This window comes from Nitrospira sp. KM1, assembly GCF_011405515.1.
Lineage (GTDB): Bacteria > Nitrospirota > Nitrospiria > Nitrospirales > Nitrospiraceae > Nitrospira_C.
On record NZ_AP022671.1, the window covers coordinates 1,209,705 to 1,267,375 of the forward strand.

Here is a 57,671-nt window from a genome sequence, read left to right on the forward strand (position 1 = left end):
GCCACCGCTACCCTCACGATCGCCTACCGACTCCCGGTTCACACCGGGATCCGACCATAGAATGCGCTGACTGACACCGGCAGATCACCATCGGCCAACGTCATTCGTCGATTAGGAAATGTTGAATCGACCGCCTACTTATAATCGTCCGGCAACTATGGATTCGGCGCGACGAACACCAGGACTTTGAGACGCTGGCCGGTGTGATTTTTCACGCCGTGTTCTTCGCCGGCAGGAGCCATCGTTCCCTGCCACTGTCGCAGAACCTGTTTCTCATTGCCGACCTGAAATGTACCTTCTCCCTCCAACACGAGATACACCTTATCCTGTTCGCCATGGATATGGCCCTTCTGCTCCTGACCCGCTTCGAAGCAGTAGACGTCGCAGAAAAAGCGCGGCGTTTCAAATATATTGTTTTTCTTCATCTTGTCATGACTAAACTGCTGATAATCCGAAAGGCTTATGACTTTCATACAACTCCTTCTGTGATACATTCTTCGGTGTCCTGCCGATCAATACGGTCCGCAGTATAAACAGAACACCACAGGAAAATCAGGATCTACCGGATCATACTTTGACCGCCCACGGGCGTTTCAGATACTCTGATTTCACCAGCATGAACCGCTCGGAACGCCGCCGCCAGGATGCGCAACTCGGTAAAGGGCGAATCACCGGACCGTCCGGCGCCGAGTCATGGCTTCACCAAGGGCGTGCCCATCAACAGGCGGGGCGATTCGTCGAAGCCGAGCAGGCCTATCTGCAGGCTCTTGAACTGGCCCCCCGGCATGCCGAGGCCTTTCACCTGCTCGGACTCATCGCATATCGTCTCAATCGTTTGGATGACGCAATCAGCTATCTTGTGCGGGCCATCGAGTATGGGCCGTCGGCCCCGGTCTATCGGTTCAACCTCGGCATCCTGCTTCAGAAGGCGGGCCGGCTTGAAGAGGCCGTGACCACCTACAAAAAGGCTGTTGAGTTAAATGGCAAATACGGCGACGCCTATATCAATCTCGGCAACGCGCTCCGTGACTCCGGACAATTGCAACAGGCAGTCCGTGCCTATCGGCAGGCCTTGGCGATCAATCCCTCGCATGCCGATACTCATAACAATCTCGGCGTGGCGTTGAAGGAGAGCGGCGACCTTGAGGAGGCTCTGACATGCTACCGGCGTGCGATTGAATTGAAACCTGTGCACTTGGAGGCCATGAACAACCTGGGACTCGCTCTCATGGAGACCGGCACACTCCGAGAGGCCATTGCGTCCTTTCAGCAAGCCCTTGCCATCCAGCCAGACTATCAGAAGGCACTCTATAATCTCGGCGTGGCGTGGTCATGGGCCGGTGACGAGAACAAGGCCGTGAATTGCCTGACTCGGGTCGCCCGATCCAGACACGATCATGGGAAGCCGATGACAGACTCTTCGGTGTTCCGCTCTCGCATTAAACATGACCGCGAACAGATCGACTACCTTCTGCATCAGCACAAGTTGGGCGATGAACAGCGTCCTTACCTCACCGCACTGGCAGAGTGTCAACGGCGACTGGAGCAAGACTCCTCTCCCGGCAACCGCGTCCGGATGACTGCCGCCGACCTCTCAGGCCTCGCTCCATCGTTCAATCGGATGCTGTTCCATCACCCCCCGGACCGCGTGTCTCACGGAGCTATCAACCGGACGCTTGACGCCCATGCCGTAGAAGAACGCTATCACCAAGCCCACCCGGGAGTGACTTTTATCGACGACCTGTTGAACGCAGAAGCCTTGGAGGCGCTCCGGCGGTTTTGCTGGGAAGCGACGATCTGGAAGAAGGATTACGAAAACGGCTACTGCGGCGCGTTTCTCGGGGATGGATTCGCCTCGCCGCTGCTCTTTCAAATCGCGGAAGAGCTTCGGTTGAAATTTCCCGGCATCTTCGGTGCGCACCGCCTGACCCAGGCATGGGCGTTCAAACAGGACAGCGCGCGCCGGGGATTGAACATTCACGCCGACGCCGCAGCCGTGAACGTCAATTTCTGGATCACGCCGGACGAAGCCAATCTGAACAAGGAGACGGGCGGCCTGGTCGTCTATGATAAGGAAGCGCCGCGGGAGTGGAACTTCAAAGACTACAACAGCGAGCAGAGCAAACCGAAAATCATGGGCTGGCTGAACGGCGTGGGGGCTCGTGCGATCAGGATACCCTATCGGGCCAACCGCGCGGTCGTCTTCAACTCAGATCTCTTCCACGAAAGCGACGACATTTCGTTCAGAGACGAGTATCTGTCGCGCCGCATCAACATTACTCTGCTGTACGGGTATCGCCTCAGAGACCAACCGCTGCCGCGAACCTGACGATGGGCACCGGTGGAGCGGGACGAGCGCCCGGGGCGTGCTCACGCTGCCGTGGAGGTATCACCATGTTGCCCGTGTTGATACGGATGGAGCTCCAGCTGGGTCACGGTGTGCTGCAACCTCGCCCATTCATCCGGCGCCATCGTCACGAACTCGAGCCCGAATTGCTGTGTGCGACTCCAGCGGACGATTCCCTCCTGCACGACAAGAGGCGGATCGTCGTCGAAAACTTGAATGCGCAGCTCCAGCGAGGTCCCCGGACGAACTTCGATGCGACTCTCGACGCGGCATCCACGGAGGGACAGATCCATAAGGTTGCCGTCACCCCCCACGACGTTCAGGGACGTAAATGAACTGCGGAACCTGACCGGAAATCGTTGAGTTTTCCGTTGCTCCATCTTGATCCTCTCAGCGGTGACGCTTCTCAATATGCAGAGCGTTCAAAAAGGCTGTTCAGCGAGGCCGCAGCGAGCGAAGGGGCGAGGCGTACTTTGTTCCGTACGTTGAGCCTCTGAGCGATGCGAGAACAAAGCTGACGGCCTTTTTCAACGCTCTGCTAGCCCTTTATATTGCCGATCGGTCTCAGTTCCGCCACTTTTTTTGTGATTCCTGCCCGCTCGACCGTCTCAACCACTTCGGAAATATTCTTATACGCACACCCAGCCTCCTCGGCGAGCCCCGACATCGAGATCGCCTTGACCAGGATCCCCCGGCGCTTCATCTGCTGTTGAAGCTGATCACCTCGTACCATTTTTTTCGCTTGAGCCCGCGACATGATCCTGCCGGCACCGTGCATGGTTGACCCAAACGTCTCGGCCACGGCCTGGTCCGTACCCACGAGGAGGTACGAACCGGTTTCCATCGATCCGCCACAGATGACCGGTTGACCGGTCTCACGAAACGCGTCCGCCAGCTCCGGGTGACCGGGGCCGAACGCGCGCGTCGCCCCCTTTCGATGGACCAGCAACTCCCCTTCCGCATAGCGTTCGACCTTGGCGATGTTATGCGCCACGTCGTAGACCAGCTCCATCCCCAGTTCCTCCCCGGATAGACCAAAGACCTCCGTGAACGCGTTGCGAACCTGATGCGTGATCACCTGGCGGTTCGCGAAGGCCGTATTCGCCGCGCAATTCATGGCGGAAAAATAGTCACGGCCTTCCGGCGAATGAAAGGGCGCGCAGGCGAGCTGCGGGTCCTTGACGGTGATCCCATGCCGTCGCATCGCCTTCTCAAACATCTTTAGATAGTCCGAGGCCACTTGATGCCCGAACCCTCGCGAGCCACAATGCACCATGACGACGATCTGCTCGTGGCCACTGACTCCCAGTGCGGCGGCCGTCGCGGGATCGAACACGCCATCGTTCGAAACGACTTGAATTTCCAGATAGTGATTGCCCGACCCCAACGTTCCGAGTTGATTGATCCCGCGTCCTACGGCGCGATCGGTCACGGTGGACGGATCCGCACCGTCGATCGCCCCGCCTTCCTCGATTCGAGCGAGATCGCCGTGCCAGCCATAGCCCTGCTCGACACACCACCGCGCGCCGCCGACCATGACGGCATCGGATGCTTTGCGATCCAGCCGCACGAAACCCCCGGCCCCCACCCCGGCCGGAACGTTCCGGAACAGCGTATCGAGCAATCGCTCCAAGCGAGGCTGCACATCGCCTAACGTCAGATCCGTCCGGATCAGACGCATCCCGCAATTGACATCGTAGCCTACGCCGCCGGGTGAGATGACACCGGAATGCACATCGAAAGCCGCCACCCCGCCGATCGGAAACCCATACCCCCAATGTCCGTCCGGCATACAAAGCGCATGGCGGACGATGCCGGGCATGCAGGCGACGTTGGTCACTTGGTCGAATACTCCGCGGTCCATCGATTGGAGAATATTCCGGGACGCATAAATTCGCGCCGGAACCAGCATGCCGGGTTTTTCCGATGGAGGAATCTCCCAGATCTGATCGCTGATCCGGTTCACCTGCATGTCCGTCTGTAAGTTCATGTCGTTCGATCCCTGCCTCTCTCGACACGCGTTGATCTTTTCACCGTCCACTGCAACGCACTGTTTGTTTCAAGCAAGAAACTTTCAGGCATTGTAGCAGCCGGAAGCCCCTGTCGCATCTCGACGCGTCAGGCAGAGAAGCACGACGATCAGCACGGCCGCGTGAAGACCTGTCTCGCGTTATCTGCCGATAATCTCACTCCGTGCCATGCCCTAATCACAGAGCGGTGCGCGAGCCGCAACCGACTCGAAGGCTCCAGCGATAAAATGCATGCATTTTCCCCGTTGCCCCTGGCGGACACGCCAGGTTGCAAGGCGTGATTAGGAAAACTATATACGACACGTCATACGCTTGGAGGTTTCGATGAGCCATCGTCATGCGCCGCTGTGGTTTCCCGCCATGCTTCCCCTGGTCGCGTGCGCCATCTTGCTCGGAATGGTTGATACGGCGCCGGCACGGACGATCGGCGCACGGGCGCCCGTGACGGAATCGGGAAACGAGGTTCAGCTCTCGCAGTTGTCGCAAGACGATCAAGCACAGGTCGCCGTGGCGTTTGACGCCACGCTGGCGAACGCCAATTAACCGGATGCGAATGACCATGCCGATATGGCGCACGATCGTAGGCGGGGTTGTCTTCCTGCTCTTTCTCTTGATGGGACCGAGCGCCGGCTCCGCCGACCAAGCGCAGTACTATTACGATGAGCTGGGACGATTGATCGGCGTCGTAAACGACCAGGGAGACGCGGCGGTCTACAACTACGACGCCGTCGGTAATCTACTAGCCATTCAGCGGTTCACGTCGAGTGGCGGGGGTGTGGGCCTCTTCCTCATTGCGCCGGGTAGCTCGATCGTGAATACGAACGTCGAAATCCGAGGGTTCGGATTCACGGTTCCGCCGTCCAGCAATCAAGTCCAGTTCAATGGCGTCACGGCCGCCGTGGTGTCCGGCAGCGGTGGGTCGCTCTTTGTCACCGTCCCGCCCGGTGCCACGACTGGACCGGTGACGGTGACCAACGCCAACGGCACTGCGGCGAGCCCGAGCGCGTTCACCGTGCTCGTGCCGCCGATCATCACCGGCGTGGAGCCTGTGCGGGTGGCGCAAGGGGTGACGACGCGAGGGACCATCGAGGGCTTCAATCTCAAAACGGCCTCTGCGGTGCAATTCACACAAGCCGGGCTCACGGCCACGATTCTTGCCGGGGCCACCGACGACACGTTGCCGATTACTATGACGATTGCGGCCAGCGTCCCTCCGGGGACGTATCCATTTTCGGTCACGACCCCGGGCGGCACCGCTCAGAGCGGAGCAATCACGATCGAGATACGACCCGGGGCGCCGGCCTTTACCGTCACGAGCGTGCTGACGGTCAAGATGCCGGTCATCGCTACTGTGCCCGCAACCACTGCACCGACAGGTCCATCGGCATCAACGAGCGCTGCCGCGACGGTGCAGATGCTGCTTAATACAACTGTGCCCGCGACCAGTGCACCCACTGGAGCCTCGGCGTCAACGAGCGCTGCCGCGACGGTGCAGATGCCGCTCGATACAACTGTGCCCGCGACCAGTGCACCCACTGGAGCCTCAGCGTCGGTGAGTGCGGTGAACAGTATCGAGATGCCATGAGGCAATGAACAGATAATTTAAGGGAGTTCATCATGCACAAACGTGGTCTACAGACCGGTTTCATCGGACTCAGTGTGGCACTGAGTCTTTGTGTCGCCACGCCAGGCTTCGCGCAGACCTTCAATAGCGGCAGCAATGGCAGCTTGGGGGCCTTCACGCCCGCGGTCAATACAGCAGTGACCTTACCGCCCGATGGGATTCTTAACTACACCACGGTGAACATTCCGGCAGGTGTCACCGTTACGTTTGTGCCGAATGCCGCGAACACGCCGGTCACAATGCTTGCAACCGGTGACGTCGTCATTGCCGGCGTGCTGAACCTGAACGGTGTCAGCGGGATGTTACAGGACTTTACCCCATCGGCGCCGCCCGTCAATCCTGGGGGCTCAGGGGGGCCGGGAGGGTTTCGGGGCGGCCAAAGCGGTATGAAGGGCCTGACCAACAATGCGGCATCCGGTGGTCAGGGTCCCGGCGGTGGCAATCCCGGCGTCGATGGAACGACCGTACAGGGAGGAACCTACGGCGCACCGGCGACATTCGTTTCGCTTATTCCACTCTTTGGTGGCTCCGGCGGAGGTGGGACGAACGGAGGAATCGGTGGAAGTCCTCCCGGTCCCTTTACCGGCGGTTCCGGCGGTGGCGGCGGCGGAGCGATCGTGCTCTCGTCCACGACCAAGATCACGGTCACAGGCTCCATTACGGCGAACGGCGGTGGTCAAAATTTTTGCGCTCCGAGCGCTCTCGGAAATGGAAGTGGTGGGGCCGTTCGTCTCGTGGCTCCGGAGGTGGCGGTACCGGGAACAATTCAAGCGGTAGGCGTCCCAAGCTGCACTCCAAGCAATCCCGGACGCATCCGCATTGAAACGGTGGTACCCGGTCCCATCGCCCCGACGAATCCGACGGCGTCCATCGTCAATGTCCTCGGTCCCATCACCGCAAACAGCGTTCCTGCACTGATCAATCTTCCCACGCTCACCATCACGTCAGTCGGTGGAGTGGCACCGCCGCCGACCCCTGGCGGCTCCTACACGACCGCTGACGTGATCTTGCCGGGGACCGCGACCAATCCTGTGCCAGTGACTCTCACGGCGACGAATACGCCGGTGCCGACGTCCTATACCGTCAAGATGATTCCGCAGTTCGCCGCGCCTGTATCGACGACGGTGAACAGCAGCGGCTCCTTCGCGATGTCGACCGCCACGGCCAACGTCACCTTCCCTAACGGGCGGATCAGCGCGCTCCAGGTCTTCGCCGGCTTTACACTGACGGCGGCACTTGCGCCGATCATCGACGGGGAGCCGGCTGAGCAGGTCTTGATCGCGGCGGGCTTCGGTGAGTCCTCATCGCTCACGCTCGTGACCAAGTCGGGGAAAGAAATCCCGGTCTCGCGGTTGTCGTACGACGATCAGGTGAAAGTGGCCGCCGCTCTTCACGAGCTTCAGGCTCGGACGCAGGGATCGAAGGAGGCGGCGAGGTGACGAGACGGTACGCATCGGGCGGCCTCCTGATCGGCCTGCTGGCCGTACTCGCGGCCAGCCCCGTGGCCCAGGCACAAACCGGCACCGACTTCTTTCTGCATGGCACCGGACCCGATAACAACCCGCCGACCCTGTTTCTGAATACGACTGCGCCGGCGGCGGCCGCCGCGAAGTTCCGCGATTCAGCCGGGGTGAACTTCAACGGCGGCAACCTGTGGAAGGATATCGGGACCTGGCCGGCAGCGTCATCCCTGACGACCGGCACGCTTACCGCCCTCAGTGATCTCCATGTCTGGCTGGGTTTGAAGAACAGCGACGATCAAGGCACGCAATTCGATCTCCGGGCTGAGGTGCTCAAGAACGGCGCTGTGATCGCGACGGGCCTCACCCGCTGCATCACCGGGATTGTGCGCAATGCCAACCAAGCCAAGGAAGCTATCGTGGCCTTCGGCTCCGTGCCCTCCATCCCGTTCGACGGCACGACGGATCAGCTCGCGATCAAGATCTCCACCCGCATCGGAACGAACCCCAACGACACCAAGTGCCCCGGCCACAACAACGCCGTCGGCCTGCGGCTGTATTTCGATGCCGCGAATCGCCAAGCCCGGTTCGACGCGACGTTCGTGACGCAACAAACGCCGACCATCACGAACTTTACGCCCACGGAAGGCCCTGCCGGGACCTCTGTCACGATCACGGGAACCAATTTCGACCCGGTGCCGGCCAACAACACCGTGAAGTTTAATGGCGTCACAGCCGCTGTGACGGCTGCCTCTGCCATCAGCCTCACTGCCACCGTGCCGGTTGGGGCGACGACCGGCCCCATCACCGTCACGACGGCAGCCGGCACAGCCACCAGCGCCACGAACTTCACCGTGCTCGCGGCACCGGCCATCACCGGGTTTTCGCCAGCGACGGGCCGCGCAGGCGTCACGGTGACCGTTACCGGCACGAACTTCGTGAACGTCCAATCCGTCACGTTCAACGGCATTCCCGCGACGAGCGTGATCGTCCAGAATGCCACGACGCTCGCGGCCGTCGTCCCGCCCGCCGCAACGACCGGCCCGCTGGCGGTCGCTACGGCCGGCGGAGTTGCGACCTCGACCGGACATTTCGTCGTGATTCCCACGCAGGACATGCAGCTGAGCGTGCTCCCTGCCACGATTACGATCCCATCATCCGGCGAGGCCTCATTCGCCGTTGCGCTCGCCGGCAGCGGCGGATTTACCAACGTGGCGACCCTGGCCGCGACGGGTCTGCCCGGCGGGATGACGGCGTCGTTCCGCAACGCCACGCTGACCGCGGGACAGAGTACGAGACTGACCGTCACGACAAACGGCGCCGTTCCTGCCGGCCCGATCTCGCTGACCGTGACGGCGACGGGGCTGGTGAACGGTGTGTCGACGACACGCTCGGTGCCGGTTACCGCCCAGGTGCTGGCTTCGGGCGTCACCATGCTCGTGGGATTGGTGCTGGATGAAGACGATCAACCGGTCAAAGGCGCGCTCGTCACGCTGGGCGCGATGCAGGCCAGCACCGACGACGGCGGCAACTTTGCGATGCAGAACCCGCCGGTGGGCGCCGAGCAACTGCTGCTCATCGATGGAGGACCGGCTTCCACGCCGCAGCACAGTCTGCCGGTGATTCCCTACAAAGTGACCATCGTCGCCGGACAGGCCAACGTGCTCAGCTTCGTTCCGCACCTGCATTTTCAAAAGACCACCGGCCTGGTGGATATTTCCAACAGCGGCGTCGAACGCCTCGTGACCGATCCCGAGCTGCCCGGTTTCCAGATGACGATTCCCGCCGGCGCCGTCATTACCGGTTGGGATCACCAGGAGAATACGCAGGTTTCCGTCCGGCAGGTGCCGTTGGATCGCACGCCTATCCCTCCGCTGCCTGGAGACCGGGTCGGAGTCAGCAGCTATATGGACTACTTCGACAAACCGGGGGGCGGCACGCCGTCCGAACCGATTCCGATCACCTTTCCCAACGATCTCGGGGCGCCGCCCGGCACACAGGTGGAGCTGTGGTATTACGATGAGGCGCCGGACGGCTCGCGGCCCAACCAGATGGCGCAGTACGGCACCGGCACCGTGTCCGCCAACGGCAGCCAGATCGTACCGGACATCGATCCCGCCACCGGGAAGCCCTTCGGCCAGCCGCGATTCTGTTGCGGGTCCGTGATGCCCGCGTGGTTACGGACGCTGCTGGATTTTGTGTCAGGGCTCGTCGGCGGCCCGGCGGTGGCGGCGGGAGGCGAAGGAGAAGCGGGGGGCGATCCCGTCGACCTCGGCACAGGAATCTTCGTGCTCAAGAAGACGGACCTGGTGCTACCGGGACGATTGCCGGTGACGATCACGCGCACCTACCGGACATTGGGGACGAATCTGGGTCCGTTTGGCCTCGGCACCAGCCATACTTACGACGTCATCCTGCGGCAGGACGGAGACCTGCGGCGGCTGTTGTTGCCCGGCGGCGCCCGGGTGGCCTTTCCCAAGCAACCCGACGGGACGTTCCGCAATCTGACGGACCCGGCCTATCGCGGCGCGGTACTCACGGAAGGCGGCGGCGGGCACAGTCTCCGATTCAAGGATGGCGCGGTCTGGGCCTTCGGCCCGCCCTCCTTCAACGTGTCGTTCCTCATCGCCCAAGCCGACCGCAACGGCAACCAGCTCACCTTCACTCGCACGGGCTCCACCGGTACGCTCACCACGATCACCGACGCCGTGGGCCGGCAGGTCCAATTCACCTATATAAACGATCGCGTCACGGAGATCCTCGATCCCCTCGGCCGCCGAGTGACCTATGCCTATGACAACAGCGGCCGCCTCGCCACGGTCATGGATCCCGAAGGCGGCGTCACCCGCTACACCTACGACACGCAGGGCCGCATGCTTACGTTGACCGATGCGCGGGGCCTCACGTTCCTGACGAACGAGTACGACGGCGCGGGCCGGGTGAGCCGGCAGACCCAAGCGGACGGCGGCCTCTGGCAATTCGCTTACCAGACGAACAGCGGAGTCATCACGCAAACCACCGTCACGGATCCTCGGGGACATGTCACGACCGGCCGGTTTAACGGTCAGGGCTATACGCTGGAACGCACCGACGGCCAGGGGCAAGCGACCCGGTCGCTCCGTGACGTGGCGACCAACCAGGTCCTCGCCACGACCGATCCGCTTGGCCGCACGACCCAATTCGAGTACGATGCGGCGGGGAACGTGACGAAAATTGTGGATCCCGCGCTGCATGAGACCCGCTTCACGTACGACGCGCAGTTTAATCGCGTGACGACGATCACGGATGCGTTGAACCACGTCACGGAATTCACCTACGACCCGGCCAACGGGAACCTCCTCACGGTGAAAGACCCGCTGAACCATGTCACGACGATCACGTACAATGCGTTTGGCCAGCCGCTGACGGTCACCGATCCGCTGACTCACCAGACGACGTTTGCCTACGATGCCAATGGCAATCTCATCACCACGACGGATCCCCTGGGGAACGCCACGCAGCGGGCCTACGATGCGGTGAGTCGATTGACCAACCTCACTGACCCCCGGCAACTCCAGACCCAATTCCGGTACGATGGGTTGAATCGGGTGACCGAGATCGCGGACGCGCGGCAGGGGATCACTAGATTTGGTTATGATCCGAACGGAAACTTACTGTCGGTCCAAGACGCGAAGCTCCAGCCGACGACGTATACCTATGATTCCATGGATCGGCTGGGGACGAGAACAGATGCGCTGGATCGGAGCGAGAGTTATCACTATGATCCAGCCGGGAATCTGACACAGTTCACCGACCGCAAGAGCCAACCCGCGACCTTTACCTACGACGCGCTCGACCGAAGAACGCGGGCGGACTATGCGGACAGCTCCTTCACGACATTCACATATGATGCTGTCGGGCGGCTGACCCGGGCGACAGATTCCGTTTCTGGAGCGATCGACTTCTTCTATGACAACTTGGACCGGCTGATCCTCGAAGTCACCCCGCTAGGTGCGGTTGCCTATGCGTACGATGCGATCGGTCGGCGAACCACTATGACGGTGGCCGGTCAGGCGCCGGTCACCTATCAGTACGATGCGGCGAGTCGATTGACCCAGGTGGTGCAGGGTTCGTTGATTGTGGGAATTGGATACGATGCGGCAGGACGAAGAACCAGTTTGACGTATTCAAACGGCACGAGCACGGCGTACACGTATGACAATGCCAGCCGCCTCACGCACATCCTGCACCAAGGGCCAAGTGTGACGACTATTGAAGAGCTGACCTATACCTATGATGCGGCCGGAAACCGCACTTCACTGACACGCGCGAATAGCACCGCATCGCTCTTGCCGGCCGCCGTCGCCTCGGCCACCTACGACGCGGCGAATCAGCAAACAGCGTTTGCCGGGACCACACACACGTTCGATGCCAACGGGAACCTGACGAACGATGGGACGAACACCTACACCTGGGATGCCCGGAATCGGCTGATTGGGCTCAGCGGGGGGGCGACTGCCAGCTTTAGCTATGATCCTCTTGGCAGGAGGTTTAGTAAGACACTCGGCGGTGTGACGACGCAATTTGTCTATGATGGAAACGATATCGCGCAGGAACTTCAGAGTGGAGTGTCCGTGGCAGCGTACCTGCGATCATTGAACATCGATGAGCCGTTTATCCGGCAAACAGGAAGCGGCAATGAGCATTATCACGCAGATGTGTTGGGCAGCAGTCTGGCATTGAGCGATGCACAGGGTGCCTCATCGACAACGTATACCTACGAGCCATTTGGCAAGACAACGGTGACAGGGACAAGTGTAAATATGTTCCAATTCACGGGCAGAGAAAACGATGAGACCGGGCTCTATTATTACAGGGCGAGGTACTACTCTCCAAGGTTCCAACGTTTTACAAGAGAAGATCCCATACGGCTCCGTGGGAAGCAACTAAACATATACGCCTATGTGAAAAATAATCCTATTGTCCTCAAGGATCCTACCGGCTTAACAGCCTGTGCGTGTGGTGAAATAGCAACAGTGATCACTCGTGTTGGCCCTCTTGGTGCCCTAATAGGAAATCATCTAGCTGATGAAGCTCGAACTCTTGCGGCCAGCATGGCAGGAAGCGGACAGGTTCCTCATAATAACCAATTTGATGCTTTTAGGCATTGCTATTGGTCTTGCCGAATGACTCAAGTGATGACCCCAGATGCAGCTGCGATTATCGGTGACATCCATGAGGAGTGTGACTCGGTGCAACTCCCGCAAGAGTACAACATGGATTCGTATAACAATATGGTAGGAAGAACTTTTGGCATGCCAGGCACTGATTGTAGAAGCGCATGCACTGGAGCAATGCAAGGAGGAGTGCTTCAAACCTTTCCTTACTAGGTGCGTATGATTTTTGTGGTTCAGAAATAACCGACTGATTGTTTGAGATTCAAATGAAAAGAAGCAGCATCATTGCTGTAGTTTTGATTGGGCTGGGTCTCGTTATTGTTGGCGTTGACACATTTTATGTCAAGGTATTCTGTGGCGTGGAAATCACAATTAACAATCAAGGGACTAAGGAGATCACGAATCTTGTCATCGCGATCAGGAATGCTAGCGAAAAAATTCTAAAATTGGGCCCCGGGGAGTCTACTTCATTTGCACTACAACCGACGACAGAAACCCATATAACGTTTACTTTTTCTGACTCAGCTGGCCGGGTACATGAGTCGCAGGGTGTATATTTGGACAGGCATCTGGCCGGAAATGTTCGTATTGAGATCAAAGATGATGCTGGAGTTGCATGGGCCGAATTGATCAAGACATGCCTTATTGATTAAGTGAAAGAAGATATGTCCCGTCCGACTGTCTGGCGAGCATTTGTCTGTCCCGTCCGTTTGGACGAGAGCGGACTATGCGGACAGCTCCTTCACGACATTCACGTACGACGCAGTGGGCCGATTGACCAGAGCGACGGACAGCATCAGCGGCGCCATCGATTTCTTCTATGACAATCTGGATCGGCTTGTTTTGGAACTCTCTCCGCAGGGTGCGGTGGCCTATGAGTACGATGCCATTGGAAGACGAATCACGATGACGGTGGCCGGTCAGGCGCCGGTGATGTATCAGTACGATGCCGCGTCACGGTTGACGCAAGTGGCGCAGGGTTCGTTGAGCATTGGGATTGGCTATGACGCCGCAGGCCGGCGGACCACCCTCACCTACCCCAACGGCACGAGCACCAGTTACACGTATGACAATGCCTCACGGCTCTTGACCATCACGCACAACGGACCAGCCGGTGTAATTGAAAGCCTGACGTACACCTACGATGCCGCGGGCAATCGCACGAGCTTGACCAGAGCGAATGGTGCTGCGTCGGTGCTGCCTGCATCGGTGACTTCAGCCACCTACGACGCGGCGAATCAGCAAACAGCGTTTGCCGGGACCACACACACGTTCGATGCCAACGGGAACCTGACGAACGATGGGACGAACACCTACACCTGGGATGCCAGAAATAGGTTAATCGGGATTAGTGGAGGAGCCACCGCGAACTTTGTCTACGATCCGCTGGGGCGACGGGAGAGCAAAACGATTGGGGGCACGACCACGCAGTTTGTCTATGACGGCAATGACATTGCGCAGGAGATCCAAGGCGGTACGGTAGCAGCGGCCTACCTGCGATCCTTAAATATCGATGAGCCGTTTATCCGGCAAACCGGAGTAGCGCACGAGTATTACCATGCGGATGCGTTGGGCAGCAGTCTTGTACTGAGTAATGCAGCTGGTGGGTCAGTAACGACGTATGCATATGAGCCTTTTGGTAAGACGACGGTGGCGGGGACAAATGCAAATACGCTTCAATTCACCGGGCGAGAAAATGACGGGACAGGTTTGTACTATTATCGTGCCCGCTATTACAGTCCACTGCTTCCTCGCTTCACAAATGAAGACTCTCTTGATCTAAGCGAGATCATCCTTCTGGCCCAAGGAGATCAAACAGAAGTGCCAGATCCAGAGTTTATAGCTCTCTTGCGCTCAACGGTTCTTGCTAATCCATTATTAGGCAACAGATATTCATATGCGCTGAGCAATCCGGTGAATTTCAGTGACCCCACAGGAGAAATTATCCCACAGTTGATTGGATGCACTCTTGGAGCAGGGATCAGTGTTGGCGTCGATGTTTTCTCTGGACGGAAGATCAATCTGCTTGATGCAAGTCTCGGATGTGCGTTAGGTGCCTTTGGAGGGTTCGGTTATGGTAAGGCATTCAAATTTGGTCTGCACGATCCCCACCATTATTTCCCACTATTTGGCAGGAATCTGTCTCACTTCCAGGTGAACTGGTGGCAGAAAGGAGTGAGTGGCAGTGGTAACGCATTTCGCATCCCAATACCTCCATCAATTTATAAGATCTTCAAACCATAGGGCGGCCATGGAATTAAGATTTCATACAGACATGTCAGGAGTACTGGACTTGGTTCATGATCGGTGGTTTGAGCTAGCACAGGTCAAGTTCGACCGGCAAAAAGGAGAGGTAACTGTTCCTCTTGGCGAAAAACGTAAAGGGCCTTTCGCTGACAAAATCCTAAAGATTACTGGCGTGTCAAATATCACCATAATGGACGATGCAAAGATTGGAATATATGATCTTTGCGACCTGATACCCGATTATTCGTCGTCCTCTATTCGAATTACATCTGGCTTTCCCATAGAAATCATCCTTGAGATCAAACAGAAGGGCTCCATACGCGTTCTGACAGCTCACGAATAGATTGTTCTCCTTATGTCGTACCTGCCTGATTCTCATCGCAAGATCCAACAAGTTAACCAAGTCTCTTCACAAAACAAAATATAGAGTCCGACTTTTCCAGGATGGTCAAATGGTTGTTCAGCGAGTCCGCAACGAGGTCCGCGACGCGAAGGATAATGAGCGTCGAGTTTGCGAACGAGCGTGAGTCGTTGAGCGCCCAGTGCCTTCGGTACGAGGAGGTACACACCAAGCTTCGCTTGAACTGCTCGCTTCGATTCGATCAAATGCGAGCGGAGAGGAGAGGTGCTTTGCCTCTAGTTAAGGTGGTAGGTCGAGGGCCTGAATGATGCGAGAACGTAGTTGGAGACCGGTTTCACCATCCGGGTCGTGGGAAAACGCGCAGGCGGGCTATACCATCACCGGCGGGACCGTGACCGCCACGACGGTGGTCGATCCCCGTGGAAATGTCACGACCACCCGCTTCAACAACCGCGGCTATCCCCTGACGACGAGCGACGCAGTGGGGCAAGCCGGCACCACCGTCCGCAACACGGCGAATCAAGCTGCCAGTTCAACCGATGCCTTGGACCGCACGACCCAATGCACGCCTAAGGGGTCAGGTCTTGCAATCATACATTTCCCCTGGTATGGTCTCGCCCCATGGCACGGCCCTTACGCATCGAATACCCTGGGGCGGTCTATCATGTGACCAATCGCGGGAATGCGCGGCACAATATTGTGGCAAACGACCGCGATCGTGCACAATTCCTGACGCTCCTTGCGCATGTCATTGGCCGATTTGGGTGGCTGTGTCACGCATACTGTCTCATGGACAATCACTATCATCTCCTGCTGGAAACGCCACGGCCCAATCTGTCACGCGGCATGCGTCAACTCAACGGCCGCTATACCCAAGCGTACAACCGTCGACACCAACGGGTCGGGCATCTCTTCCAAGGCCGGTTCACGGCGATTCTTGTGGAGAAGGACGCGCATCTCCTGGAGCTGTGTCGGTATGTGGTCCTCAATCCAGTTCGCGCCAAGATGGTGACGCATCCGCGCCTCTGGACCTGGAGTAGTTATCGCGGGACCGCTGGAGAGACGGCTGGCCCGGTATGGCTCACGATGGACTGGGTGTGGGGACAATTTGGCTCGCGCCTGCGGGAGGCACAACTCCATTATCGGCAGTTTGTCGCCGAAGGCCGAGGGGGACCGCGCCCCTGGGACCATGTGCAAGGGCAAATCTATCTGGGCTCCGAAGCGTTCATTGAGCAACATCAACCCAATCGCGTGATTCAGGAGATCCCTCGACGCCAGACACACGCGAAACGGCCACCATTGCATGCCGTGTTTCAGCGCCGAGGCCGAGAGACGCAGTTGATCGCTGTCGCCTATCGGCAGTACGGTTATCGGTTGCATGAGATCGCCACGCATCTTGGCGTGCACTATGCCACGGTGAGTCGGCGACTCAAGCAGGCAGAGCAGGCCCATGTATGATTGCAAGACCTGACCCTATCCGGATGTATGACCCTAATCCGGACCCCTACATCGGACACCTCCTCGGAGAATCCTGTCCCCAGTCAAAGGTGTCTGTCAAATCCGGGCCACCTCAACCTGACCCTAATCCGGATGCCTAATCCGGATGTTCCCGATCTCGTATAGAAAGCGCGCCAGCGAAGAGTTCCATCATCACGACGGCGCTCACGAATTTCACGGTGCCTGGCTGGAAGGCTGGAACACGATGTCTTGGTGGTCGCCGGCGTTCGGCCAATCAATATACAGGTTTGTATCCAGGACGAGGCGACGCATCTCAGCGAAAGATTTTTCGAATCTGCGTGCGCCCCTTGGTACGCTTCAAGGCCTTGTCCAGCTCAGTTTCATCGACGACAAGGGTCAGCGCTCGCTCAATCGCTTCGGCCTCCGTTTTGACACCGAGAACAGATTTCGCGCGATCGAGCTTGCTTTGATCAAGCTGGAAATGCTTGTGCCGCAACATGGTGATGCCCATAACCGTTCCTCCTCTTGTCTTTTCGGGTGTACACGGTGCTAACAATCATGAACATTATCTATCAAGATGGCGGATGAAACGGTGTTAGGCCTCCTTACACATCCAGCACCACCCTCGCCTGCCATCGTTCTGCCTCCTGATTCACTTCATAGAGGTGCTTGGTGACGCCTTTCACATCGTTTCTCAACTCCTGCGCCGCCCGATTCACCGGCGCTCCGATCAACCTGGCGTTCAACGTCCAATGCCCCGCTTCGCTCGTCACGGTCAGCGGCGCATCATGGAAGACCACACCTTCCGCATCCTTCCAATAGACGATGTCCGAGAGCCAGTCGAAGAGCAGCGCTGACAAGTCGGATTCGCTCCGGTGAATCTCGCGCTGCCATACGGCGCCGATCGTACCGGGATCAGCCAGCGTCTCGATCAATGCCCGTGTCGCCCCAGAAAACAACTCCTCGACTGTATTTCCCTGCGCCTCGAAGGCGATATCCGCCACCGCAATGTCGTCGAGGAAACGAAAGGACCACGTCATGGTCTGGTTAAAATGATCCGAGAACGACTGGAACTTCGATGCGCGGACACGATTGTAGCAGGCCGCACACACCGGGCGCATCTGTGAACCCTACGATGGCAACGCGAGCCCGGCATCGGGTCGCAGAAGCCCGGTTCGTATGTTTTACTGTAAATGTGACGCGGATTGTTTTCAGCATGGGGCGTGGCACGTTCATGATTATCAATCGAGCACGCCGAAGACCAACGAGTGAATCTGTCCGAGAGAGGTTTCTCAGTGAAACGAAGATGGTGGCTTCTCCTCGTCCTGACAGCGGGGCTCTTCGTTATTGCAACCATTGCGCTCTTCTATATCGACGAACCGTTGCGCGTTTATGCCGAACGGCAGTTCAACCAGAACGTCGACGGCTACACCCTTTCGATCGGAAGATTGCGATTTCATCCCATCGGACTATCGGTGGACTTCGAAGAGTCCACATTGATTCAGAATGACCACCCCGAACCGCCCGTGGCGACGATTCCCAGGTGGCACGCCAGTATTCACTGGCAAGCGATTTTGAACGGCCGGCTGGTCAGCGATCACTATATCGACCGGCCCGTCCTGCGGATCACGCAAACGCAAGCGGCGAAGGAAGCGAAGGACGACAAGGGCTTGGCCGAGCGTGGGTGGCAGCAAGCCATCCTGTCCGTTTATCCCCTGAAGATCGACGTATTTCAACTCCATGAAGCGGACCTGACCTATGCGGATAATCCCAAGTCGAAGCCGTTGCATCTCAGTCGGTTGAATGTGACGGCGGAAAATATCCGCAACGTGCGTTCCCGGGAGCGAACATACCCCTCCACTGTTCATGTGGACGGAGAAGTATTCGATTCGGGGAACCTGGTCGTCGACGGGTCCGCAGATTTTCTGTCGGAGCCGCACTTCGGCGCCGATGTCGACGTCTCTCTGCAATCAATCCATCTGGACGACGTCGTTCCCCTCACGGGACGGTTCAATGTGCAGCTGCGCAAGGGGACGGTTTCCGGCAAAGGCCATTTGGAATATTCCCCGCACATCAAGCAAGCGCGGGTACTGGATCTCGAACTGGAGGGAGTGCGCGTGGACTATGTTCACGCGAGAAGCACGGCCCGCTCGGAGCTGCACGTTGCGGAGAAGACCGTCGAAACCGCCAAGCGGTTGAACAATCATCCCGAATGGCTGATCCGCTTGGACCGGGCCGTGCTGAGAAACAGCGAGATGGGATTCGTGAATCAAGCCGTGGACCCCGCCTACCGAGTTTTTCTCTCCGAAGTTGACCTGAATCTGGAAAACTTCAGCAACCAATTTTCGGAAGGCACGGCCCATCTCCAACTTACCGGAAAATTCATGGGCACGGGGCAAACCGAGGCCCATGCGACGTTCCGTCCGGAAACCCATTCGCCGGATTTCGAGATTCAGGTCAAGATGGTGAAGACCAAAATGCGGTCGATGAATGATTTATTGAGATCCTACAGCAACTTTGATGTGGCTGATGGGTTCTTCTCCTTCTTTTCGGAATTGAAAGTCAAGGATGGCACGATCGCAGGCTACGTCAAGCCCCTATTCAAGGATGTCAGCGTCTATGATCCGGACCAGGACAAGGACAAGTCCCTTCTCCAGAAGCTCTACGAGGCGGTGGTGGGAGGCACATTGGAGTTGCTTGCCAATCGGGATAGAAAGGAAGTGGCAACTCAAGCCGACGTGTCCGGAAAGATACAGAGACCGGAGACCAGCACGCTTCAGGTGGTCCTGAAGCTCATTCAAAATGCATTCTTCAAAGCGATTCTGCCGGGATTCGAGCAGGAAGCGAAGCGGGCCGGATGACGGAGACGGGCAGCTAGCCGAGTTCGAGCACCTTTGGAAAATCCGTCAAGTTGCGGCACCCGTCGGCGGTAACCAGCACCATATCTTCGATGCGGACCGCCCCCAGTCCCGGATAGTACAGGCCGGGCTCCACGGTCACGACATGCCCCTCCTGCAACAGCGATCCGGTCCGGCTGATGCGCGGAGCTTCGTGAATGTCCAATCCCACGCCATGACCGGTGCCGTGAAAATAGCCTTGCATGCGGCCGTTGACGAGGCCGGTCTTGTATCCGGCTTTTTCGAATCGATCGCAGATGCCGCGATGGATTTTCATGCCATCCGCGCCGTCTTTGATTTTCTCGATCGCTTCCTCCTGCGCGTCCTTGACGATGTGAAACAATTTGACCAGTTCCGGGCTTGGAGTGCCGCGGACGACGGTGCGTGACATATCGGCAAAATAGCGCGTCGTCGCGGAGCGCGGAAACACATCGAAAATGATGCTGCGGTGAGCGGGAAGCGGGCCGCTCCCTTCATTGTGCGGATCGCAGGCCTGCTCACCGCCGGCCACAATCGTATGCTGAGCCACGCAATCGGCTTCCATCAGCTTCACGTTGATGAGTTTCTTGATACGCTCGGACGTCAGGACCCCGCCGTCGAACCACAGATGACCGTCCTTGATGTCGGAGCGGCGCACGACCTCGTGCGCCGCAGCCACGGACTGCTCCGTCGCTCGTTGCGCCGCTTCGATGTGGCGGACCTCTTCACTCGTCTTGATCACGCGTTGCTCATAGAATGGATCGGGCTTGGCATGCAGATGGTAGCCCAGCTCTTGCAACCGGGACGCATGGCTGAATGGAAAATTCGCGGGCAGCAACAAGTGTTTAATCTTTGCCTCTCGCAGGACCACATGAACGATGTCGATGCTCCCGGGCGAGGCGACACCCTGGTCCCTGGCCCGGCGTTCGATCTCCGAATATGAGAGCACCCGATCGACGGAGGACTGGCTCTTGGCCCGGTCCATCTCCAAGTCGTTCATGACGAGTATCCGTTCGCCCTTGATTTCGAGATAGATGAAAGGATCGGGAGCGATGAACTTGGTGGCGTAATAGAGATTCGAATCCTGCTCGCTGGCGGCGATGAATACGGTGGCTTTATGGGATTGCGGCGATCGCGACATGGTACGGCGTCTGTGTTCCTTCTCCAGCGGAATCTAGCATGGGGCCGGGGGTCGGTCAAGAATCCGGGCCGGTCCAAGAATCGGTCGATTCTTCAAGAACTCCATCGTGCCGGGAAAGGCGCGCGGCAATGAAATCCGATGTCGGGCAAAGCGAAACGAGCGCCCGCTCGGAGCCGTACCGGACCCGGTTACGGAGCGGGGATGGCGTCTTTGGAGACGCCCTTGTTGTCATCCGGCGTGACGAGATCGATCGGCAGCATCACCGTGTTCTTGAGCAGATCGACGGCAAGCTGCCCCAGTCCCGTCAACCCCGTCGCAAATGATTTCATCGGCAAATACGTCACGTCGGGATCTTCGACGGCTCCCTTCACGGAAAACATGGCAGTCGCAAAACCTGAACGCTCGCCGGCAAAGAGCCGTCCGAAAAGCGGAATCGTCTTGAGAAACTGCGAATACGACCCGAACGGACTGACCGCCCAGATCATCTCGAGCTGGTCCGTCGGCAAATCATAATTGCCCGCGGCGGTGATTTTGACGATCGGACTGTCGATGATCAGATTCTCGGTTTCGACCAGGCCGTTGCGCATATTCAATGTCGAGGTGATCTTGTTGTAGGGCAGTCCTTCTTTTTCCAGATCGACTTTACCCTGCAGAACGGCCGGCAGGTTCAGGAGACTGATGATCTTCCATGTCGCACGTTGCTTGGATTTGAAGATATGACCGTGTTCCAGCAGAAGGTCCGCCCGGCCATTGAGTGAGGGAAGGACTCCGTGCGGATTGCGGCCGTGCCCGCGCGCGGTGGCATTGATCCGCAATTCACCGGTGATTCCGCTTCCCGCCTTGGAACCGAGCAGCTTCAGCATGTCTTCCACCGGAATGCCGGTCGCCCGCACTGAAATTTCCGCTTCAGCCGGCTCCAGGCGAGGCAGTTGGACGACAACCCGGCCCGCGACGTCTCCATTGGTCGATTGCCCGGCAATCCGATCGACGTCCAGCACACCGTCTTGAATGGTGATGCGGGCCGACAATCCTCCAAATTTGAGATGCTTATAGTGACCGCGGCTGATGGCGGCCGTGGCCCCGACTTTGCTCGTCGCAGCCAAAAATTCGAGGAATTCGCGAATGGGGGACCGCTCCCCTTTGGGGATGAGCAAATCGAGATCCATTTGATTGGATTCGATCTTCGCCGTGATGGCAGGCTTGGTCGCCCAGTTCCGGATCATCGCCTCGAGCGCCACGTCGCTGTCGAGAATCCGAAACGAGAGCCGTTTGAGTTCGGCCGCATCCCGCGCGAGCTGCAGACGGACATACAGATCCTGGATCGGCCCATCCGCTCCTTTTGCGTTCATCAGCCCGTGGCTGAGCGCCAGCCATCCGGCCGTCTTCCATGTCCGCCAATCCCGATCGCGGCCTTTGATATCGAGCGATAGTTCGACATTTCCGGCTTCGAATCCCCCCTTGACCACCCACTCGGGCACGCTGGAGAGTGAGATCGTACCGGTCGCCAGGGCCGCGTCGATGGAGAATCGTTCTCCCACCTGAATCTTGCCTTTGATGGGCAACCGAAGCGGGGGCATGTCGAACTGGACCCGCGTGAACGTGACAGCGGATTTCGACGTCACGTCCCCCTCGAACTCAATTGCGGCCGGAGCCCCGGTCGGCTTTTCCAGAATTCCCGTCCACAGAACCCGCGATTCCTTGAGCGCCACTTCGCCTCTGAAATGCGGAGCGGACGTCCGGCCTGACAGGTCGACCCCGACGATCGCCTTGCCTTCCAGCATCCCCTTGGGAACGGTCTGTGCGGGCAAGAGTTGAACCATATGCGCCACATCGCCGTTCACTCGCACAGACAAGTCCCGAAACGCACTGACTTCTCCGCCCGTCATCCCGCCCTGCACTTGCACGGCCAAGTCTCCGAGATAGCCGATCACCTGATCGAACTGCGTTTCCCCCTCCGACAGCACGAACCGGCCCTGCAGTTCGGTCAACCGTTCAGGCAACAATTTGTTATTCAGGCTCACGTGCTGCGCGGTAATTTCTCCTCCGGCAAACGTAATTCCGCCTTCCTGATTCAACGGGCCGACCATCCGAAAGGTCGGCCGTGCCATTCCCTGCACATCCGTCGACGATCCCAACACCTGCGAAAGTTGAGCCGATTTCACGGTGGTTGAAAGAAATTGCAACAGGTCCGATGCCGTCATCGTGCCTGCGATTTCCATTTCGAGCCAGGGACCGGCTTCCAGGAAGGACACCAAGGCCCTGCTCTCGTTCATCTGAATCGTCCCATACAGCCCGCTCAAATTATTCACTCGAATGCGCCCGGCTTCCACCTGCACGACCGCGGCAAGATTCTTGGCCTGCGTGTGGCTGTCACCGATCAAGGCCTGCCCGTCCTTGACGCGAAACTCCCCGGTCACCGACAGCTGCGGACCTTCGGCATAAGAGCCCGTGACCGTCGCCGACACGACTTCCACCTTGCCGTCGATCTTCCGATCCTTCATGACGCCGGGCAGCTGCGGATGAAACCACTGCGGCGGAACCTTCTCCAGAAGCTCGCTCAGCTGCACGGACGAGGATGCAAACGTAACCGCAAACGTCGGTTGTGCAGTCAGCAAGCCGGACAGATTCGCGCCGCCCGTGACCGCCAGCGGGCCAAGGCGCCCGGTAAGCTCCGACAGCACGACGTCGTATCCGGCGACCCCGGGGATGATTCGAATGCCGCTTCGGACGTTGATCACGCCGGTCACGAGTTCCGGAACCGGCCTCGGGCCGAAGAAATCCGCGACGTCACGCAGGCCCAGGCCGGACGCTTCGACATTCCCGTCGAATTGCAACAGGAGGGACGGCTTGGTCGGATCCGCCTCGGCCAGCCGCTGCTGATCGGCCCGCCGCAGGACGCCGGCCAGCGACATGGACGACGGCCCCTGCTCACCCGAATGATTCGCGGCGACGTGCACGTCGGCCAGCGCTCGCTCGGCATGAATGACGAATGACGCCTCCACGGATTCAAGCTTGGTGGCCCGCACGCCGTCCGGCCTGGCCTCATCGATCACATGGACGGTGCCGTGGACCAATGTCGCTTCCTTGATTCTGAAAATTCTGGTCAGAAACTGAAGGGCCTCTGCGTCGTTGCTCGGAACCGGATTGGGACGGTCCAGGACGTTCCAATGGCCGTGACGATCGCGCCTGAGCGTCAGCGTCGGTTCCTCGATCAGCAGTCGTTTTCCCACGACCTGTTTACGGAGCAGCGGAAGCAGCCGCAGAACCATTTCCAATTTCTTCGCGGACAGCAAAATCTGGTCGGAATTCTTTTCGTGAATGGCGACCTGTGTCAGCTCGAGGCGGATTTTGGGAAACAGCACCAGCTTGATCCGATGCACATCGATCTTGCGACCGACACTCTGCTCGAGCTGTTTAAGGAAAAAACTCTTGAGGTAGTCGTCGCCGGTTAACGAAGGGGATAAGACAAGAAACGCGCCGCCGCCGATGAGGACGAGGACGATAAGAAACACCACCACACGGGTTAAGGACACTCCATTTCTCCACGGCCATCAGATGCAGGCAAGTGTGATCATCTTACCGGATCAAATGGCCGAAATCTACAAGCCCGCGTCCCCACAGGGTTTTTTGGTTTCTTTCTCATGGGATTCTTAATGAGGATGGGATTTCAACCCGGTATAATCCGCCACGCTCATCCGATGTCCGAAGCACTGACGTGACGGCGCAACCTTCTACCGTGAGTTCCGTTCGCTGGCTGATCCTGGGGCTGCTATTCCTCACCAGCGTGGTCACATACATCGACCGCGTGAACATCTCCGTCACCGCCAGGCAGATGATGCCTGCATTCGGGTTGACCGACCAGCAGATGGGCTGGGTCTTTTCGGCCTTTGTCGCCGGGTACGCATTGTTTCAGCTTCCCGGAGGCTGGCTGGCCGACCGGTATGGGCCGCGAAAAATCCTGACCGGCGCGCTCCTCTGGTGGTCGTTCTGTTCCGCCTTCACAGCCATTGCCGCGGTTTCTCCGCTGGCAGAGTGGGTGGGGCTCCTGGGGGCCCTTGTCGCCGCGCGCTTTGCGCTCGGCGTCGGAGAGGCAGTGGCCCTCCCCTGTTTCAATCGCACCGTGGCGAATTGGATGCCGGCAGACGCGCGGGGGATCGGCATCGGCATCGCGATAGGAGGGATCGGCCTTGGATCGGCCGTCACGCCCCCGGTCGCCGCCTGGGTCATGGTGAACTGGAGATGGCAAACCGTTTTCTATCTCTCCGCTCTGATCGGCCTGCTCATGGCTGCTCTCTGGTGGTCGCTGGCGCGCGATAGTCCCCATCTCCATCCCTGGGTGAAGAACGAAGCGGCGGCGCGTCCACGCACCGTCCGAGTTCCGTCCACGGCGCATTGGAAAATACTCTTGGGCAACAGGACTGTCTGGTGGCTGGTCCTCAGCTATACCTGCCTCGGCTATGTCGCCTACCTGTATCTGTCGTGGTTTTATCTTTACCTCGTGAACGTCCGGGGTTTTGGAGTTCTGCAGGGAGGGATGTTCGCGTCGGCTCCCTTTCTCGCCATCTTGGTCGGGTGTCCGGCAGGTGGATGGGCGACGGACCGGTTGGCCGAGAAATATGGAATCACGATCGGCCGCGCGATCGCCGGAGCCTCAGGCATGGCGTCGGCAGGCTTGGCTATCACCTTGGGAGCCTACGCCGACTCGCCATTTCTGGCGATCGGCAGCCTGTCGGTGGGAGCCGGCTGCTTATATTTTTCCGTCGGCGCCTATTGGGCCTCGACGACGGACCTTTCCAAGGACCATGCAGGGACGTTGTCGGGACTCATGAACACCGGTGCCAATCTCGGAGGCGTCATCTCGCCGACCGTGACGCCATGGATAGCAGGGACATGGGGATGGCCTGCATCACTGGCGACTGCCGGCGCGGTCGCCCTCCTGGGCGCCGCATTGTGGAGCCGGATCAAGCCGGGAGATCCGCTTTTCGCCAGAGATGGCGTGGCCGACACCTCGAACAAACCGCAGCCATCCATCCGAGAATAGATCCTCGGAACCGGCCGGCCCTCTTGCCGCCGGAGCATCGCCCCTGTTAGATTTCCAGGCCATGGCGATGGAATTTCAGAAAGTAGACCCTCGTGTCACGATCTCTACGAAGTTCGGCGAGATCAAAATCCGCTTCTATCCGGATGCCGCGCCGCGCCACGTCGAGAACTTTCTGAATCTCGTGAAACTCGGTTTTTACGACGGGACGACGTTTCATCGGGTCGTGCCCGGATTCATCATCCAGGGGGGAGATCCGATGAGCAAGAATCCGGACCGTTCGCTGCATGGAACCGGCAGTCCCGGATACTTTCTCACGCCGGAGACAAGCGACCGGCCTCATAAACGCGGCGCTGTCGGCATGGCCAAGGTACCGCGCGAAAGCAACAGCACCCGCGACTTCAACGACAACGGTTCGCAGTTTTTTATCAGCGTCAACGACAACAGCGGGCTGGACCGAACCTATACGGTCTTCGGCGAGGTCTTTCGCGGGCTGGATGTGGTGGATAAAATCGTGGCACTGCCCCGTGACGAGCGCGACAATCCACTGGACTCGATCATGATGAAGCTGACGGTCAAGGAGTGACCGTCGGAAGCGAACGGTTGGATTCCGTCGAACGTACTTCGCGCAATTCCGGCACTTTGATCGCTGCGCGGGCCGCCGCATGCGCTTTGAGAGCGGGGTTGAGCAACATACCGGGATCGGCGTGCACGCCGATTTCCTCAACTCGACCGCAATATCGAATGACGTCATCGAGTGACGCGCGCCCTGCGGCGTCTTCCACCGCCTGCTTGAGGGTTGCGGCATAGCGGCTCGCCTCTTGGCAATGATGCACGATGGCTTTTGCGTCTCCCATGCCGCCGTGCGCCACCATTTCTTCGACGTTCTTCATCAGCGCCTCCCGCTGCTCCTTCACGTCGACCGCCGCTGAATCGGCAGCCGCTGCGTGATGACAGACCGCCATTGACGACATCGCAACCATGGCAGCGGCAGGTAGAATCAGATAGACCGGATCCTTCCTACGCCCAGCGCCGAATTCCGCCTGACTGAACCTCCTGAACATTTCCTAATATCGACCTTTCAGGGCGAGCGGAACGGACGTGAGCTCGCGATAGAGCCGATGGAATGCCTCGGTTGTCAACTCGGGATCTTGCAGACTCGCCAATGCCGATGCCTCGATGGGATATTCGACTGTGTCATCGAAATTCGACGATGCAATCGTGACGAAGCGCGGAGGGAACAGCCGTTCGGGCAACAGTATGTTAATGCCGAGATTGTATTTCAGCGCCAGGCGGATGACTTCACGCGCTCGGTCGGCCGGTACATCGCGCCCCAAACCGATGTTTTGCGGCGGCTGGCCGCGCTTGACAAATTGAAAATGCGCATTGTGGAAACCAGCCTGCGCGAACTCTTCCTTAAGCGCTGCGGTCGAATGCCGGTACTGATTGGCCAACACGACCTCGATACGGCTGACCCCGGAAACCGGTACGTCATTGGCAAGAACTCCCGCCGCGATCGTTATAACGGTCGCGGCGGCGACCGTCACCATCATCCGCAAATAGAACGTGCGTGTCATCACTTGTCTCCAAACGCAAAGCGAACCGGGGTCGACGCACCGGCAGTAATCGTCACGTCCTGAGTCTTTTCACCCAAGGTCGGATGCCAGGCGTGGATTCGATAGCTTCCGGCCGGCAGGTCCGCAATCGTGAACGTGCCTGCCATATCGGTGATTGCATAATACGGATTATCCACGGCCAGCCCGTGCCCCTGCATGTAGGGATGAAACCCGCATTGCATGATCACGCCGTGTCGATTCCCGGTAAAATGGATCAGATCGCTGGTGCCGGACCGAGTCAGCGCAGGGCGGTGGAACATGATGAACACGTGCTCGTTGTCCCGCTCGTAGATCTGTAGATCGTGCGCGACCGAATCCAAATTCGTCACGGTCAGCGGATGCCCGTCTCTCATCACGGATACCGCCGGGACGAACTGGCAGATATTGGCTTCCAGTTTCGTTTCCTTCAGTTCGAACGGCTTGCCTTTCTGAACACCCTCGATCGTGACGATGACGTCCTTGAGTCCCTGCCGGTCACCGACCAGCACGGAACGCAGCTGCCGGTACCCCGAGCCGTCCGAGAGTGCTCCGCAATAGACCCGATCGGCATAGCGGCGCAACTCAAACGAGGATGGAGCCGGCAGCACCCCAATAAATTGGACCGTTCCCTTCACGGTCCCTCCGTTCGACACGGTCGTTTCTTCATATGCCGATGCCGTGACGGCTGTCAGGCCTAGCAGGCACGCCATCATGGCTGCCTGCAGGCGAGTGAATCTCCGTTCATGCCACAATGCCAATTTCCATTCCATAAGAGACCCTGCTGAGTATGGCAGGCAGCGTCTTTTCAGAAAGACGCTGCCTGCTCCATGGTTATTTCGAACCGAATGAGGTGGTCGACACGACCGCTCCTCCCTCGTCCGCATGCTTGACCGGCGGAACCTGAGGCGTCAACGGAAGAATCCGTTGATCCTCGACCGGCAGGACCTTGAAGAGGCCCCACTGCCCGGCGTTGGCGAATGCCGGCCGCTGATTTTTCCACAAATAGTCGCCCACGATCTTGTTCGGTCCGCCTGCACCGCCCGTCAAATAGGCGTTGATGATTTCCGATCCGCCGAACTCCATGGTGCTGACTTGATCAGCGCCCTGCATATAGGGCTCGTGCGGCCATTCGTGCCCATCGACGGTAAACAGCTGGACCTGTTCGCTGAACGCGCCCAACACGTGAATCGAGACCGGATCACCGACATGCGCCTGCAGCAACGGCGTCGTTGGTGTCTCGCCGGCCTTGACGCAGGCGAAGATTTCAGGAATTTCGCATCCTTTTTCCATGCGCCAGGCCGTCGGCTCCGAACGGTAGTTCACCGCTGTGATGCCGGCCACCTGTTGGATGTAGGGCATGAAGCTGACGCCCACGATGTTGTCCTCGTCTTGGAACATCAGCGAGAAATCCCTGTAGTTGGCCCGATTCTCATTTCCCGGAAGCGTACGATCAACCAGCACGTCCGCCCGCCAGCTGCTCTTCATCGTGATGTCGTCGCTCGTGATCGGATCGCGATAGCGCGATCCTTTGGGTCCGACGATCACCGACCCGAACAGTCCGTTGCGCGGATTTTCGACCACATTCCCCCAATCCTGGACGAGTGCAGCTAATTCGCCGTATTCCGGATGGGCGTAAAACGTGTAGGTCTTCTTCTCGCCCGGTCCGATCGTCTGATCACCCGGATTGTTTCCGACGTTGGCGCCGAACGAATCTTTTGGATCGAACGCCATCATATCGATGTGGAACCCGGCCCGTTCCTTGGCCATCTCGTTCTTGAGATTGACCTTCATGCAATCGCCGACGTTCACGTGCAACGTCAACGGGCTCGGTCGCAACTCTCCCGACTTGACCCGGCCGCGATCGCCGTCCAGGACGTACATCTTGCCCTGTTCGTTGCCGAAAACCATCTTTCGCTCGAGATCGACTTCCATGACACCCGGCGCGCCCTCGTGATACCGGATGTTCTGATCGACCGCCGACACGTTGAACGTCTTCACGGGCGCATCCGCCGGACAGACCGACGGTGCCGACTTTTGAATCTGCTCGCGGCTCGGCAGCGGCTTCAGATCGCCCTGCAGTTCGTCGAACACGCGGAAGATCCCCCAGCTGCCTTCGGCAAAATGCGACGCCCGGCCGCTGTAATACAGGTAGTCGCCCGCTTGTTTCTGCGGACCGCCTGCCGCCGGGATGGCTGGATCGTACCGTTCACCGATGGCCAGATGGATCGTGCTGCGCGGCATCGCCGTCGTGCCGTACCGCTCCATCGGGAACCAGTGGCCGGTCACGTGCCAGGTGTGCACCTCGTTCGCCGAGCCGACGAGCGCGCGCACCAGAATCGGATCGCCCAGATATGCCCGCAACAGCGGCGTCCCCGGGTCACCGTGAATGCCGGACACAAAGAGCTTGGACGGATCGGCATTGTTCATGAGGCGCACGCTCAGCGGCTCCACCCGCATGCTGTAGCCGCTGCCGGTCGTCGCCTCTCCGCCGTTCAAGAACCACATGGCCGATTTATTGATGCGCTCCGGGAATTGATGGGAGGGTGGTCCGTCCACCGTCACCGCGCCCATCCGCGCCTGTGGATTGTCGGTCATGATCAATTCCGCACTCCGGGCATTGCTGTCCATGATGTGCATCATGACTTCACGGAAGCTTCCGCGAATATGTGCGGAGACCGGCTCCAGCGTATGGATGTCCGCGATAGGACCGCTGCGGATTTCCTTACCCGTCACCGGATCATGATAGGTCGACCGCGGCGGTTCGGTAATAAAGGCCGAGAAGAGCCCGTGTCCCCAGGTATCGGTCCCGAACACGTGATCGTGCCAGTAGACGGTTCCGAAATCCGAATCCACATACCATCGCTCGCGGATGAACTCGACACTGGTGATGTCGTTCTTTTTGTGCGTGTACTTCAGCGGCGCGTCAAAGGTAATCGTGTTGCCCTTGATCTCCTTGATACGCGCGACTTCGAAATACTTCGGATCATCCATCCCGATTCCCAACTCGGTATTGGGATGGTATTTCGACGGATTTTTCACCGTGATGCTGCGGGTGCCGGCCTTCGTATCGGCCAGAATGACCGTGTTGCCGGGCAACGGCATCCCTTTATCTGGTTGTGGATCTTCCAGCATGGTGAACGCCCGCAGCGACATATCGTACGAGAAACCGATCGTCGGACCGTCGGACGCGCTGGTATCGAACTGGAAGAAGTGGGGATGGAGGTTGATCTTGTTCGCCCATCCCGTCCGTGCATCATCGGGAATTTCGTTTTTGAAGATGATGTCGACGCAATCGTACACGTTGCCGCGGATCACCAGCGGCACCTGCTTCTTCGGATTCTTCCTGACTTCATCCTCTTCTTCGTGCAGGACGAAAATCATGCCGATCGGATCCACGATGGCGGCGGATTTCGCCGTTGCGGGCTTCAAGGTAATCGGCAGCGTAATCGAATGGATGGTGTAGAACTTCCGAGGAGAATTCTCGGGGCAGAGACTCCACGGCCCCTGCTCGCCCGGCTTGGCCTGCTCCGTGCTGCGCGTCCCGTCCTCGCGGACCCGGAACGGCTCCAGCCACGGCGCGCCGCCGTGATTGGGCGCGAACGGCGGCCGTTTGCCCAGGTGCGGGCGGAGCCATGGGAACGCCAGCTTGCCTGTCTGAGGATCAAAGGTGATGGCCGGACGCTCGTTCGGCGTCGGTGAGGCATAGTCCGCCCACTTGTGCGGAGTCTCCGGCTCGTTCATTGCCATCGTACCATCCCATTTCCAGTTCACGACCGTCGCATCATGCGCCTTCGCCTGCTTCACTTGATCTTCTGTTTTTCCTGGAAGACCCTGGGGAGGCAACATGTATTCGACCCAATTCTTGATCGACACCTTCACCGGATTGGACTTCCAATCCGTCTTGTCCTTGGTGATCTCATACTTTTTCCCGCCATACCAATCGACGGTGGTCCCGACCAACTTGTCTGAGCTGACGGCAAGCTTGATCTTGCCCTTGCGATCAGGCAGCTCCGCCAGCGGCTTCATGACATCGGTCTGGAACCCGGGCGATTGCAGTGTGTTGTAGACACGCCAGAATCCCCACATGCCGGTGACATAGTGCTGCGGAATGTGGCAATGGAAAACGAACTCCCCGGCGAGCGCCTGAAGACCTCCCGACCCGCCTTCGGTCACCTCATCGTAGATCTCCGATGGACCGATCGATTGGACGTCGAGGCGATCCGACGTATCGCTGATCGGCGGGAATTTCACCGGACCGTTCTTTGACAGTGTCGGATCGAGCTTGCTCGTTCCCGGCTGTCTGGCCCATCGAATCGAGCCTCCGTGCAGGTGATGCGAGTGGACGATTTCCGATCCACCGATCATACGGAACTTGGCCGGATCGCCGAGGTAAGAACGCGGAATCGTCGTGGCCGGATCGCCAAAGGTGTAGGAACCGTAGCCCTGAGATTCATCGGCAAAACCGACGAGATGAGCCTGCAGTTCCAGCCGAGTTCCATGCGGCTCGCTCCGATAATTCAACAGGCGGGCGGCAGGACGATAGGTATCAGTGTGAGGATCGCGTTGCGGCAGCATATCGCCACGGCGGTCCAACAGGCGGAAGGTTTCGTCACCGGCTTCATGGTAGAAGATCACGAACTCTCGGAAATCCGAGCCGTTCCCCACGTCGATCATCGCCTCCCACCCGCTCTTCATTTCTTCTGCCGTGAACGGGCTCAAGAACCTTGAACCACGTGGCTCAATCACAATGGATCCCAGCATGCCCAACGAATATTGCTCTCTGGTGGCATGGCTGTGAAACGCCCGCCCGCCTTCCTGGAGGTCGATCGGGACATACCATTCGAACTCGCCGGTCTTTCCGGAAGCCACGAGCGCATCGGGGTTGTTGGCCGTCGCAGGTTTCCCCGTGCTCGCGACCAGCATCTGCGAACCGTTGACGATCATGTTGGTGGGCTCTTCCGCAATTTCGTTCTTCAGCGTGATGCGCAGACAGTCGCCCTGATTGGCCCGGATGACCAGCGGCTGAATCAAGTCGCCTTGCAGACCGTTGGACACAGCGCCGCCGGAAAAAGTCGGATCGTCGCTTTCGCGAGCCGCCTTGTTCTTCGCCTCTTCTTCGCGGACGCCCGCCACGTGCTCGCTCAGCACATACATGTAGCCGGGATAAAAATCGCCGAATCGATTCACGGTGATCTCGACATTGATCGCGGACACGTCGTAGGCCCGGATCGGCGCGGTGGCCGGACAGCGGGTGCCCTGAGTGACTTTCACCTTGTCCGGATCTTCCGCGACCAACAACACGCCCTGTTGCATGGCGTGCGCGCCCGCGCCTTGGAACGGGCCCTTGGTCTTCACCTCGCGCTCGATTTGCTCGACCGCCTTGGCCATCTTGTCCTGCAATACCTGGCCGGCCTGCGCGTGCACCGGCACCGCAAGGTCGTCCGTCTGACCTTCAATCATGTGTGCGTCATGCGACATGGCCGCCCATGCCGGGAGCAACCCCGCCAGCACAAGTCCTGCGGCGAGTCCTGCGACTGTAACCCGTCCCCCTCGTGTTGAGATTCCCATACCTCTGCCTCCTCTAAGACATGCCTGAAAAAAATCAACTCGACATTCGTACGATTAAGTAGTCTGGCGGAGACCAATTATGCATTGGCGGGATACTTTGGAGGCCAGTCCATGGTTTCCCGACCTCCGCCAGACAGTCCATTACCACTGCTGCGTCACGCTGCCATTCTGAGAGCTTCGCACGTTGCGAGGCCGTCGAACGACTATTGCGCGGGGTGAAGATCGATCACGCTGCCGGCTTCGTTCAGTTCCGCCTTCACGCGCGCTCCATCTTTGATGGATCCTGTCATTTCCAGTTTCTCGAGCGGGAAGGACTGCTCGCCTTCAGACGTTCTCAACTTGATAATCTTTTCTGGTATTCCGATAGAGATCACTTCTCCGGTGATATACCGATGCGCCCCACGCGTTCCGGGAGGATGGACCTCCAGCACCATATTGTTTTCATCGATGATGACTGTTACTTCGTCGCCGACTTTGGGAAGATCGTGGCCATGTCGATGCGCCCGGTTCTCGTTTAACTGGTATGTGGTCCCGTCGGGGACCTTCACCGCGAGCGCGCCCCCTTTTTCAACGACCATGCCCTGCAGACTCCGGTGAGCGCTCTGAGTTTTCGGCTCAGCCGCTCCTGCGTGCGGCGCCAGCAACAAGAGCAGTACAGCGAGTATTCCTTTCATGATGACATGTTGCATCAATCCTCCAGAGCCATCACATCCCCAAAAGGCACCAAAACGGCGGGTTGATTAGATTTCTGTGCAGCATGCCGATCGCAAATCCCGTTCCGGCCTTCGAGCCGAAAGTTTTTACGGGTTTAAAAGGGCTTTTGCTGGAATCGCGATCGTGAACGAATTCCGCGATGGGGCGCACGCGCCCCACTCAGAATAGAGAGCGAAAACAATCTATTGATATGTTGGGTGATTTACGTTTTCAGAAGGAATGACGAGAATGGGGCACGCACGCCCCATCGCGACGTATCACGATTACGGCGAACTCAGAACGCCCCGCGCAAGCCGTGCTTTTTCACCATTCGTTCAATGGTCTTCCGATCGACACCGGCTTCGCGCGCCGCACGGCTCATGTGCCCATCGTTACGTTTGAGGAGATCCATCAGAAAGTTTCGCTCGAAGGTTTCCACCGCCTGCTGCTTCGCCTGTTTGAACGACGCCGCCTCCGTCAAGACGGCATTGGGCTGGACACCCGCCAAGAGACGGTCAGGCAAATGAGCACTCATGACGGTGTGGCCATCGACCAAGACAGCCGCGCGTTCCATGATATTTTGCAGCTCCCGGACGTTGCCGGGCCAGGGATACCGCATCAGCACATCGGCGGCCGAGGGATCGATCATGGGGACGGATCCCGCTTCAGGGCGCACCCGATGAACGAATCGTGTCACAAACTCGTTCGCCAATAGGAGAATGTCCCCCTCCCGTACGCGCAATGGCGGGAGCGCGATCGGAATGACGTTGAGCCGATAGTACAGATCTTCGCGGAACGTCCCCTGCCGGCACAAATCTTCCAAATTTTGGTTGGACGCCGCAATGACCCTCACGTCCACGTGCGTGAATTTTGTCCCGCCGACCCTTCGCACCTGCCGTTCCTGCAACACGCGCAGCAGCCTGGCCTGCAAATTCGGGCTCATTCCGCTGACTTCGTCAAGAAAGATCGTTCCTCCGTGAGCGACCTCGAACAATCCGGGCTTGGCGATATGCGCTCCTGTAAATGCGCCCTTTTCATGGCCGAACAGTTCCGATTCCAACAAGGAGTCGTTCAGGGAGACGCAGTCGACCGGAATCAATGCTCGCTCTGTCCGCCGGCTCGCCTTGTGAATATACCGCGCCAACATTTCCTTCCCGGTCCCGCTTTCACCATACACGAGCACGTTCGAATCCGTGGGCGCAACCCGGTCGGCGAGCGCCAACACCGCTTTCATCGAAGCGCTGCTGCCGACTATCTGAATGCCGCCGGAGGATCCGGACGATGAGGGCCGGGCCGCGACGCTCGCCGAGCGGATAGTGGCAGTCGCCTGACCCCCGGCTTCGGCATCGAACGCCCGGCGTACGACCTGAAGCAATTCCTCGCCCGTAAACGGCTTGGTGATGTAGTCGAACGCCCCGTAACGCATGGACGTCACAGCGGTCTCGATCGTGGCATGAGCCGTCAACAGTACGACTTGGACGGCCGGATCCACTCGCTTCGCGGCCGTGAGGACTTCAATGCCGTCCATCTTCGGCATACGAAGATCGGTCAGGACCAATCCGGGATGCTCCCGTTCGAGAAGCGCCATGGCCTGGCCCGGATTCGACGTGGCCACACAATCATAGGGGACGCGGCTCAGGATGCGCCGGCAGTTCTCCAGTGCATCCTCTTCGTCGTCAACGATCAGGATTTTGCCTGCGATTCCCATGGAGTCTCTCGCTCAGTGACCATGGAGCGCCCGACAGCGGGCAGGACCACGGTAAAGACGGCTCCGCATTCGACATTCTTGGCTTGGACTCGTCCACGATGCTCGGACACGATGCCATAGGTCAGGAACAAGCCAAGTCCGGTGCCCTGGCCGGCCCGCTTGGTGCTGAAAAAGGGGTCGAAGACCCGGCCGATGATGGTATCGGGGATTCCCGGCCCATTATCTGCCACATTGATTTCCACCCACTGCTGCCCTTCCATCTGCACGACGGACGTCTGTACCAATACCGTTCCGGCATTGCCGTGGGAGCTGACCGCGTCGATGGCGTTGTTGATGAGATTGAGCATGACGGTTTCCAGCCGGTCCCGGTCGCCCATGACCGGCGGGAGAGACACCGCCAGCTGAGATTCGAGCCGTACGGGCAGCGCCGATACCCGCTCGCTCGCCATGACCAGACAGCTGCGGACGATCGTGTTCATCTCGACCTGCTTGAGCGTGGACACGGTGCCCCGGGAAAACGTCAGGATGCTTTTCGTCACGCGCACGATGCGTTCGGCATGCGATCTGATCGTCATGAGATCTCGACGGACTTCACCCGGCATCGGCAGTCGAACGGCATCGGCTTCCATGCATTCGATGCGGTTGAGAATGATGCCCAGGGGATTGTTGATCTCGTGGGCGATCCCGCTGGCGACTTTGCCCAACGTTGCCAGGCGTTCCGCCAGTTCGAGACTCTGCATGTGCTTGGTAATTTCCTGTGTTTTTTCTTCCACGCGATGAGACAACTCGCGATTGAGCCCTTCGAGCTCCGCACGCGAGGCTTTCAGTCGATCCGCCATTCGATGCACGGCCTTGGAGAGAACTTCGAACTCGTCGCCGGTCGCAATATTGATCGGCCGGTCGTAGGTGCCTTGGCTGATCGCCTCCACGCCCCGCTGCAACAGATGAATCGGACGCACGATTCTGGTGGCGACATAGCGGCCCATCGCCCACAGGAGGAACAGCATGACCAAGCCGATCGCCGCCAAATTACGAACCTGGTCGCGAATCGGCGCATAACTTTCCCCCGGTTGCTGCCTGACAAAGACGTGCCATGAATTATCCGGCAACTTCAGTCCGGTCACCGGCGCATAGCCGACGACGGTATCGGAGGCGCCGTGTCCATCGTCTTCCGCAATGGCCCATCCCGGGTCCGACGACACGATCATGGCCATCAATTGGCTGGGAATCCGATGCGCCTCGCGGGCGAGTATCGGACACACGAGCGGCTGTCCGGCCGCATCGAACAACATGGCGTGCCCTGTCTGTCCGATCTGAATCTGCGCGATCATGACAAAGAGGCCGTCGAAACGATACGACGCGATCACCGCGCCGATGACATCGTGTTGATGGTCGTCAAGGATCGGCACGATCACGTCCATCGTTTCATCCGAAGCCTTGAACGTGCCCTCTTCCGCGGGAATGAGACCGCTCAAGTAGACCGGCTCATTCCCACGACGTATGGCGGTCCACCAGGCTTCATTTCCAAAATAGTACCGATCGGGCTCCGAACTGGCCGCGACTAAAGCTCCGTGCCGGTCCAGGATGAGCAACCCGACAATCTTGTCCCCGTCCCGTACTTTTGTCTCCATGAGAAATCGAGAGAGTTCTGAATTCAACAGGGACGTGGAGAAGTTGCTGCTCTGTTCCCATGAGTGCATCCTGTCACGGATCCGTCTTTCGACGCCCTTGCCGTCGGCGGGATAGGCGGCATTGGCTTCTTCGACCGGCTGCCGCACGCGGAGCGGGGCGGAGCCCAACAACCGAATGTTGCGGATCTCGCCTTGCACCAGCATCCTCACGCGCTCGGCCGCCTGCACAGCCACGGCCTGTAGATTTCCGCCGATGACGTCGCGCAGGGATCGCATGCCGGACACGTAGGCCAATACAAGGCCGATGACCAGCGGGATACAACCCACCAGCACGATGGCCCAGACAATTCTCCCGCGGATGGTTCGCGTTCTCATACCTTCCCGACCGAAGTGCACTGCATTCTACGCAACGCCCCGGCACAACTTCCAGACTACAGGGGGGAAGCACACGTTGAAGGCCTCGCGCAGGCGGCTCAAATAGTTCATCCAACAAGGCCGCAGAAAGCGCGATGCTTGCGGCGTACCGTTCCGGTACGCCGCAAGGAGATGTGCGACAGAGAACGACGTTGGAGGGCTATTGCAGCGGCCTGCCTAGAAGAAGGACATGCTGGCAAAGGTGACGGTCGAATTATACTGATCCGTAATGCCTCGATCGTAGCGCAACACCTGGCCTTTCTCGGCCTGAATGACCCTCAATAGCGTGTAGATCGGCGAGAATCCCGAAATGCGCCGCTGATCACGCTCCTTCTGGATGTATCCGGCGAATTCCTCCGGTTTAAGTTCCTCGACGAACTTCAGCATCTCAAGATCGTACTGCATAGAACGATGAAAGGAAAAATCGGTGGGAGGGGCGCTATCGCCATAGCGCATGCCGAGGTGGGCGAGTTCGCCTGCCGCGATCAGACAGATCGACTTCTCGCTCGTCGACAGGACCTCCCTCAAGGCATCCACAAACCGGTCCACTTGTTGACGAACGGACGGGTCGGAGAGACTTGCTGCTGAAAAGGAGCAGAGAACCGGCACAATCGTAAACGGCTTCGATGAGCCGGCCACCGTTTGCAAAAACGGCAATTGAAATTCGATCGCATGCTCCGCTTGATGCGCGCGATCTTCGACAAAACAATCCGGTACTACCGCCCGCAACCGGCTGATTATCGCCTGATCCGCCTCCACGGATCCGAGCGGGGTGTCGAAATCCTTGTCCGTCACCGCATAAAGATGCTCGAGACCCGCATGGGCGGTACCGAAAACCACATAGGTGTCGGGCTGCTGGGCGTCCTGTAATTCTTTATACGCCCAGGCATAGATGGGGCCGGCCTGCTTCAGATCGAACGTCGGCGCAACCAAACCCTTGATGGGCTTCCCCTTGTTCTCCGATGGTTTGAAGTCCGGGCCTTCCTTTGACGTGAAGAAGCCGTCGATCTGTTTACGCAGCTTGACGCCGTCTGTCTCGTAGCTCTTTCCTGCGAACGCGGCTGGGCGTGACGGGGCGTCCCGATAAGCCGATGCGGCTTGTTGCTTGGCATCCTCGAAACGCGGGCCCTCGAGAAACAACTTCGCATCCAGATCGGCCACGAGACGTTCCACCTTGTCCGGCATCAGAAACTCCCCGAATCGCTTGAGGTAGAGTCCGGTGATGTCCTGAAGCGAATGCTCCCCGTCAAAGTGCTGGATGATGAAAAAGTAATTGAGCGGGAGCACCAGTTTTTCCGCACTGAGGCCCGTCGGATCCCATAAGACGACGTATTGTTCTTCTCCTTCTTTGATCGGAGAGAACTGCAGATTTCTCAGCACGGGAGACGGCGTGGCGTCTTTGGTTGTTCCGGTTGTCATACGGCTCCTTGCAAAGAACCGCTATTGTATCCAACCGGTTTCCCCGGCTGCAATGGGATGTCGCGGCGCAAGGAGGGGGGTAGCATACGGAAGCTCAGGGGAAACTGGATGCGCTACCGAACGTCCGGCGGCTCGCCCTGCCCGCGCCGATTCAGGATGACGAGCGCGATGACCGTGACGAGGAAGAGCCAGACGGTGGGGCGTCCGTAGGATGCGTCGGAAAATTCGATCAAATCGGTCAAGCGTCCGATCAACAGAGACATACGGGCCATCACGGTATAGCCGAATGCGGCGCCAAATGAGATCATCAGGAATACGATTCCCGTGCGCGCGACGACCCTTCCTGTTCCACGGTGCTCGATGGAAAAGAAGAAGTAAAACAGGACCGAGCTCACGCCGATCAGGATGATCACCGCGTTCACATTGCTCGCCGGGTTGAGCAGATTCATCGAAAAACCGAGTCCGTCGGCGCCGGACATCGAAAGCAGCGGCCGGACGGTATCTTCGATCTGCTTCAGAATGAATGATGAGATCGTACGCGGAATGGCCAGGCCCGATCCCACGCCCACGATGAACGCAAACGCATAACGCGACAGCCATGCCGCCTTCGGAACATATCTCGTCAGCATCAGCATCCCGATCGCGACCGGGATCAGCAGGGAGAATTCGCCCTCCTCGAGTATCGGCTTCACGATCAGGTGCATCACGACCGTGTCGTAGGCTTTCACCACGGTGTATCCGACGGACACCCCGACATAGAGGTGTTCGGCAAGCTTGAAGAGTGGATTGTCTTTGTACAAAAAGGAGAAGATAAATAGAGTTAACCCCGTCGCCACCCACGCCCCCAATACCGTGGCATCCATCGACTGCCGCTCCTATTAGACCTGACTGGCCCGCCGCGCCGCGCGGCGGAGCGAGAAATAGAAGATGTTACACAAGATCACGAGCACGATGATCGCCATGTGAGTCGCCGACTGGGCGTCCATGCCGGCAACGGCCCGGCCTTTCTGCCCGATCAAGCTTTCATATTCTGCGGCGCCCCGCAGCCCGCCGATCAGTCCATTGATCTGCCCGCTTCGCAATAACGGATACAGTCCCGGAGCCATGACCCCCGTGCAGCCCCCCGCCAATTCGAATTTATACTTGTCTTTCCCGAATACGTACCAGGCTTCTACCCCGGGAACACCGGCCCCCAGGCTGATCGCGTAGCTCACATCTTTCAAGCTGTGCACGCCGTCCAAGACCGGGAGTCCCTTCGTGGATTTGCCTCCGTAATCACTCGGAAAGGCGTTGTACAGATCCTGCCCCATGTTGATGATGACCGCCGATCCGCCCGGACTCCAACCGAGGAAAACATAATCGGTTCCGTTGGTCTTCCCTGCTTCCTGCGCGACTTGTGTCAGAATCTGATCAGCCAATCCGGTCCCGGTCACCCACAGCGTCATCACGACGACCCGCAGATTCTTCTTGAAGGCATGGCGCAATATGGCAATCGCTTGCGGCTGCAATTCTGGCTTCGAGGCAGGGTCAAAATCAGCCGAGAGGAGGAATACCGACCGTTCGGGAAGCGATTCGATATAATCGAACACGCTGCGAACTTCCGGAGAGGTTTTGATCGGCAGGCCGACCGGGTACAACAGCGGAAGAAGCGTGCACAGCGCAATCACCAAGAAAATGATCCGCCGGTCTATGCTGAGCATGCGTTCCGCGAAGGTCATCGTAGGCAGATCACCAAGACTCGGCCATTCGTGCGGCCCGGATGGGAACAGGAGGTCACAGTCATTCCTTTCCGCCGCCGAGGTACGAACGCTCCACGCCGAAAATGATTTTGAACGACAACGCGACAGCGCCCAAGCTGACCCCGATCAAGATGGCCCGGCGGACGGAGGCATTCAGCACGTTCAGAATCCACTGGGAGATGTCGCCGGTGGCGGGAATCAAGTATTCGCCCAAGGGCACCCGCCCCATCATCACGATGATCGCCGCCACCAGCAGAACGGCAGCTTCCCGGCTCCTGGCTCGAAACGATCGATAGGCGGCCGACGCGATGAAGAAGGCCAGGATGGCAAACATGGTGCCTTGCAGCGGGACCATCATGAATGAATACACCCACCCGAAGGCCGTAGGGGCGCCATCGACGCTCTCCTTCCCGTTGGCCCAGAGGCCCACGATCACCGTGCCCACGATACCGGCATAGAGCACCAGACTATAGCCCCAGCCGGCTTCTTTCCGTCTGATCTTCGTGGCATGCAGCTGGAACAGGCTCGTCACGCCCAAGACCAGGGCGAAGCCGCCTATAATTTGCAGCCATTTGGTGACGGAGGTGAGCAGTTGCTCGGATGCCGGATGCGGCACGTAGTACTGGGCGGCAAAGATCAGCCCGGTGAGCATCGTAATGAGCAGCGGAAGCTGCTTCCGGAGAAAAATCATTTGAGATCCTTGAAGAGATCGAGAACCAGCTGAGGCCATGCGGCTCCGGTGGCCACCCCGATCGTCGCCAGAACGGTTCCAACGGCGACGATGCCCAAAATGACCGCCTTCCCGATGTCCTGTCCCCGCAATGTCCCGATTTGGACGGGCTCCCTCGAGAGGTAGGCGCTGGCGGCGTACAGCTCTTCGCCGATCAAGGTATAGTCACACGTGGTCACGAAAAACGGCAGTTGATGATCGGAGTCCGTCCCGGCAATTTGAATGGCGCCCGTGCTCGCTCCCGTTTCCGTCAGCAGCAATGACTCGGCAAAGTAGGAACCCATGAAAAAATTTGCCGCGGGTTTTTTTCGGAGCATGATACCGTCTACCGAGGCGGTGTAGCTGAATTGGTCTGACGTGATAAAGAAATTCGCGTCATCCTTGAATAAATCCGGCTTTCCAGCCTCGAGATACGCTTGCTTGGTGATTTCCTGGCAGACCGCCATGGTAATCGGATCGCGGTGGGGCACCATCAACTCCGTCTCATACGCGGCCGCCCGCTTGGCGACGCGACCGAGAATAACCGCAGCGGCAATGGTCGATGGATCGCTCATATCGTGGGCACCGGTCAGATACAGAATCGGTTTTCCCAATTCGGTGGATCGCCCGATGGCCTCATCGACTGCATCGAGCCCTGCGATGCGCCGCAGGAAAATCTCATTCCGTTTCGCATAGTTGATGGAATAAAACACCAGGGCGCCGAACACGAGCGCGGCGACCAGATTGTTGAGCTGATTCCAGTTGAACCAATTCGGAGCGGGCGTCGCATGCAAGAGCGGCCCGACGGCGCGCTGCTCACCCTCGATGAATGCGACGGCGACGGTGTAGGACACCCCGTTTTTGACCTCCACGCCTTTCCCGCTCTTGATGGCGAACTGGTGCCATTGCCGGTCGGCTTGTCTCGTCCACCATGGAAGCTTGGCGTCCTTCACCAACCGGCTGTTCGCAGGAAACTCCGCGACGACTTTCATCAGCGAGGAGTCTGCGGCGTCTCCCTCCACGGCCAGGACTTGATAGCGCGCATCGGGGCGATCCTGGGGACCGGGCGCCCATATCAACGTAAGGCTTTCGCCTCCATCATTCGGAGTATCGAACGCACGGACTTCCTGCGGCGGGTGGACAGACGTCTGCGCTCCCGCGGGATTCCCCATGAAACCCAAACAAGCTGAGATGACGGCAGCCGTGATCGGCACAATGCACCCGGCTCGGCACGTTTTGGATCCTGGCTGCCTCACGACCACGCTCCCTCGATCACTTCGATGTTGGTTCTGGGAATAACCGTCCTCGAGCCGTCGGGGAACTTCACTTCCAACACCCGCACGTCACTCTCTGTGGGAATCTTCGTCAGGTCCGGTGGAAGCGCGGACACTTCGCCGATACGGCCGAACAATGGGTCGCGGATAATCCGTACCGGATCACCGATCTGAATACCTTCATGCGGCGGGCGTAAGGGAGCCTCCCCCGAGGTTTTCCCGCTCTGCGGAATGATGATTTCAGGACGGATGACACCGGCCCGTATCTGGGTGGCGCCTGAGATCGACGCCTGACGTCCTGCATGGGACGATAAGAGCTTGAATGTTTTCATGGCCATCGGAATGGTCCCGAATCCCTCCGTCAGGATCATCGTAAAGCCGACGCGCTCGCCGCCGGTGATCGCCACGCCGAGATCATAGCCAAGAAGCGCCCGCAAGTCCTTATCATGAATACCACCCACCACCAAGCCCGTGACGCCCAATTCTTTCGCCCTCGCCATCGTTTCCGCCGGGAGAAACGAGCCTCCTATGACGACCTTCCCCTTCATCGCGGAGGTCAGATGCTGCGGGGTCAGCGGCTCATCGTGGCCTGAAACCGCAACGACAATCTCGCCTCTGGCTTCACCGCCGATGCCGAAAATGCCCTGCACCAAACTGCAATCGGCTTCGACGACGACCCCCTGTTCCGGAATCACCTCGACGATGACACCGTCGACATAGGCCGACAGTTCCAGGACTTTGGGGGGTTCGCGCAGGAGAACCTGACCGGTGACGGGTGAAATCGATTCAATCGTCCCGCTGACCGGAGAGCGAATTTCCGTCTTGAACCATTTGATGAACGGTTTGTTTTCGGCCAGAATCTCGTCACGTTCGACCGTATCCCCTTCCCGCTTGACCAGATATTCCTTAATTTCATCCGGGGCGATGCTGAGCTGGTTAGCCAGGTTGACAGGATAAACCTTTCCGGGAAGCTCAGCTCGGGCCACGGGCTGCTCAGAACGTACCCGGTGGCCCACCTGAACCAGGACCTTCCCGGGAAGCGGTAACACGCGTCTGCGGCGAACCGTCGTGCGGTCTGTGACGGTCAAGCCCGGTGTGTATGAATGCGCCATGTCACGAGCCCAACAAATTCAATCTGGATCGTCGGAGTTTCTGACAGTGATTGTCAGAGGCGGGCGAGCATGTTGTTACCCGCACAATCCCATTCACGCGACGACCGATGCGGGTGACGACACGCCGCCCCGCTTACATGATACTGCAGCCGATCGTACGGGTCGCTCGTCCTGTTTACGACCCCGGATACAAATCAACGGCGTGGTACCACTTCTTGAGCGCGGCCACGCGCGCGTTTTGCTCCTCAGGTAGCTGCAACGGGCGGCCTCGGCAATCGATCAGGAGACCTGCAACCCCGCCTTCCACCGACTGCGACAGCGGAACACCGGCACCGGAACCGACGTCATAATGCTTGGCCGGACGGAGGGCGATCGTCGCCCGGTCGCCGGAGGCCAGTGGATACAGGCGGAGCTCACCGAACGTCATGCGGTCACTGATCGTCCTGCCATCGGGAAACGTCAGGTCATACTCGATGCAGGCCTCACCCTGCGCGCCCCGGCCGCGTGGAGCAATGCAGGTTCCGAGATAGACCATGCAGTCACGGACAAAAACATCCGTGGCCGCCTGCTCGTTGATCGTCGACAACACGCCGAGGTGGGGCATCATGAAAATGCTGTCGACCGCCAACATGGTCGATCCCACGGGTTCGTAGGCGTCGACCATCATCAGCATGGACTGGATGCGGCGCGGCGCATGCGACAAGATCCCGCCGCTGCCGACGATCAAATTCAATGTCAGCATGTCGATCAACGTTTTGCCCGATGTCTGCTGTTCGAACACATCCGAAATCGTCCGCTCCTGCTGGACGCCCTTCAATCCCGTAGCCAGCGATGTATGATGCAGCAACGCCAATCTGAGGGCTTCGCGGGCGATGGCATGTTCGATCTGCAGCTCATCAAGGGTTTGCGGAATGGTCGTGGGCCGGATCATCTTGTTCTTGATGCGGTTGCGAAGCGTCTGCTCGTCGATCGTGAAGGGCACCCAGCGCATGATGTTCGGCAGCCCTGCTTCGGCCAGTACGTTGGAGATGCTGTAAGACATCCCGAGATTGGCGCTGACCGTCCTGTTGAAGATCCCGCCGAATACGGAAAAGACATCGGTCGTGGCCCCGCCGATGTCGACGCCGATCAGATTGAGACGGTTGCGTTTGGCGATCGTTTCCATAATGACACCGACGGCGGCAGGAGTCGGCATGATCGGTGCTCCCGCCATGTCAATGAGCTTCTTGTATCCGGGCGCCTGCTGCATGACATGCTCGAGGAACAAGTCGTGAATCTTGTTGCGGGCAGGCCCGAGATTTTCCTTTTCGAGCACGGGACGGATATTATCGGTCACCACCAGCGCGGTCTTCTCGCCGAGGATCTTTTTGACCTGCGGCTGAGCGTCTTTGTTCCCCGCGAAAATCAGCGGCAATTTGTACGTCACGCCGAACCGGGGACGCGGCTCGGCGGCCGCCACATAGTCCGCCATTTCGATCACGTGCGTCATCGCTCCGCCATCGGTCCCGCCCGACATCAGGATCATGTCCGGACGCATGCTGCGGATGCGGTCGATCTTTTCGTGAGGCAGCCGGCCGTCGTTGGAGGCGAGCACGTCGATGACAATGGCGCCCGCGCCCAGGGCGGCGCGCTGGGCGCTTTCTCCGGTCATGTTCTGGACCACGCCGGTCACCATCATCTGCAGCCCGCCTCCGGCGCTGCTCGTCGAAATGTAGATGTCCACTCCGGTCTTCGCATCGCCTTCGGACGCGCGATTCGGAGTGATGATCGTCTCGCCGTCGAGAATCTTGCGCCCGGAAAGTTCTTCGATCTCGGCAATCGCATTGAGCACACCGCGCGTGACGTCCTCGAACGGCGCTTCGACGGTCGTCGGCGCCTCTCCGCGATAGGTCTGGCGATATTCGTTGCCGATTTTTTCAATCAGAATGGCTTTGGTCGTGGTGCTGCCGCAATCCGTCGCCACGATGACATTGAGCGGGTTGTGGTGCCCGGAGGAGCCGTTCGCAGAAGCAACCGTCATCACCCGGATGCCCTCTCCGACCGCGATGCGGACTCGATCAGGCCGATGAGACGGGAGACCGTGTCGCGGCGTTCGAGCAGGTGCGCAATTCGCTCGATGTCTTGAGCGCTGCAGGCCAGTTCGATGATGGGCGCGAAAAAGTGAAGGGCTTGGCTTCCCAGAAAATTCATCGGCCCCATGGATTCGAGAAAGACGGTCGCGGGGGCGGCCATGCCGCGGGAGACGACAATCGCGGCCAGGCGGGTCAGCAATTCCCGGTCTTCCGGAGCCAACGCATCGGTATGCGGCTGCACGGAAAAAGCGTGCTGGAAGCCGTTTCGCAATCCTCGCAGCATGTGTGAGAGGTGTTCCCTGGACAGCGAGCGCATCAGTGCAGGTCAACCGGACTCAATCAGAAGCTGGATGGGCATTATATGGAGAGGGGAAAGGAGAGTCAATTCACCGGCAATCGCCGGCCGCGATATCGGTCTGCTTACGAACTCCTGTCACGATGGCTGCACCCGTTTCTCTCCTATTTTGCTTTCAGTCCCTCTCCAGAGACGGATGATGTTGTCTTTGTGCCTCACCCAAATCAGGACGCTCACGATGATGGCGAACAGGAGGAATTCCTGACGCTGCTCATTGACGATCGCGACGACGGGGAACAGGCCAAACGCGGCGAGCGCCCCTCCGGACGAGTAACGCCAGATGGCGACCGCCCCCAGCCAAATCAGGAGCAGCAGCAGTCCGATCGAGGGCGCCAATCCCAATACCGACCCCAGCGCCGTCGCCACGCCTTTTCCCCCTTTGAACTGTAGAAAGGGTGAAAAGAGGTGCCCGAGAATCGGCGCCAACGCCACGATCATGATAAAACGCTCGTCGGTAAGCCATTGCATAGCCGCCCAGCCCATCACCCATCCTTTTCCCATGTCGCCGAGCAGGGTGAGCAGACCTGCCTTTGCACCGGAAACGCGCAACACGTTCGTAAAGCCGACGTTCATGCTGCCGACCGTGCGGGGATCCGGAAGTCCGAATGCACTGGAAACGACAATGCCGAACGGAATGGCGCCAAGCAGAAAGCCCAGCGCGGTCAGCAGGGACCAGAGCAGTACTTCGTCCATGGACTAGGGAATGGCGGAGGAACGGTGCATAGCGGCTCGGAGTCTTACAACCCTTTTGCGACCACCTGTCTCCAAAAACTCCACACGTATTGGCCGCCGGATACATACCCGAGTACGAGCGAAAGGTACAATGTCACGATGCCGGCCAGATGGAGGTTTCCCAATTCGCCGAGATCGGTGCCCTCGAGAATCAATAACGTGATGGCCACGACCTGCAGGGCCATCTTATACTTTCCGGTATTTTCTGCGGAAATGATCATCCCTTCACCGGCCGCAATGGCCCGGATGCCTGTGACGGCCACCTCGCGGGCAATGACGAGAATCGCAACGAGCGCACTGACCCGATCGACATTGACTAAGAGAATGAGCGCGGAGAGAACCAAGAGTTTGTCGGCAATGGGGTCGAGCAGTTTCCCAAGCTTGGTCACCTGACCGGTCCGCCGCGCGATGTAGCCGTCGAGCATGTCGGTGACGGCCGCCACGACGAAAATCACGGCGGCGCTCATCGAGCGATCCGGCGTGGGCGTGATAAAGAGAATGATGAAAAACGGAATGAGCAGAATGCGCACGAGCGTAATAAAATTCGGGAGGTTCAGCGACTCCTGCCCGACCGCTCTCCAAGCTGCCAATACGCGATGCATGATCCGCTCAGTATCCTCTAGACGATGCCATTCTTCAAGATATCGTGCAGATGGACGACGCCCATGGCACGTTGGTGACGATCTATGACGACAAGCGCGGTGATCGTGTGACGCTCCATGAGAGCGAGGGCGGCGGTGGCGAGTTCGTCAGGACCGACGGTTTTTGGCGTCCGGTTCTGATTCTCTTCGCCAACACGCTTGTGAACGGGGTTCGCCAGCTCAGCAGCGGTCGCAGTGGTAAAGTCCCCTCCCCCTTGTAAAAACCTTCGCAGGTCACCGTCAGTCACGACACCGACCAATTTCCCCGCTTCATCAAGCACGGTCGTCATGCCGAGACGTTTTCCGGTCATTTCAAGCATCGCTTCAGAGCCGGGCGTGTTCGGCCGGACGCGCGGCATGTCCGATCCCGTGTGCATGAGATCCCGCACTTTTACCAGGAGACGGCGCCCTAAGGTGCCACCGGGATGAAACTGTGCATAGTCCTCTTGCTTGAACCCTCGTCTTTGCAGAAGCGCGATGGCCAAGGCGTCACCCATCGCCAGAGCCGCTGTCGTACTTGCGGTTGGAGTCAAGCCGAGAGGACAGGCTTCTTCGCTCACCGACACGTCCAGCGTCACATCGCTGTTCTTGGCCAGAGTAGAATTCACTCTGCCCGTGAGGGCAACCAAGGGAATATTGATGCGCTTAACAAATGGCAACAATTGTAAAACTTCCTGGACTTCCCCGCTGTTCGAGATGGCAAGCATGACATCATGTTTTGCCACCATGCCCAAATCGCCATGAATGCCTTCCGCAGGATGAAGGAAGAAAGACGGCGTGCCGGTGCTGGCCAGCGTCGCGGCTATTTTTTGACCGACTTGCCCAGATTTTCCCATACCGGACACCACGACCTTACCCTTGCATCCCATCAGCAGTTCGACCGCCTTGGAGAAGTGATGATCCAGCCGTTCGACGAGCGCCTGGACGGCACGAGCCTCGACCGCGAGTACACGTCGGCCTTCTTCGAGCGTGCCGTCGGCGTGACGGGTCGACATCGCCGAGCGGGCAGCTCTTTTTACTTTGGTGGATTGGCCGCGTCGCATATTCGCATCACGCGCTCAAGGAGCGCCTTTAATTGATGAAGCGGAACCATGTTGGGTCCGTCCGAGAGAGCCGCATCGGGGTTTGGATGAACTTCCATGAAGAAACCATCGACACCGGCACCGGCAGCGGCGCAGGCCAACGGTTCGACGAATTCGCGCTGACCGCTGGATTTGGAGCCTCCTCCGCCCGGCAACTGCACACTGTGCGTCGCGTCGAAAACCACCGGATAGCCGAAGCTTCGCAAAATGGGAAACGACCGCATATCCACGACCAGATTATTGTACCCGAATGAAGATCCCCGTTCGGTCAGCACAATCTTGGTGTTACCGCTTTCCTCGATCTTCTTCACGGCATGTCCCATTTCGGGGGGCGACAAAAACTGTCCCTTTTTCACGTTCACGACTTTTCCCGTCTTGGCGGCGGCGATCAGAAGATCGGTCTGCCGGCAGAGAAACGCCGGGATCTGGAGCATGTCGACCACCCGGCCCGCTTTCGTCGCATCATTTTCCGTATGAACGTCCGTCAGGACCGGAACGCCGATCGCGCGCTTCACTTTTTCAAGAACCGCGAGCCCCTGTTCCAACCCCGGTCCGCGAAACGACGTGATCGAAGTCCGGTTGGCTTTGTCATACGACGATTTGAACACGTATGGAATCCCCATCGACCGCGTAATCTCGGCGATGCGTCCCGCGGTGTCCAGCGCGAGTTGTTCACTCTCAATAACGCAAGGGCCTGCGATGAGAAACGGCCGCTGACCGTGGCCGGCCTTGAAGGTCCCGATGTCGACAAGGTGTGCCATAGGCGGTCAATGACCGAGCTTGTTGCGCAGGGCCGCGCCGATGAAACCGCTGAACAACGGATGCGGATGATGGGGGCGAGAGCTATATTCGGGATGGAATTGCGTGGCCAGGAACCATGGATGATCTTTCAATTCGACGATTTCGACCAGCTGACCATCCGGCGAGACCCCGCTCAGGACCAGTCCTTTGGCGCTCAACACATCACGGTAGGCATTGTTGAATTCGAACCGGTGGCGATGCCGCTCGCGGACTTCCCCCACGCCGTACATTTTCTGCGCCAACGTGCCGTCGCCGAGATTGCAGAGATACGCGCCCAACCGCATGGTCCCGCCCTTCCCACTCACGGAATGCTGCGCATGCATCAGATGAATCACAGGATGGGCCGTCCGCTCGTCGAATTCCGCGCTGTTGGCTCCGGTCAGCCCCGCCACGTTGCGCGCAAACTCGATGGTCGCGCATTGCATGCCGAGACACAGGCCGAGAAACGGGATCTTGCGTTCACGCGCGTACCGGATGGTGGTGATTTTCCCTTCGATGCCGCGTGATCCGAATCCTCCGGGGATGAGAATGCCGTCGGCCTCCCGAAGAATTCGTTCCGTTCCCAGGCGCTCAACGTCCTCGGATTCGATCCAGTTGATATTCACTTTGGTTTCATGGTCGATGCCGCCATGGATCAGCGCCTCTGCCAGACTCTTGTAACACTCTTTCAGTCCGGCATACTTTCCGACCAATGCGACTGAAATTTCGTGTTTCGGATGCTTGATCTTCTGGACCATGGCATCCCACTCGCGGAGATTCGGAGGACCGGTCTCCAGTTTCAACTGTTTGACGATGAGCTCGTCCAGTCCCTCCTTGCGGAAAACAATCGGCACTTCGTAGATCGTTTCCACATCCTTGGCGGTGATGACCGCGTCCTTTTCGACATTGCAGAACATCGCGATCTTCGCCTTCAATTCAGGCGGAAGATAACGGTCGGTGCGGCATAATAAAATATTCGGCTGGATACCGATCTCCCTCAGCTTGTTCACCGAATGCTGGGTCGGCTTGGTTTTCAGTTCACCGGCGGCCCCGATATAAGGCACGAGCGTCAGGTGCACATACAGGACGTTTTCACGGCCGACGTCATAGGGCATCTGCCGGATGGCTTCCAGAAACGGCAGGCTCTCGATGTCTCCAACCGTCCCCCCGATCTCGACGATCGTGACATCCATGCCCCTGGCGAGCCGCACGATGCACTGTTTGATTTCATCCGTCACGTGGGGAACCACCTGCACCGTCCCGCCCAGGTAGTCGCCTCGGCGCTCTTTGGTGATGACGGAATTATAAATACGGCCGGTCGTGTAATTATTCTCCTGGGTCAGCGTCAATGACGTATAGCGTTCGTAATGACCCAGATCGAGATCGGTCTCGGCTCCGTCGTCCGTGACATAGACTTCTCCGTGCTGGTAGGGATTCATCGTCCCGGGATCGACGTTGATATACGGATCGAGCTTTAAAAACGTGATCTTGAGTCCACGGCTCTCCAACAGATTTCCGATCGAGGCGGACGCCAGCCCTTTCCCCAGCGAGGACACCACGCCGCCGGTGACGAATATGAATTTACTCATGATTCCACCTGTCTTTTACGATCGGACCGCCGCCTGACCCCTCCCTCGTTCATCGGCCGGCTGGTCCTCGCGTCAAGTTGAGTTCGCGCTTCAGAACTTCGAACTTCTGAAGTTTGTCAGCCACCTCCGGAACATCCTCAGGCGTGTCGACCCGAAGCGACGCATGTTTCGTTTCCCACACTCTGATGCGCATCCCGTTCTCCAGTGCCCGGAGTTGTTCCAGTTTTTCCGCATCTTCCAATGTGCTGGTCGGCCACTCGGCAAAACGCAGCAAGGCCTTTCTGGTGTACATGTACAGCCCGAGGTGGACATGATGAAGTCCGCCCACGACACGTCCGTCGGCGTCATCGCGGACCATCGGAACCGGGGCGCGTGAAAAATACAGGGCGTAGCCCTGCGCATCGGTGACCACCTTGACGATGGCGGGGTTCTGCAGATCATCCGTGGTGTCCATAGCCCGTTTCAACGTGCCCATCTCCACATTGGCCCGGAGAAACGGATCGATCAAATCGGTCAACAGATCCGGATCAAGTGGAATTTCATCCCCTTGAAGATCCACGAAATATTCTCCGGCATACATGGTGGCGACCGCCGCAACCCGGTCCGTTCCGGTCCGGTAGTCACCTTTCACCATGACGACGCGCCCGCCGAATTGTTCAATGGCCTGTTTGATGCGGTCGTCATCGGTGGCTACGAGCACGTTGGTGACGGCACGACAGGCGACGGCTTGTTCATAGACGTGCTGGATCATGGGCTTGCGCCCCAGACGCGCCAACGGTTTTCCCGGAAAGCGTGATGATCCGTAGCGGGCGGGAATCACTACCGTGACCTGCCGCTCCGTCTTACTCACGGTCCAACGCCTCCATCAGTTGCTTGGCCGTCACGGTCGCAGTTCCCACCTGCCCCACGACGATCCCGGCTGCCTGGTTCGCCAATGTCGCCGATTCCCGCATGGACGCGCCCGTCGCGAGCGCCAACGCCATCGTCCCGACGACCGTATCGCCCGCGCCGGTCACATCGAACACCTGGCGTGCCCGCGTGGGAATATGCCAGGAGACACCCTCCCCTTCGAACAGGCTCATCCCTTTCTCACCTCGCGTGATGAGCACGGTTTGACAACCAAGCCGCTGGCGGATTGTCGCCCCGGCCTCTTGAACGGTCTGATCGCTATCACCGTGAAGTCCGGCCGCCTGTGTCGCTTCGAGATGATTCGGTGTGATGACAGTCACGCCTTTGTAATAACTGAAATGTTCGACTTTGGGATCGACAATGACGGGCACGCGTCGAAGCGCCGCGAGCCGAGTCAATTCGGACATCAATGCGGCGGTGATGACACCCTTGGCATAGTCCGATACGACGACACACGAGAGCTCGCGGAGGCGGGATTCGACATACCGCAGCATGCGTTTTTGCAGCAGAGGTTTGGGTTCACCGCGCCGCTCGACGTCGTAGCGGACGACCTGCTGGTTGTGAGCAATCACCCTCGACTTCCTGGTCGTGGGCCGGTCGTGGTCGATGACGACGCCGCCGCGACCGGAACGCCGCGGTCCCAGCTCTTTGAGCAAACGCCGGCCGCTTTCGTCCGCCCCGATGATTCCGCACAGATCGGCCTTGCCGCCGAGCGCCAACACATTATTGAAGACATTGGCCGCTCCACCCAGTCTCATGGATTCCGAATCCACGTGAACGACCGGCACCGGAGCTTCGGGGGAAATCCGACTGACGCGGCCCCAGATGTAATGGTCCAAGATGAGGTCTCCGATGACCAAGACGGAGGCCTGCGGAAAGCGCTGAATGTACTGGCGCAACGCCGTGCTCGAGAGCATGCCGCTCTGCGGAGACGATCCGGCATCGGACTTGGCATTTCGTCTGGTCATTGGATGGCCTTACCCAACCGATCCCAGCGAACCCATTCCGTCCACTGTCCCTGCCCGCTCCATGACCAATAGATACGAAACGCCTTGCCGCGGATCTTTTCACCCCTTACGTAACCCCAAAACCGGCTGTCCAGGCTCTGGTCGCGGTTATCCCCCATGACGAAATATGAATCGTCCGGTACCGTCACCGGACCGAAGTTATCCCGCGGATTGATGGTCCCGTCGATGATCCCGGGATCGATCCGCTGCGTGAACGTCTTGTCATCGAGGGGGGCGCCATTGACGAGCACGACTTTGTTCTTTATTTGCACGGTGTCGCCGGGAGTGCCGACGATGCGTTTAATGAAGTCCTTCTCCTCATCCTCCGGAAAGCGGAACACAATGATGTCTCCCCGCTGCGGTTTGCCGAATTCGATGATGCCGTGAGAGGCGTAGCAATTCACCGGGGGAAATCCCCATTGGAATTTGCACTCGCTCGGCCACTGGAGACCGTACGAGAGCTTGCTGACGAGAATATGGTCTCCAATCAACAAGGTCGGGATCATCGAACCCGAGGGAATCTTGAACGCCTGAACCACGAACACCCGAATGGCGAATGCCAGCAACATGGCCACGACGATGGCCTCGGCATACTCACGGAGAACCGATTTTCTGGCCGGCTGGACGGAGACCGGAGGTTCGGAAATCGAGGATGCGCCAACGGACTCGGCTGCGGCTTCGGGGACCTGAGGCCTCACATCATCGCCGCCGGGCCTATTCAGATCCCCGCTCATTCGTCACCGACTTTCAGAATGGCCAAGAATGCTTCCTGAGGCACTTCCACGCTGCCGACGGCTTTCATGCGCTTCTTTCCTTCTTTTTGCTTTTCCAACAACTTTCGCTTCCGTGTGATATCTCCGCCGTAGCATTTCGCCGTCACGTTCTTTTTCATCGCCCCGATCGTCTCGCGCGCAATCACTTTGTTGCCGATCGCCGCCTGAATGGCGATTTCGAACATCTGCCGTGGGATGAGCTCTTTCATTTTTTCCGCGAGCTGCCGGCCGCGAGGATAGGAGCGGTCGCGATGCGTAATGAAGGAAAGCGCATCGACGGCCTCTCCGTTAAGGAGAATATCCAGCTTGACCAGATCCGATTCCCGATAGCCCAGGAGTTCATAATCCAAGGACGCGTATCCCTGTGTACGGGATTTCAGCTTATCGTAGAAATCCAGGATGACTTCGTTCAGCGGCAACTCATAGCTGATCATTACCCGGGTGGGATCGAGAAAATGGATGCTTCGCTGAATGCCCCGGCGCTCCTGGCACAACTGTAAAATTGCCCCCATGTAGCGCTCAGGCGTAATGACGGTGGCAAGAATGAACGGCTCTTCGAATTTTGCAATGCTGCCCGGCGGCGGCAATTCGGCCGGATTGTCGATTTCGAGCACTTCGTCTTTCGTCGTCGTGATGTGGTAGACGACCGTCGGCGCCGTCGTAATCAGTGTAAGGCCGTATTCGCGCTCCAGCCGCTCCTGAATGATTTCCATGTGGAGCAGACCGAGAAACCCGCAGCGGAATCCGAATCCTAACGCCAGAGAAGTCTCGGGTTCGTAGACGAAAGACGAATCATTCAAGCGTAATTTGACCAGCGCGTCACGGAGGTCTTCATACTTGGACGTATCGGTCGAATACAGTCCGCAGAAGACCAACGGATTGACTTCTTTATAACCGGGAAACGGCTCGGACGTCGGTTGAATCGCATCGGTCAATGTGTCGCCGATTTTAACGTCGGCCACCTCTTTCATGTTGGCGCACAGATAACCCACCTCGCCGGTCAGCAGCTCGTTTCTCTTCGTTCGCTTGGGCGTGAACTGCCCCACTTCCATGACTTCGAACGTCCGGTTGTTCGACATGACCTTGATTTTCATGCCGGGCCGGACCGCGCCGTCTACGATTCTCGTCAACACGATGACGCCTTGGTAATTGTCGAACCAGGAATCGAAGATGAGCGCCTTGAGCGGAGCCGTCGGATCGCCGGAGGGAGGAGGGATGCGCTCGATAATCGTTTCAAGGACCTCCGGAACGCCGCGGCCCTCTTTCGCGCTGATGGGGAGGGCCTCACTCGCCTCAAGCATGAGCACATCGGAGATGGAATGCTTCGTATTCTCCACATCTGCGCTTGCCAGATCGATCTTGTTGATGACCGGAATGATGGTCAGCTTGTTGGCCATCGCTAAATTGACATTTGCGATGGTTTGAGCCTGCACTCCCTGTGTGGCATCAACGAGCAGCAACGCCCCCTCGCAGGCTGCAAGACTTCTCGACACTTCGTAGGTAAAGTCTACGTGGCCGGGAGTGTCGATGAGATGCAAGGCATAAGTCTTCCCGTCCCCGGCACGATATTTGATCGCGACCGCGTGCGCCTTGATGGTGATGCCACGCTCGCGCTCCAGATCCATCGCATCGAGGATCTGCTCCTTGGCTTCACGAGCGGTAACAGCGCCAGTAGCTTCGAGGAACCGGTCAGCGAGGGTCGATTTGCCGTGGTCGATATGGGCGATAATCGAAAAATTACGTATCAGGCTTTGCAAATCCTAGCTCATTTCTCAAGAAAATCGCTTCATTATAGTAAGTGCCCTCCAGGTTGTCAAAGAATCCACCCGCCTCGTATAATCCTTCACGCGCGTGTCCACCACGACCGTTCACCGCCACTTCTTCGCTCCGGTTTTTGACGAAATCACCTCACCATGACTCCCCGCCGCGATAAGAAGCTGCTGGCCGATTGGGATCGCCGGTTCATCTGGCATCCGTTCACGCAGATGCAGGAATGGGAACGGGAAGAACCCTTGATCGTCGGACGAGGCAAGGGGCCCTATCTGTTCGATCTCGATGGAAGACGCTATCTCGACGGCACCTCGTCGATCTGGGTCAATCTTCACGGCCACGGTCATGCCGCACTCGACAGGGCGATCAAGAAACAACTCGGCGCGATTGCGCATTCAACCCTCCTGGGCCAATCCAGTCCTCCGGCCATTCGATTGGCTCGCGAGCTCATCCGCATCGCGCCGAAGGGACTTGCGCGCGTGTTCTATTCTGATAACGGATCGACCGCCATCGAAGTGGCATTGAAGATGGCGATCCAGTATTGGCAGCAGCGTCCGTCTCCACTTCCGTCAAAGCGGCGCTTTCTCCATCTTAAGCTCGCCTACCATGGAGATACGGTCGGAGCCGTGAGCGTCGGGAATATCGAGTTGTTTCATTCCCGCTTTCACTCCTTGACCTTTCCGACCGTCGAAGCGGACCCTCCCTATTGCTACCGCTGCCCGTTGAAGCTCCGTTTTCCGTCTTGCGAGATGGCCTGCCTGGATCCCATCGAAACAATTCTCAAACACCGGCATTTAGAACTTGCAGGATTTGTCATCGAACCGCTGGTTCAGGCTGCCGCCGGCATGATCACCTCGCCTCCCGGATATTTGCGGCGCATCCGCGAACTCTGCGACCGATACAAGGTGCTGCTGATCGCGGACGAAGTCGCGACAGGTTTCGGCCGCACAGGCAGAATGTTCGCTTGCGACCACGAGCGTGTCACCCCGGATCTCATGGCGATCAGCAAAGGGTTGACGGGCGGCTACATGCCGCTCGCTGCGACCCTGACGACGGAAGAAGTTTACAATGCGTTCCTCGGCCGGTATGAGGAGTTCAAAACCTTCTTTCATGGACACAGTTACACCGGAAATGCCCTGGGGTGTGCCGTCGCGTTGGCAAATATCGAGGTCTTTCGGAAAGAAAAGACGCTTGCCCGCCTCCAGCCTAAAGTCAAGTCGCTGACACGTTTGCTGCGCTCGCTGCAGACCCTTCCCCACATCGGGGACATACGGCAACGGGGTTTCATGGCAGGAATTGAGTTGGTTCAGAATCGTGACAGTCGTCTGGCTTACCCACTGGAGGCTCGTATAGGGCACCTTGTCGCTCAAGAGGCCAGAAAGCAGGGTCTCCTGCTTCGTCCCTTAGGGCATGTCTTAGTGCTCATCCCACCATTGTCCACAAGCTTGCGGGAGCTCAAAGAGATGGTGCACATCCTTCGCGGATCAATCGAGACCGTGACTGGAAAAACCGTCCCCATGCGTCGGTAGCGTAATTCGGAACTCAGCATCGGTCCTTACCGAAAAAGCGACATGAATTCACAGTATTTTATATTAAATTTCAATATGTTAGTCATATTTTTTATGAGTGCTAGACTTCATATGTCCCCGGACCATCCGGCGCATGTGAACCATGTCACTCCTTCCAATATTCGGCCTAGCGCTCCTCCTAGCCCTCCCTACCCCTGTTGCCAGGGCCAATGACGTACAGGCATCGGAATCCGTGTCGCAGCGTTGGAATGCCCTGTTTTCCGACCAGGAAAGCGGATCGCTTCCCGGATACAGGACTGGAAGTGCCCCGATTTACCAGACCAGCCTAGCTCCCACGTTTTTCGTCCCACCTGTCACGTCCCCGCGCCTGCGCGACCTTGCTCCCGAAACGGACCAGGCACGGACCAGGGGCACGTTGAGTTCATCGAGCTGGTTCAAGGGAAATCTGGTGACTGAGACGGAAGTCGCGAACAATCAGGGCGGCGCCGGTTGGTTACAAAGCAAAATCCCTGGGGACACCAGGACCGACGCCTCTGAACGAATGATGCGCATGGGATTCACCGGTACAAGCGGCGCCCTGCGCTATGGAATGCACTACCGGTCGGCCGGGCAGGCGTTTTTGAACGGGCCCGATCTTGCCACCCGCGAGATGTGGGGAGAGTGGAAAACCGGTTGGACGACGTTTCGCAGTTCGGTTGGGCAACTGTGGAACAACGTGGCCGGCGATTCTTCTCGCTCACGTCTGGAACAGACTTATGGCCGAGTCGGTCTCATATGGAACCGTCCGGCCTGGCCGAATCTCTCCCTCACCTACTCGAAAAACTCGTTGAAC

At 58.5% G+C, this 57,671-nt stretch carries 46 protein-coding genes (2 of these 46 cut by a window edge); 15 read left to right on the forward strand and 31 right to left on the reverse strand.

All coding sequences use genetic code 11. The features are described from left to right. On the forward strand, positions 1-70 hold the final stretch of the coding sequence (locus tag W02_RS05550) for an HlyD family efflux transporter periplasmic adaptor subunit (protein WP_173045585.1). It extends 1,424 nt beyond the left edge of the window; only the last 70 of its 1,494 coding nucleotides appear in the window; its start codon lies beyond the left edge, outside the window; its stop codon occupies positions 68-70. Between the two features lie 85 nt (positions 71-155). Here W02_RS05550 and W02_RS05555 read toward each other — a convergent pair whose 3' ends face one another. Then, complete coding sequence (locus W02_RS05555; RefSeq protein ID WP_173045588.1) at positions 156-473, reverse strand: cupin domain-containing protein; 318 nt, start codon at positions 471-473, stop codon at positions 156-158. A gap of 143 nt (positions 474-616) precedes the next feature. On the opposite strand from W02_RS05555, the gene W02_RS05560 reads away from it, so the two are divergent. Further along, the gene (locus W02_RS05560; protein ID WP_173045590.1) at positions 617-2,329 is read left to right on the forward strand and encodes a glycosyltransferase family 41 protein; all 1,713 of its coding nucleotides are present in this window, start codon (positions 617-619) and stop codon (positions 2,327-2,329) included. A 41-nt stretch (positions 2,330-2,370) separates the two neighbouring features. On the opposite strand, the gene W02_RS05565 is transcribed toward W02_RS05560, so the two are convergent. Both W02_RS05565 and W02_RS05570 read right to left on the reverse strand, forming a co-directional pair. Further along, positions 2,371-2,727, reverse strand: coding sequence for a PilZ domain-containing protein (locus W02_RS05565; RefSeq protein WP_173045592.1), 357 nt, complete (start codon positions 2,725-2,727; stop codon positions 2,371-2,373). Positions 2,728-2,885: 158 nt separating this feature from the next. Then, positions 2,886-4,337, reverse strand: coding sequence for an RtcB family protein (locus W02_RS05570; RefSeq protein WP_173045594.1), 1,452 nt, complete (start codon positions 4,335-4,337; stop codon positions 2,886-2,888). Between the two features lie 364 nt (positions 4,338-4,701). On the opposite strand from W02_RS05570, the gene W02_RS05575 reads away from it, so the two are divergent. From W02_RS05575 to W02_RS05615, 8 genes are all read left to right on the forward strand, one after another. Beyond that, positions 4,702-4,920 carry a hypothetical protein gene (locus W02_RS05575; protein WP_173045596.1) on the forward strand — a complete coding sequence of 73 codons (219 nt, stop codon included), beginning with the start codon at positions 4,702-4,704 and terminating at the stop codon, positions 4,918-4,920. A 10-nt stretch (positions 4,921-4,930) separates the two neighbouring features. Next, positions 4,931-5,962: an RHS repeat domain-containing protein gene (locus tag W02_RS05580; protein ID WP_173045598.1), complete on the forward strand. Its 1,032-nt coding sequence runs from the start codon at positions 4,931-4,933 to the stop codon at positions 5,960-5,962. 32 nt (positions 5,963-5,994) lie between these two features. Beyond that, positions 5,995-7,440 carry a hypothetical protein gene (locus W02_RS21260; protein ID WP_197742148.1) on the forward strand — a complete coding sequence of 482 codons (1,446 nt, stop codon included), beginning with the start codon at positions 5,995-5,997 and terminating at the stop codon, positions 7,438-7,440. Continuing rightward, the gene (locus tag W02_RS05595; RefSeq protein ID WP_173045602.1) at positions 7,437-12,830 is read left to right on the forward strand and encodes an RHS repeat-associated core domain-containing protein; all 5,394 of its coding nucleotides are present in this window, start codon (positions 7,437-7,439) and stop codon (positions 12,828-12,830) included. The genes W02_RS21260 and W02_RS05595 overlap by 4 nt, the downstream gene beginning before the upstream one ends. Positions 12,831-12,883: 53 nt before the next feature. Further along, positions 12,884-13,270: a hypothetical protein gene (locus W02_RS05600; protein WP_173045604.1), complete on the forward strand. Its 387-nt coding sequence runs from the start codon at positions 12,884-12,886 to the stop codon at positions 13,268-13,270. 40 nt (positions 13,271-13,310) lie between these two features. Beyond that, on the forward strand, positions 13,311-14,861 hold the full coding sequence (locus tag W02_RS05605; RefSeq protein WP_173045606.1) for an RHS repeat domain-containing protein: 1,551 nt from the start codon (positions 13,311-13,313) through the stop codon (positions 14,859-14,861). 668 nt (positions 14,862-15,529) lie between these two features. Next, complete coding sequence (locus W02_RS05610) at positions 15,530-15,895, forward strand: hypothetical protein (protein ID WP_173045608.1); 366 nt, start codon at positions 15,530-15,532, stop codon at positions 15,893-15,895. Then, the gene (locus W02_RS05615) at positions 15,847-16,683 is read left to right on the forward strand and encodes a transposase (protein WP_173045610.1); all 837 of its coding nucleotides are present in this window, start codon (positions 15,847-15,849) and stop codon (positions 16,681-16,683) included. Before W02_RS05610 ends, W02_RS05615 begins: the two co-directional genes overlap by 49 nt. Before the next feature lie 313 nt (positions 16,684-16,996). On the opposite strand, the gene W02_RS05620 is transcribed toward W02_RS05615, so the two are convergent. Together W02_RS05620 and W02_RS05625 are read right to left on the reverse strand one after the other, a co-directional pair. After that, on the reverse strand, positions 16,997-17,194 hold the full coding sequence (locus W02_RS05620) for a hypothetical protein (RefSeq protein WP_173045612.1): 198 nt from the start codon (positions 17,192-17,194) through the stop codon (positions 16,997-16,999). A gap of 94 nt (positions 17,195-17,288) precedes the next feature. After that, a complete protein-coding gene (locus tag W02_RS05625) occupies positions 17,289-17,804 on the reverse strand; it encodes an archease (RefSeq protein WP_173045614.1) in 516 nt (171 codons plus the stop codon). A gap of 174 nt (positions 17,805-17,978) precedes the next feature. Between W02_RS05625 and W02_RS05630 the strand changes: the two genes are divergently transcribed. Continuing rightward, complete coding sequence (locus tag W02_RS05630) at positions 17,979-19,544, forward strand: DUF748 domain-containing protein (RefSeq protein ID WP_173045616.1); 1,566 nt, start codon at positions 17,979-17,981, stop codon at positions 19,542-19,544. A gap of 13 nt (positions 19,545-19,557) precedes the next feature. On the opposite strand, the gene W02_RS05635 is transcribed toward W02_RS05630, so the two are convergent. Together W02_RS05635 and W02_RS05640 are read right to left on the reverse strand one after the other, a co-directional pair. Next, positions 19,558-20,700: a Xaa-Pro peptidase family protein gene (locus tag W02_RS05635; RefSeq protein ID WP_173045618.1), complete on the reverse strand. Its 1,143-nt coding sequence runs from the start codon at positions 20,698-20,700 to the stop codon at positions 19,558-19,560. 188 nt (positions 20,701-20,888) lie between these two features. Beyond that, positions 20,889-24,233 carry a DUF3971 domain-containing protein gene (locus tag W02_RS05640; RefSeq protein WP_173045620.1) on the reverse strand — a complete coding sequence of 1,115 codons (3,345 nt, stop codon included), beginning with the start codon at positions 24,231-24,233 and terminating at the stop codon, positions 20,889-20,891. A gap of 182 nt (positions 24,234-24,415) precedes the next feature. Here W02_RS05640 and W02_RS05645 point away from each other — a divergent pair, with 182 nt between their 5' ends. After that, a complete protein-coding gene (locus W02_RS05645; RefSeq protein ID WP_173045622.1) occupies positions 24,416-25,741 on the forward strand; it encodes an MFS transporter in 1,326 nt (441 codons plus the stop codon). Between the two features lie 67 nt (positions 25,742-25,808). Beyond that, a complete protein-coding gene (locus W02_RS05650) occupies positions 25,809-26,324 on the forward strand; it encodes a peptidylprolyl isomerase (protein WP_232068659.1) in 516 nt (171 codons plus the stop codon). On the opposite strand, the gene W02_RS05655 is transcribed toward W02_RS05650, so the two are convergent. The 24 genes from W02_RS05655 to lepA form a co-directional block, all read right to left on the reverse strand. After that, positions 26,314-26,802, reverse strand: coding sequence for a hypothetical protein (locus W02_RS05655; RefSeq protein ID WP_173045626.1), 489 nt, complete (start codon positions 26,800-26,802; stop codon positions 26,314-26,316). The genes W02_RS05650 and W02_RS05655 overlap by 11 nt on opposite strands. A gap of 3 nt (positions 26,803-26,805) precedes the next feature. Beyond that, positions 26,806-27,315: a hypothetical protein gene (locus tag W02_RS05660; RefSeq protein ID WP_173045628.1), complete on the reverse strand. Its 510-nt coding sequence runs from the start codon at positions 27,313-27,315 to the stop codon at positions 26,806-26,808. After that, positions 27,315-28,103, reverse strand: a complete 789-nt coding sequence (locus tag W02_RS05665) for a carboxypeptidase regulatory-like domain-containing protein (RefSeq protein WP_173045630.1) — start codon at positions 28,101-28,103, stop codon at positions 27,315-27,317. Before W02_RS05665 ends, W02_RS05660 begins: the two co-directional genes overlap by 1 nt. Positions 28,104-28,164: 61 nt before the next feature. After that, positions 28,165-32,901, reverse strand: a complete 4,737-nt coding sequence (locus tag W02_RS05670; protein ID WP_173045632.1) for a multicopper oxidase domain-containing protein — start codon at positions 32,899-32,901, stop codon at positions 28,165-28,167. Between the two features lie 203 nt (positions 32,902-33,104). Beyond that, a complete protein-coding gene (locus W02_RS05675) occupies positions 33,105-33,590 on the reverse strand; it encodes a hypothetical protein (RefSeq protein ID WP_173045633.1) in 486 nt (161 codons plus the stop codon). Between the two features lie 299 nt (positions 33,591-33,889). Beyond that, the gene (locus tag W02_RS05680) at positions 33,890-35,302 is read right to left on the reverse strand and encodes a sigma-54 dependent transcriptional regulator (RefSeq protein WP_173045634.1); all 1,413 of its coding nucleotides are present in this window, start codon (positions 35,300-35,302) and stop codon (positions 33,890-33,892) included. After that, positions 35,278-37,308 (reverse strand): sensor histidine kinase, encoded by a 2,031-nt coding sequence (locus W02_RS05685; protein WP_173045635.1) that lies wholly within the window; start codon positions 37,306-37,308, stop codon positions 35,278-35,280. Before W02_RS05685 ends, W02_RS05680 begins: the two co-directional genes overlap by 25 nt. A 216-nt stretch (positions 37,309-37,524) precedes the next feature. Continuing rightward, complete coding sequence (gene amrB, locus W02_RS05690) at positions 37,525-38,766, reverse strand: AmmeMemoRadiSam system protein B (RefSeq protein ID WP_173045636.1); 1,242 nt, start codon at positions 38,764-38,766, stop codon at positions 37,525-37,527. Positions 38,767-38,879: 113 nt separating this feature from the next. Beyond that, positions 38,880-39,629 carry a hypothetical protein gene (locus W02_RS05695; protein ID WP_173045637.1) on the reverse strand — a complete coding sequence of 250 codons (750 nt, stop codon included), beginning with the start codon at positions 39,627-39,629 and terminating at the stop codon, positions 38,880-38,882. Positions 39,630-39,644: 15 nt separating this feature from the next. Further along, positions 39,645-40,466 (reverse strand): hypothetical protein, encoded by an 822-nt coding sequence (locus tag W02_RS05700; RefSeq protein WP_232068660.1) that lies wholly within the window; start codon positions 40,464-40,466, stop codon positions 39,645-39,647. 79 nt (positions 40,467-40,545) lie between these two features. Continuing rightward, positions 40,546-41,196, reverse strand: coding sequence for a hypothetical protein (locus W02_RS05705; protein ID WP_173045639.1), 651 nt, complete (start codon positions 41,194-41,196; stop codon positions 40,546-40,548). Beyond that, the gene (locus W02_RS05710) at positions 41,193-42,470 is read right to left on the reverse strand and encodes a DUF6754 domain-containing protein (RefSeq protein WP_197742149.1); all 1,278 of its coding nucleotides are present in this window, start codon (positions 42,468-42,470) and stop codon (positions 41,193-41,195) included. The genes W02_RS05705 and W02_RS05710 overlap by 4 nt, the downstream gene beginning before the upstream one ends. Continuing rightward, the gene (locus W02_RS05715; protein ID WP_173045640.1) at positions 42,467-43,600 is read right to left on the reverse strand and encodes a hypothetical protein; all 1,134 of its coding nucleotides are present in this window, start codon (positions 43,598-43,600) and stop codon (positions 42,467-42,469) included. Before W02_RS05715 ends, W02_RS05710 begins: the two co-directional genes overlap by 4 nt. 175 nt (positions 43,601-43,775) lie before the next feature. After that, a complete protein-coding gene (locus W02_RS05720; protein ID WP_173045641.1) occupies positions 43,776-45,620 on the reverse strand; it encodes a glutamate mutase L in 1,845 nt (614 codons plus the stop codon). Beyond that, complete coding sequence (locus tag W02_RS05725; RefSeq protein ID WP_173045642.1) at positions 45,620-45,955, reverse strand: hypothetical protein; 336 nt, start codon at positions 45,953-45,955, stop codon at positions 45,620-45,622. The genes W02_RS05720 and W02_RS05725 overlap by 1 nt, the downstream gene beginning before the upstream one ends. Before the next feature lie 150 nt (positions 45,956-46,105). Beyond that, a complete protein-coding gene (plsY, locus tag W02_RS05730; RefSeq protein ID WP_173045643.1) occupies positions 46,106-46,720 on the reverse strand; it encodes a glycerol-3-phosphate 1-O-acyltransferase PlsY in 615 nt (204 codons plus the stop codon). 44 nt (positions 46,721-46,764) lie between these two features. Next, positions 46,765-47,361 carry a CDP-diacylglycerol--glycerol-3-phosphate 3-phosphatidyltransferase gene (gene pgsA / locus W02_RS05735; RefSeq protein WP_197742150.1) on the reverse strand — a complete coding sequence of 199 codons (597 nt, stop codon included), beginning with the start codon at positions 47,359-47,361 and terminating at the stop codon, positions 46,765-46,767. A gap of 17 nt (positions 47,362-47,378) precedes the next feature. Continuing rightward, a complete protein-coding gene (locus W02_RS05740; RefSeq protein WP_173045644.1) occupies positions 47,379-48,395 on the reverse strand; it encodes an SIS domain-containing protein in 1,017 nt (338 codons plus the stop codon). A 20-nt stretch (positions 48,396-48,415) separates the two neighbouring features. Further along, the gene (gene kdsA / locus W02_RS05745; RefSeq protein WP_173045645.1) at positions 48,416-49,243 is read right to left on the reverse strand and encodes a 3-deoxy-8-phosphooctulonate synthase; all 828 of its coding nucleotides are present in this window, start codon (positions 49,241-49,243) and stop codon (positions 48,416-48,418) included. Between the two features lie 6 nt (positions 49,244-49,249). Further along, positions 49,250-50,851, reverse strand: a complete 1,602-nt coding sequence (locus W02_RS05750; protein WP_173045646.1) for a CTP synthase — start codon at positions 50,849-50,851, stop codon at positions 49,250-49,252. A gap of 49 nt (positions 50,852-50,900) precedes the next feature. Beyond that, positions 50,901-51,701, reverse strand: coding sequence for a 3-deoxy-manno-octulosonate cytidylyltransferase (gene kdsB, locus W02_RS05755; RefSeq protein WP_173045648.1), 801 nt, complete (start codon positions 51,699-51,701; stop codon positions 50,901-50,903). Beyond that, positions 51,694-52,728 carry a D-glycero-beta-D-manno-heptose-7-phosphate kinase gene (rfaE1, locus tag W02_RS05760; RefSeq protein WP_197742151.1) on the reverse strand — a complete coding sequence of 345 codons (1,035 nt, stop codon included), beginning with the start codon at positions 52,726-52,728 and terminating at the stop codon, positions 51,694-51,696. The genes kdsB and rfaE1 overlap by 8 nt, the downstream gene beginning before the upstream one ends. Then, complete coding sequence (gene lepB / locus W02_RS05765) at positions 52,725-53,501, reverse strand: signal peptidase I (RefSeq protein WP_173045650.1); 777 nt, start codon at positions 53,499-53,501, stop codon at positions 52,725-52,727. The genes rfaE1 and lepB overlap by 4 nt, the downstream gene beginning before the upstream one ends. Then, on the reverse strand, positions 53,498-55,297 hold the full coding sequence (lepA, locus tag W02_RS05770; protein ID WP_173045652.1) for a translation elongation factor 4: 1,800 nt from the start codon (positions 55,295-55,297) through the stop codon (positions 53,498-53,500). The genes lepB and lepA overlap by 4 nt, the downstream gene beginning before the upstream one ends. Before the next feature lie 156 nt (positions 55,298-55,453). Between lepA and bioA the strand changes: the two genes are divergently transcribed. Together bioA and W02_RS05780 are read left to right on the forward strand one after the other, a co-directional pair. Continuing rightward, the gene (gene bioA, locus W02_RS05775) at positions 55,454-56,839 is read left to right on the forward strand and encodes an adenosylmethionine--8-amino-7-oxononanoate transaminase (protein ID WP_173045654.1); all 1,386 of its coding nucleotides are present in this window, start codon (positions 55,454-55,456) and stop codon (positions 56,837-56,839) included. A 142-nt stretch (positions 56,840-56,981) separates the two neighbouring features. After that, on the forward strand, positions 56,982-57,671 hold the 5' portion of the coding sequence (locus tag W02_RS05780; RefSeq protein ID WP_173045656.1) for a hypothetical protein. It continues 543 nt past the right edge of the window; 690 of the gene's 1,233 nt are visible here — the first part of the coding sequence; its start codon is at positions 56,982-56,984; its stop codon lies beyond the right edge, outside the window.

Bases quoted from the DNA above. Each gene is read 5' to 3' on its own strand.
- W02_RS05555 (WP_173045588.1), bottom strand. From the start codon at position 473: ATGAAAGTCATAAGCCTTTCGGATTATCAGCAGTTTAGTCATGACAAG.
- W02_RS05560 (WP_173045590.1), top strand. From the start codon at position 617: ATGAACCGCTCGGAACGCCGCCGCCAGGATGCGCAACTCGGTAAAGGG.
- W02_RS05565 (WP_173045592.1), bottom strand. From the start codon at position 2,727: ATGGAGCAACGGAAAACTCAACGATTTCCGGTCAGGTTCCGCAGTTCA.
- W02_RS05570 (WP_173045594.1), bottom strand. From the start codon at position 4,337: ATGAACTTACAGACGGACATGCAGGTGAACCGGATCAGCGATCAGATC.
- W02_RS05575 (WP_173045596.1), top strand. From the start codon at position 4,702: ATGAGCCATCGTCATGCGCCGCTGTGGTTTCCCGCCATGCTTCCCCTG.
- W02_RS05580 (WP_173045598.1), top strand. From the start codon at position 4,931: ATGACCATGCCGATATGGCGCACGATCGTAGGCGGGGTTGTCTTCCTG.
- W02_RS21260 (WP_197742148.1), top strand. From the start codon at position 5,995: ATGCACAAACGTGGTCTACAGACCGGTTTCATCGGACTCAGTGTGGCA.
- W02_RS05600 (WP_173045604.1), top strand. From the start codon at position 12,884: ATGAAAAGAAGCAGCATCATTGCTGTAGTTTTGATTGGGCTGGGTCTC.
- W02_RS05610 (WP_173045608.1), top strand. From the start codon at position 15,530: ATGATGCGAGAACGTAGTTGGAGACCGGTTTCACCATCCGGGTCGTGG.
- W02_RS05615 (WP_173045610.1), top strand. From the start codon at position 15,847: ATGGCACGGCCCTTACGCATCGAATACCCTGGGGCGGTCTATCATGTG.
- W02_RS05620 (WP_173045612.1), bottom strand. From the start codon at position 17,194: ATGGGCATCACCATGTTGCGGCACAAGCATTTCCAGCTTGATCAAAGC.
- W02_RS05625 (WP_173045614.1), bottom strand. From the start codon at position 17,804: ATGCGCCCGGTGTGTGCGGCCTGCTACAATCGTGTCCGCGCATCGAAG.
- W02_RS05635 (WP_173045618.1), bottom strand. From the start codon at position 20,700: ATGTCGCGATCGCCGCAATCCCATAAAGCCACCGTATTCATCGCCGCC.
- W02_RS05650 (WP_232068659.1), top strand. From the start codon at position 25,809: ATGGAATTTCAGAAAGTAGACCCTCGTGTCACGATCTCTACGAAGTTC.
- W02_RS05655 (WP_173045626.1), bottom strand. From the start codon at position 26,802: ATGTTCAGGAGGTTCAGTCAGGCGGAATTCGGCGCTGGGCGTAGGAAG.
- W02_RS05660 (WP_173045628.1), bottom strand. From the start codon at position 27,315: ATGACACGCACGTTCTATTTGCGGATGATGGTGACGGTCGCCGCCGCG.
- W02_RS05665 (WP_173045630.1), bottom strand. From the start codon at position 28,103: ATGGAATGGAAATTGGCATTGTGGCATGAACGGAGATTCACTCGCCTG.
- W02_RS05670 (WP_173045632.1), bottom strand. From the start codon at position 32,901: ATGGGAATCTCAACACGAGGGGGACGGGTTACAGTCGCAGGACTCGCC.
- W02_RS05675 (WP_173045633.1), bottom strand. From the start codon at position 33,590: ATGCAACATGTCATCATGAAAGGAATACTCGCTGTACTGCTCTTGTTG.
- W02_RS05680 (WP_173045634.1), bottom strand. From the start codon at position 35,302: ATGGGAATCGCAGGCAAAATCCTGATCGTTGACGACGAAGAGGATGCA.
- W02_RS05685 (WP_173045635.1), bottom strand. From the start codon at position 37,308: ATGAGAACGCGAACCATCCGCGGGAGAATTGTCTGGGCCATCGTGCTG.
- amrB (WP_173045636.1), bottom strand. From the start codon at position 38,766: ATGACAACCGGAACAACCAAAGACGCCACGCCGTCTCCCGTGCTGAGA.
- W02_RS05695 (WP_173045637.1), bottom strand. From the start codon at position 39,629: ATGGATGCCACGGTATTGGGGGCGTGGGTGGCGACGGGGTTAACTCTA.
- W02_RS05700 (WP_232068660.1), bottom strand. From the start codon at position 40,466: ATGCTCAGCATAGACCGGCGGATCATTTTCTTGGTGATTGCGCTGTGC.
- W02_RS05705 (WP_173045639.1), bottom strand. From the start codon at position 41,196: ATGATTTTTCTCCGGAAGCAGCTTCCGCTGCTCATTACGATGCTCACC.
- W02_RS05715 (WP_173045640.1), bottom strand. From the start codon at position 43,600: ATGGCGCATTCATACACACCGGGCTTGACCGTCACAGACCGCACGACG.
- W02_RS05720 (WP_173045641.1), bottom strand. From the start codon at position 45,620: ATGACGGTTGCTTCTGCGAACGGCTCCTCCGGGCACCACAACCCGCTC.
- W02_RS05725 (WP_173045642.1), bottom strand. From the start codon at position 45,955: ATGCTGCGAGGATTGCGAAACGGCTTCCAGCACGCTTTTTCCGTGCAG.
- plsY (WP_173045643.1), bottom strand. From the start codon at position 46,720: ATGGACGAAGTACTGCTCTGGTCCCTGCTGACCGCGCTGGGCTTTCTG.
- pgsA (WP_197742150.1), bottom strand. From the start codon at position 47,361: ATGCATCGCGTATTGGCAGCTTGGAGAGCGGTCGGGCAGGAGTCGCTG.
- W02_RS05740 (WP_173045644.1), bottom strand. From the start codon at position 48,395: ATGTCGACCCGTCACGCCGACGGCACGCTCGAAGAAGGCCGACGTGTA.
- kdsA (WP_173045645.1), bottom strand. From the start codon at position 49,243: ATGGCACACCTTGTCGACATCGGGACCTTCAAGGCCGGCCACGGTCAG.
- W02_RS05750 (WP_173045646.1), bottom strand. From the start codon at position 50,851: ATGAGTAAATTCATATTCGTCACCGGCGGCGTGGTGTCCTCGCTGGGG.
- rfaE1 (WP_197742151.1), bottom strand. From the start codon at position 52,728: ATGACCAGACGAAATGCCAAGTCCGATGCCGGATCGTCTCCGCAGAGC.
- lepB (WP_173045650.1), bottom strand. From the start codon at position 53,501: ATGAGCGGGGATCTGAATAGGCCCGGCGGCGATGATGTGAGGCCTCAG.
- bioA (WP_173045654.1), top strand. From the start codon at position 55,454: ATGACTCCCCGCCGCGATAAGAAGCTGCTGGCCGATTGGGATCGCCGG.